Here is a 57671-nt window from a genome sequence, read left to right as displayed (position 1 = left end):
CGCGGCGGACCGTGGCACCAGCGACAGTGGCAGCGGCATCGAAGTCCCGCCGGCTGCGCAGGCGTTCGAGTACTTGCAGGGCCCCCTGATCACCCCTCGGCGGTGCAACCAGGCTCCGTCGGCCACCCGAAAAGAACGGAAGAACTCATGACCAGAGCCAGATCCAGCTTGGCGCGGGGGCGCGCCAAGCTCGCGACGATCGGGGCGGTGGGGGCCATGGCCGCCGCACTGCTGTCCCCGACGGCCGCGTCCGCCGCCGTGGAGAACCCCGCGGCGACGCCTCTTGTGTCCTTCACCTTCGACGACGGCATGGCCAGCGCCATCACGGAGGCCGCGCCGACGCTGCAGAAGCACGGTCTCACCGGCACCAACTACGTCATCACCAACTGCGTCGGTATGACGACGGTGCCGAACACCTGCCGCGCCGACTCAGAGGTGCCCTACATGACGTGGGCTCAGATCCTGCAGCTGAAGAACACCTACGGCTGGGAGATCGGCTCGCACACCGTCACCCATCAGTGCCTCGTGAGCGTCGGCAACGACTGCCAGGCGAACAAGCTGACCACCGCGCAAGTGGACGCCGAGCTGGCCAACAGCAAGGCCGCACTGGCGGCGCAGGGCATCGACGCGACCGCTTTCGCCGCGCCGTACGGCGACTACGACATGTCGGCGGTGGCCCAGGTGGCGAAGTACTACAGCTCGATGCGCGGCTTCGCTGATGTGGGCAACAACATCTGGCCGCTCGGCGACTACCTGCTGCACAACGTTCCGGTTCAGGAGGTCACCACTCCAGTTGCGACCCTGAAGGCGAAGGTCGACGACGCGATCTTGAACAAGAAGTGGGTGGTGTTCACCTTCCATGACATCAGGCCGAACCCGAGTACCAACCCGGACGACTACCAGTACGGCACGGCCGAGCTCGACGAGCTCGCCGCGTACGTGAAGACCAAAGTGGCAGCCGGCCAGATCAAGAACGTCAACATCAGCAAGGGCCTGGTAACCGGCAGCCCCAACCTGATGCCGAACCCCACGTTCAATAACGGACTCGGGGACGGCTGGCGCACCGACGCCCCGGCGGCGATCACCGCGGACTCCGGCAACAACGGCAGCTACCCCGACTCCACCAACTCGGTGAAGCTGGTCTCGGGTGCCACGGCGGGTCACCTCTTCTCGCCGACGGTTCCGGTGACGCCGGCGAAGAACTACCTGTTCAAGGCGTTCCTCAACGTGGCTGCGGTCACAGCCGGTGAGGTCGGGTTCTACGTCGACGAGTACAACTCGGCCGGACAGTGGATTTCCGGCCAGTTCCGCAAGGTGGAGAACTCTCGGTGGGTCGAGGCGATGAACTTCACCTACACCCCGAGCACCACCAATGTGGCCTCGGCGAGCCTGCAGGTGAGCGTGACCGGCACTGGTGTCACGGCCTACCTGGACAACGTGCAGCTGCTGGAACTCGTCGGTGGGACCGTGCCGGTCTACGTTCCGCCGTCGGTATCACCGTTTGCGGATGTGGCGACCAGCCACACGTTCTACCGCGAAATCGCGTGGATGTCCTTCATGAAAATCTCGCAGGGCTGGTCTGAAGGCAATAACACCTTCACCTACCGTCCGGCGGCTCAGGTGAACCGTGACCAGATGGCGGCCTTCCTCTTCCGGATGAGCGGCACCACGAATTACACGCCTCCTGCGGTCTCGCCCTTCACGGACGTTCCCACCAACCACGCGTTCTACCGGGAAATTGCGTGGATGGCTGAGCGGCAGATCTCCAACGGCTGGCCTGGCCCCAACAACACGAAGGCGTTCCGTCCCGCGGAGCAGATCAACCGTGACCAGATGGCGGCCTTCCTCTACCGGATGAGCGGCACCACCACCTACACGGCCCCCGCGGTCTCGCCGTTCACCGATGTTTCCACCGGCCATACGTTCTACAAGGAAATTGCGTGGATGGCTGATATGAACATCTCCAACGGCTGGCCTGGCCCCAACAACACGGCAAGCTACCGCCCTGCGGAGCAGATCAACCGTGACCAGATGGCTGCCTTCCTCTACCGGATGGGCAACCCGACGGCCTAGCAGCAGCAACAAAAGAACAAGCAAAGGGCGGGCCCCGGGATCTCCGGGGCCCGCCCTTCATCTTGGATACATGTAGGCACTACCCGCACAGTCGTAACTCCAGTCACTTTGACTACTTGATTCATTCTGGGTGTACTCAGCCTCGGGGGGTGTCATCCACCCGCCCAACAATCTCCGGCTACCTGTCTTTCAAGCCAGGCAACATTCGGGTAGCCAGCCGGCTTGATGGGCCATTTTCACCGTGTCAGTCTGGGTTTGAACGCCGGATCATCCAACAGCGCACCGCGCCTGGTGTCCTGTCGAGAAAAGCACCAAAAGCAGTGCACGGGAAAATGGAGAACATCGTGGGGACACCTCCTGAATCAGCACAATCAATATCCGTTCGCCTTTTCGGAACATTCGACCTCCGGCGAAACAAGGTCCCCCAGGCCGCAGTCGACTTGGGCGGCTGTAAACCCCGGCACATTCTGGAAATCCTGCTGCTTGATCTCGGAAGCCCCGTATCCAAAAGCCGGATCATCGAAACACTGTGGGGGCCCAGTGCCGGCAGCGGAACGGTTGCGACGCTGGAGAGCTATGTCTGCGGCATCCGGCGTGCCATCCAGCCGGGCAACCCCCGAAACGGCCCGCTGCGGACCGCCAACGGCGGCTACGTCCTGGATCCTGCGATGGTTGATGTGGACCTTCTCACCTTCCGCCGGCTGGTGCACGACGCTGCACACACCACTCCCCGGAAGGCCTACACACTGCTGACTCAGGCCCTGGAGCTGTCCGACGCGCCGCTGCTTGGCTCCGAGCTCGCGTCAGACTGGGCCGATGACGCCCGCACCAGGCTCAGGGTCGAACGGGTGGCAGCACAGGTCCGGGCCGCAGAAACTGCCGCCTTGCTCAACAGGCCCGCGGAATCCGTCCGCTGGGCAGAATCAGCCGTGACCTCCGACCCCCTCAACGAACGCGCCTGGACCGTGCTGGTGACAGCCTACGAACTGTCCGGGCTTCCGGCCGAGGGGTTGTCTGCCTACGCCCGGTGCCGAAGGATCTTCGACCGGGACCTGGGCTGCGCACCCGGACCGGCGCTGCAGGCCGCGCACCTGCGGCTCCTGCGCCAGCGCGCCGAGGCAGACGTGGAGTTGTCGGAAGCCCTGGCGGCCCTGCTCTACCTCGGGGAGTCGCTGAAAGGTAACGGGCAGGCCGGTCAGCCTTCCGCAGACGCGAGGCTGACCCGTGAGAACGCGGGACGCATCCTCGACTCCTTCCTCCAGCGCGCGCAGGCCGCCGTCTGACGGAATGCACCTCCACGCGCACGGCGCTCCGCCATCGCGGTAGGCTGGGAAGACCCGGGATTCTCGCGAATTTCGGGTTTTCGTGTTGCCTGCCTTCCCGTGATCATTTCAGGAGCTTCTGCCATGAGCCTCACCGGCCCGTCACTTACAGGCCTTCGCCGCGCACTCGCGGGAGACACAACGTTTGCCCGGGTGCAGGCTGAAGCGTCCCGGGGCTTCGAAACCCGCAGCGAGGACTACCAGGTCAGCGCGCCGGCAGGCCTGCGCGCAGCCCTGCTGGCGGAGATGTCCGACGGCCTTGCGGCACTGCACGCCGCCTCCAGCGGGGCGCAGGGAGGGAACCCCGACGACGGCGGGGCACCCCTGGTGGTGGCCGTCACCGCCACGGGCCGCGAAGCGGAGGACTTGACTGCGGCCCTGCGGGCCTTCCTGCCCGCTGATTCGGTGGCTGAATTCCCCAGCTGGGAGACCCTTCCCCACGAACGGCTGTCCCCGCGCTCGGACACCGTGGGACGCCGCCTGTCCGTGCTTCGCCGGCTGGCACACCCTGAAACAGCCTCGGGGGGACCGCTCCGCGTGGTGGTGGCACCGGTCCGCGCCGTGTTGCAGCCGATCGTGGCCGGTTTGGGCGACCTGGCGCCGGTAACCCTGAAGGTCGGCCAGGAGGCTCCCTTTAGCCGCGTCGTAAAGAGCCTCGCCGACGCCGCCTATGCCCGGGTGGACATGGTGTCCCGCCGCGGCGAATTCGCCGTCCGCGGCGGCATGCTGGACGTCTTCCCGCCCACCGAGGACCATCCCATCCGCGTGGAGTTCTTCGGTGACGAGGTGGACCAGATGCGCTGGTTCGCCGTCGCAGACCAGCGTTCCCTCTCCTCGCCGGGACTGCACCACCCCACCGAACTGCACGCGCCGCCGTGCCGTGAAATCCTGATCACCCCGTCCGTGATGTCCCGGGCCGCCACGCTCAAGGCCCAGCTGCCCGCCGCTGCCGACATGCTCGAAAAGATCGCCGGCGGCATCGCGGTGGAGGGCATGGAGTCCCTCGCACCCGTCCTGGTGGATGCCATGGTGCCCTTCGTGGAACAACTGCCCGCCGGGTCCATCTCCGTGGTGATCGAGCCCGAAAAGGTCCGCACCCGCGCCCATGACCTCGCCGCCACGAACGAGGAATTCCTCGAAGCGGCGTGGTCGACGGCATCAGACGGGGGCACTGCGCCGCTCGACCTCAGCTCGGCAGCGTCGGCTGCCCTGCATTCCGCAAGCTTCCGCTCCCTGACGGACACCCGCAGCTCCGCCCTGGGCCACGAAGTATCGTGGTGGTCCATCACGTCGCTGGCCACCGACGAAGAACTGACGCCGGACATCAACGTGCTCAACCTGCACGCACGGGAACCCCGCGGCTACCAGGGCGACGTCGCGGAAATGATGGAGTTCATCGGTTCGCACGTCCGGGACCAGTGGCGCCTTGTGGTTGTCACGGAGGGCCCGGGCCCGGCGCAGCGCCTCGCGGAACTCTTCCACGACAACGACATTCCCTGCGCCCGCGTTGACTCCCTGACTGACGAGCCCCAGGCGGGCATCATCGAGGTGACCACCGCCGCCGTCGGACGTGGTTTTGTCCTGGACGGGCTGAAACTTGGCCTGCTGACGGAAGCGGACCTGCTGGGCCGCACGTCCGCCGGGTCCACGAAGGATATGCGGCGCATGCCGTCCAAACGGCGGAACGCCGTGGACCCGCTGCAGCTGGTGGCCGGGGACTCCGTGGTGCACGAACAGCACGGCATCGGCCGTTTCGTGGAACTGATCCAGCGAAAGATCGCAGTTGGGGGCTCAAAAGACTCAGCCGGCGTGCGCGAATACCTCGTCCTGGAATACGCCCCGTCCAAGCGCGGGGCCCCGGGCGACCGGCTTTTTGTGCCCACCGACCAGCTGGACCAGGTCACCCGCTACGTCGGCGGGGACACCCCGGCGCTGAGCAAGATGGGCGGAGCGGACTGGGCCAGCACCAAGTCCAAGGCCCGCAAGGCCGTCAAGGAGATCGCCGGCGAGCTGATCCGTCTGTACTCGGCCCGGATGGCCTCCCGCGGCCACGCCTTCGGCCCGGACACCCCGTGGCAGCGCGAGCTGGAAGAGGCGTTCCCCTACGTGGAGACCCCGGACCAGCTGACCACCATCAATGAGGTCAAGGCCGACATGGAGCGCGAGATCCCGATGGACCGGCTGATCTCCGGTGACGTGGGCTACGGCAAGACCGAGATCGCCGTCCGGGCCGCGTTCAAGGCCGTCCAGGATGGCAAGCAGGTGGCCGTGCTGGTCCCCACGACGCTGCTGGCCCAGCAGCACTACGAGACGTTCACTGAACGATTCTCCGGCTTCCCGCTGGTCGTCAAGCCGCTGTCCCGCTTCCAGAGCGGCAAGGAAGCCAAGGAAACTGCCGACGGCGTCAAAGCAGGTTCCGTGGACGTCGTGATCGGCACCCACCGGCTGCTGTCCAAGGATTTCGGCTTCAAGGACCTTGGCCTCGTGATCGTGGACGAGGAGCAGCGTTTCGGCGTTGAACACAAGGAAGCGCTGAAGAAGATGCGCACCAACGTGGACGTCCTGGCCATGAGCGCAACACCGATTCCGCGCACCCTGGAAATGTCCCTGACCGGTATCCGCGAGACCTCCACCCTGGCCACCCCGCCGGAAGAGCGCCACCCGGTGCTGACCTATGTGGGTCCGTACACGGACAAGCAGACCTCCGCCGCGGTCCGACGCGAACTCATGCGCGAGGGCCAGGTGTTTTTCGTCCATAACCGGGTGTCAACGATTGAACGGACCGCCGCCAAGATCCGCGAACTGGTTCCCGAAGCCCGCGTGGAGGTGGCCCACGGCCAGATGTCCGAAAGCCGCCTCGAACAGATCATCGTGGATTTCTGGGAAAAGCGCTTCGACGTGCTGGTGTGCACCACCATCATCGAAACCGGCCTGGACATTTCCAACGCCAACACCCTGATCGTGGACGGGGCTGACAAGTACGGGCTCTCGCAGCTACACCAGCTGCGCGGGCGCGTGGGCCGCGGCCGCGAACGCGCCTACGCGTATTTCCTGTACCCGTCCGAGAAACCGCTGGGCGAGGTGGCATTGGAACGGCTCAAGGCCGTGGCCACGCACAACGAGCTTGGCGCCGGCATGCAGCTGGCCATGAAGGACCTCGAAATCCGTGGCGCCGGCAACCTCCTGGGCGGCGAGCAGTCCGGCCACATCCAGGGCGTGGGCTTCGACCTCTACATCCGCCTGGTGGGCGAGGCCGTGGCCGACTTCCGCGGCGAGGCCGAGGAGAAGGCCGCCGAAATGAAGATCGAGCTGCCCGTCAACGCCCACCTGCCGCACGACTATGTGCCGGGCGAACGGCTGCGCCTCGAGGCCTACCGCAAACTGGCATCCGCGCTCACAAACGAAGCCATCGACGAGGTCCAGGCCGAACTCGTGGACCGTTACGGCGAACCGCCGCTGCCTGCGCAGAACCTGATCGCCGTCGCCCGCTTCAGGGTGGGAGCCCGCGAAGCCGGGCTGTCCGACGTCGCACTGCAGGGAAACTTCATCAAATTCTCGCCGGCGCAGCTGCCCGAATCGAAGACCATGCGGCTCACGCGGATGTACCCCGGCTCGCAGTCGAAGCCCGCCCTGGACGCGGTGCTGATACCCAAGCCCAAGACCGCCAGGATCGGCGGCCGGGACCTGCAGGACGCCGAAATCCTGGAATGGGCCAACGGCGTCATCCGCAACATCTTCTCCGACGCCGCTGTATCTGTCTCACCCACGGGCGGTTAGCGCGTGATGGGAGGACACCACGCCGCGTCGGGAGCCGCGGCGTGGGTAGCTATCGCCTCAACGGGGCCGTACACCCTGGGCTGGTACCCGCTGGACGCCACCGGCATCCTGATCGGCGGCATGGCGACGGCGGGAACCGCGCTGGTGTGCGACTGGGACCACCGCCACAGCACCGTTGCCAACTCCCTGCCGCCGCTGTCCAACGTCATTGCAGTCGGGATTGAAAATGCCAGCGGCGGGCACCGGCAGGGCACGCACTCGGTGCTGGGGGCGGCCTTCTTCGTGCTGCTGGCCACCATTGCCGGGCAGATCCAGCTGGAGACGGACTGGGGGCTGCTGTCGGTGGGCGCAGGCCTGCTGTGCATGTTCATGATCAACATCGCAGCCAAGGCGCTCAAGCTGTTCCCGAAGGCCGGCTTCATCAGCAACTGGCTGTTCGCGCTGACCATGGCAGGACTGGTGACCTGGTTCGCGCCGGACCAGTGGACGTGGCTGCCCGTCTCAATGCTGACGGGCGTGGTGGTGCATATTGTGGGAGACATGATCACCACCGGGGGAGTGCCCCTGCTGTGGCCGATCGTGATCAAGCCGCCCCGGTTCCTGCGGAAACTGCCGGTGCTCAACGACATCTGGCGGGCCAACGGAGCGTTTTCCGTGCCGTTGCTGGGTCGGGCCGGTTCCAAGCGGGAGTGGCTCGTGCTGATCCCCGTGAGCGCGTATGCCATGGTGGGGATGTGCGTGGCCGTCTGGGGGCTGGCCAAGACGCATTTCCCGGCTGCCCTTGCGCTCGGAAGCACCCTGGTCAACAGCCTGTTCGGGGCCGGCTAGCCCCCTGAAACTGGTTAGCGGCTTAAACGCCTGACGCCCCCGGATCATCCGGGGGCGTCAGCTGGTTTAAGTTGGAAAAGCTTAGTGCTCGCCGGCCGAGTCCGAACGGCCCAGAAGCGTCTGCGGGATCCAGAACGCGGCGGCGAAGAGGCCCAGGCACACGGCCATCGGCCACGGGTTGCCCAGCGTGAGGAACGACAGGGAGTAGATGGAGCCGAGGAACAGGACCATCATGACTGCAAAAATAGCGATGCTGCCTACGAGGCTGTTCTCGTTCTGAGGGGTCTTGGGGCTATCAACGGTCTTGGACATTCATTCCTCCTCGGCCCCGCAGGGCTCAAAACGCCCCGAAGGGCTCAAAAACTGTGGCGCTTCCGGAACTGGTCAGTACGCGGACGAACCCTGTTCGCCCTTGACGATCGCAATCCCGGAGCTGGCGCCAATACGTGTTGCACCTGCAGCAATCATAGCCTGCGCATCGGCCAGCGAACGCACGCCGCCGGAGGCCTTGACACCGACCTTCGGGCCCACCGTGCGGCGCATCAGGGCCACGTCTTCAGCAGTTGCACCGCCGCCGTTGAAGCCCGTGGACGTCTTGACGAAGTCCGCTCCGGCCTCGACGGCGGCCTCGCAGGCGAGGACTTTCTGCGAATCGCTGAGCAGTGCGGTCTCGATGATCACCTTCAGGATGGCGTCGCTGGCGTGTACAGCTTCGGCCACGGCCCGGATGTCATCAACCAGAGCGCCCTTGTCGTCGGCGCGGGCGGCCGCGATGTTGATGACCATGTCCACCTCGTCGGCGCCGTCCAGCACGGCGCCGCGGGCCTCGAAGGCCTTGACGTCAGTGGGCGTGGCACCCAGGGGAAACCCGACCACGGAGCAGGTCAGCACGCCCGAACCCTTGAGGGCGGTGGTCACGGTCTTGACCCAGACCGGGTTCACGCACACGGATTTGAAACGGTACTCGACGGCTTCGGAACAGACCTTGAGGATCTCCGCTTCACTGGCCTCCGGCTTCAGCAGCGTGTGGTCGATGAAGGAGGCGATTTCTCCGGGTGCCGTGACCCCGGCGGCGGCGTCAGAAATGCCGGTGGCTTCGTTGCTCATGGTGGTCCTTCCTGGTGGCCCCGCCGGGCCTCGTGGGCAGCAGGCGCCGTGTTCTTCGTGGCTTCTCAGGTGACCATCTTGCCACAACGATGCTAGGCGGCAACCGGGACAGCTTCCTGCAGCGTTGCCTGCATGAGCTGGGCTGCGCAGGCCCCCGCCGCGGAGCCCGACGCCACCAGCAGGCCCAGACGGACGCCGTCGAACGAAGCGGCGTCGCCGATGGCCCAGATGCCGGGAACTGACGTCCGGAAGTCCTGGCCGATCACGATCCCGCCGTTTGCCGCCGTCTCAAGGCCGGCGCTGGCCGCCAGCCCGTCCCGGGCCACGCGCTCCTCGGCGAGGACCACCAGGTCGCCGTTCATGCTGCTGCCGTCGTCGAAGACAATCCCGGCGGCGGGGAGCGGGGAACCGGCCAGCGTCGGGACTACTGCGGCCGGCCGGAGCGTGGTGCGGATGGGCCGCACGCCGCGGGCACGCAGTACCGCTTCGGCCTGGCCCGCTTCCGGGCCGGTTCCCACAAGGATCCCCAACGGCCGCCGGCCGAGGACACGGGTGACTTCCTTGACGGCGTCGCCGATCCGGGCGGCGTCGTCGATGGTGGAGTAGCTGAGGCAGCGGCCGGCGCCGTCCACCGGAGACAGTGCCGGAGCCGAGCCGGTGGCAATCACCAGCTGGTCGTAGCTGAATTCCATGCCGTCCGCGGTGGTCACCATCCGGTTGGCCGCGTCGATGAAGCTTGCCGGCTGACCGAAGCGGATCGACACCTGGGGGAGCGCAGCCAGTTCCAGGAGTTCGGACGGAGCGTCGTCGCGGTTGCTGAGGACGGTGATGCTGCCTGCGAAGCGGGACCGGTCCAGCTGGCCCACCAGGGCCCGGGCAGCCGGTCCGGCGCCCGCGATGACCACGCGCTGAACCGGGGACGACGCCTGGAACGTGGTGGAGGAGGTGATGGACGCTGCCGGAGCGGACATGTGAAGGCCCTTTCGCTGGTGAGACCCTTGTTTGGCCTGGGTTGGTGATGGAAACCAGCGTAGGCGTCCGGTTTTTCGCGGGTGTTTCCCGGGTGTTGCCGGAATGTCCCTGCCCGTTCGCTGATGTTTACCAAGCGGCAACAAACGTGTTCTTCGGCTGTGGCGTGCCTCACAGTTGCCACTCAGCCGTACCGTCGAAACGCCTCCCGGAGGCCTCCCGCCGTGATTCCGGCGACAGCGGCAGCCTTCGCCCGGAGTCCGTGGACACCCGCCGGTTCCACCGAAGCGATGAGGGCGGCGGCGTCGGCCAGACCCATCGTGACCGGCACATCCAGCAGCGAACCCACCGTGAGGCGCGCCCGCCTGGTGTCGTCCCAGGCGTCCGGTCCGGGGTCGTTGTGGAACACCCGCGCCAGGGACAAGCGGTGCCAGGCGCCGCCAGCATGAACCGAAGCCCGGTAGGTCACCGTTTCACCCTGGACGTCAACGCGCCCGCCGGCCAGGAACGCCCTCGGGCCGAAAGGCGCGTAGTCGAGGAAGCCGGTGAGCCCGGCGGCCGCGCCTGCACCTTCCAGCGGGACGGACACTGTGACGGTGAGACGGGCCTCCTGGCCTCCGCTGTTACCGTGCAACCGTTCAGTGAAGCGGATCCCTGCGGGCGGTTCAACCATCGCCGTGCACGAAGCGTCCTTGGGCAGGCCTTCGGCGGTCATGTCCTTGAGGTAGCGCCGGCCGTCCCGGTACCCCATGCCGATCAGGGTGTCGGCGTCGATGCGGTTCAGGTAGAACTCCGGATCCAGCGGCAGGGGGTTCTCCGGCCTGACAACGTGGAGGATGAAGTCCCGACCGGCCGCCTTCGCGGCGTCGAAGTCGGCCAGCAGGGCGCCCATCGCACTCATCTCGATCATGTGGACGTACTGTTCCAGCGGACCGTCGCCCCAGTACCCGGTGTTGCCGATGCACCAGACCAGCCACACCTCGTCGGCTCCGCGGCGGAGGGCCTCGGCCACATTGGCGTCACGGACCCAGACCGCGTCAGTCCAGATCTTCCCCTCACGCCGCAGCGGGGTGAGGAAGATGGGCAGCGACATTCCGGCCGCCATCAGTGCCGCATCCACGTCGCGGGCGTCGATGGCGTGGCAGAGCTTCCCGGTGAACTCCACCACGTTGAAGGTGCCCTCGACGGCGCCCGGCAGGGCGGCACGGCGCCGGATCTCGCCGTCGTCGATCCCGAGGGCCGGAAAGACCTTGCCGAGCAGGCCGTCGGCGTCCCCGATGGCGGGCAGTGACCACGGCCCCTTGACGTAGTCGCCCAGCGGCAGTGCCGAGCCGAAGTCCGTGACGTTGACGCCGGACCAGTTCCGGCACATGTCCTCGGGCGGGACCCCGGACAGCAGCATTCCCGCGGTCAGGATGCCGCCGGACGTCCCGTCCACGTGGTCGAAGTGCAGCCCCTCTTCGGCCAGGGCCCGCACCACGCCTGCCTGCCACGCCACGCGCATGCCGCCGCCCGCCAGGACCAGCGAACGCTTCACGGCCCGGTCCCCGGCCCGGTCCCCCCGCCGGCGTTCCCCGGGGACTCCTCGCGCACATAGACCAGGCGGCGCAGGTAGATGAGGCAGAGTGCCGCCGTCGCAAGGTCAAACACTGCCACCGCCAGCGCCACCGGCGCGAAGACCCCGTTGAGGACCCCGACCGCGACGGCGGCGCAGGCTCCCGCTTTCTGCACACCGGACCACAGCAGCACTTCGGCCGCCGGCTGCGGGCGCAGAAGCGTGTGGAGGAGGAGTCCGCCCACCACCACCATGAACATTCCCACGGTGCCGAACAGCTGGCGCGCCGCCGTCGTCGGCTCCGCGCCCAGCAGCTCAAGGACGACGCCGCCGAACGGTATCTGCACCGCGCCGGAAAGGACGGTGACGACGGCGATTGCCGCCAGCACGGCGCGCAGCGGATCGGCCGCGATCCAGGCGCCGAGGCCGGGAACGGCCGCCGCGGACGGGCGGACCATCCCGCTCATGCGAACGCCTCCCACAGCCGGCCCCGGTCCACCAGCAGCCAGACGATGGCCAGCCAGGTAAGCGTGGAGACGTAGAAGCGGATGTCGTTGAGCAGCATCCACCGCCGCAGCAGCGACCGCAGTTCGGCATCGTCGGCGAAATCTCCGCCCCGGATCCTGATGTTCACGGGAATGATCATGGCCTGGCCCACCACCGTAAGGACGATGATTCCGAGGAGGCAGAGCACTGCGGGAATGAGCCGGAAGGTGCCCCATTCCGTCCACACCAGGACGATGCCGGAGATGAACATGGGCGGCACCACCACGGTAAAGAACTTGGTGGCCTGGCGGGTGGGGATGCCGAAATGCATGTCCACGTTGCCGCGGTCCAGGGATTCCCAGGTGGGGTAGAGGAAGAACTTCAGGACCCACATGGTGCCCACGTACATGGTGGCGCCGAACAGGAAATACAGTGCGTTCAGCAGCAGGAGCCAGTTCACGGGGTTTCTCCGGTGCCGGTGCCGGTGCGGGCTCGGGCCGTGGTGCTCCGGTCCGGCGCGGGCAGCCATTCCTGGCCCTGGCCCAGGCCCGCCACGGACTCGAGCGGGTCGCCGCCGGGGATCCGTGCGGCGTCCTCGGCGGTCGGTGCTGTCAGGAACCAGGCCTCGAAGTGGTCGTCCAGGACCCCGTGGGCTTCGGGAAGGTAGGCAGTGAACACCGGTTTGTCCGCCGGCTGGAGCCCCTTGAGGGCGGCAACGCCGGGCGCGTCGCCCAGCACCAGCCGGGCCTTGGCCTCGTTTCCCAGGGCGATGTCCCCGGTGGCCTCGAAGTAGATATCGGACTTCATTAGCATCCCGCGGAACGCGCAGTAGTTGGAGGCGGCCAGCTTGAGCGGAATCCCCGCCGGCCCGGGGCGCTCAATCTCGATGAAGCAGCCCAGCCTGCCCCGGTCGTCGTACTGTGCGGAGACGGTGGAGTCCGTGACCACAAAGTCCAGGCTGGCCTGGTGCTTGGGCATGCCCCAGATGCCCTTGCCGCCCTTGACCGAGACTTCCGTGCTGACCGGCAGGTCCACCACGTACTGGCCCAGTCCGAACGTCTTCTGGAAGAGCAGCGGCAGGAGCGGAGGCGCGGGCCGGGAACCGTGGGTGACGGCGATTGCCAGCGAGTATTCAATGTATTTGCCGATGTCCGTCGACTTGTAGTTCACCACCGTGACCACCAGCAGCCCCTTCCCGCCCAGGCTGAACGGCCGAAGCTCCGTGCCGGGCAGGATGGCGGCCGCGGCCCGCTTGTTGATGGGAAACGCCGCCATCAGCACAGGGGAGTCGTCGGAATTGACGGGCATGGAGTATTTGATGCCGTCCACCGTGGCATGATGACCCCGCAGGCGCTCCTGGCGGTGCGGCACTGGCGAGGGCACCAGCCGCAGCAGGGAAGCGGCCAGCCCGATGAGTTTGTTCATCTGTTCAGCTCCTTGAGGATGATGGGATAGGTGTCCGCCCAGGCGCGGGCCCCAAAGAAGACGTCCAGGTGCCCGTACCCGGGCAGCAGATGCAGGGAATCCTTTCCGGGGCGGTGGCCTTGGAAGAAGGCAAAGGTCCGCTCCTGGCTTTCGGGAAGAAAGCAGCGGTTGTTGCGCCCGGCCAGGAAGGAGAACCGGGCGTCGGTTTGCGGGGCTTCGGCCAGGAAGTCCGCCGGCAGTTCCGGGTGGTTCCCCGCGGCCACCATGCGCCGGGCCAGCACGCTGCGGCCCATCTCGGACAGGAACGTAAACGGGACTTCGGCAAACTCCCCGCTGATCCAGTTGTGGGTGGCCTCGTCCAGGTTCTCATGCGACCAGAGCGCGGGCCGGCCGCTGCCGTAGGTGAAGCTGACCAGCCGGCACACCAGGTTGTCGCATTCGTGGTGGGTGGCCTTGACCATGGACCTGAGGATGCGGGAGAAGTACCCGTTGGATTTGTAGCCCCACGCCGGGGACAGGTAAGGCGTGAAAGGCTTCAGCAGTTCGGCCAGGTAGGTGATCTTGACGATTGACCACAACGGGATCACCGGATGCAGCGACACGGCATTGGAGACCACCGTGTCCACGCGGGGAAGGAGCCCTGCCACGGCCGCCATGGCGAAGGACACCGACCCCTGGCAGTGGATGACCGCCTTCAACGTGTCGGCTCCGGTCGCCCCCAGGACGTAGTCGACGGCGGCAGGGTGGTCGTACACGGCCGCGTCACCCAGGGTCCACGAAAGGGGCTCAAAGTCGATGGAGGCCCGCCAGTTCAGGAGCCACACGTCCCAGCCGTCCTCCAGCAGGGCGTCCACCAGGGTGCGCGGCAGCGGCGGACGGAAGAGCTCGGCCCGGACCCCGGCCCCGTGGACCAGCAGCACCGGCCCCTTCTCCGGTGTTCCGGCGTCGGGGGTCCCGGCGGTGGTGACGTGCAGCAGGGTCAGCGGCGTTCCGTCCCCGGCGGGAAACGGGATCACCTCCGTGACGTGGTCCGCCCGGGTGATGGTGCGGGGGCTGCTCATGGCAGAAATCCCTCCCTGGCGACGGTGACGGGCGGTTCGAAGAGCCGGAGCGGCGGCAGCCCGTCGGCCGGTACCGGGCGGAGGCCGCCGTCGCCGGTTTCCCCAAGACTCCAGTCCCGGCAGATGCGGTCCACTGCCACCGGATACACCGTCAGGGTGCCGTCCGGGGCGATCCGGATGCGCAGGAAGCCCTTGTGGTCCTCCACGGCCTGGCCGGACATGGCCCACGAGGCCACTTCGCCGCTTGCGGTCCTCAGGATGAAGAACGCGAACGCTTCGCTTCCGGCCGCATACCCTGCGGCGAAGATGAAGGCGAGCACCAGTGCAAGGGTCAGGAATGGCGGCCACGCCGCCGGCCACGGGAGGAGCAGGACGACGGCGATCCCCGCCCCGAGCGCTGAGAGCTGCCAGAGGGCCCCGCGGGCAACGGTGAACCCGGCGCCGTTTTCCCGAGGCTCCCGGGCAAGACCGAGCGCGGTACCCAGGGTGACCAGCAGCAACAGCAGGAGCAGGGGGACCGCGAAGATCGTCAGCGCGAGCAACCCGGTATTGCCTGCCTTCAGGCTGAGCAGGCTGTCCACGAAGGAGAGGCCGCGGAACGCGCTGAAGACGGTCCAAAGCGTCAGGGCGGCCACCATGTGCGCCACGCCGAGGGCAGAGCCGAAGCCCGGGTTCCGCAGCGGCAGCCAGAACGGTGTCAACGGATTGGCCAGGCGTCCGCGGAGCTGCCGGGACTCGGCCACGCCCGGGAACGTTCCCGGAGCCAGGGCGAAGCGGCGGCCCTGGCGGGGACTGCTTCCCGGGAGCGTCACCCCGGCAGGCAGCCACCGGGCGTCTGCCAGGAACGCGCCGCCCAGGCCGCAGGTGATGAGCTGGGTCCGGCGCGGGTCTGCTCCGGAGGCGGGAGGGGGACTACCTTCAGCCTGTTCGCCGGGCGCTGTTTCCTCGTAGCGCGAATAATGGTGCAGGTCCCCGGTGAGCCACAGCCGGACGGAGGCGCCCGTATCCTCGAACATCCCCGCGCGGCGGTTGAAGCGCCGCCGCAGGTAATCCTGCTCGAAGAAATGCACCTGCCGGAACGCGTTCTCGTCTTCCGTTTCCCGCACCCAATAGGGGGCTGCCACGCACAGGATGACGGCGTCGCCCGGCAGCAGCCGGGTGGTCACTGTGTTGTAGAAGTAATCCAGCTGCGGTTCGTCGATGTACTGCCCCAGCTGGCTGTCCAGTCCCACGAGCCACCACCCTGGCGAGTCGTCCCCTCCCGTGAGCCGGAGGGCGAAGTAGCTCCGTGTCTGGATGGTCCGCCAGCCGCCGATGTTCCGCTGCCGCGTGAACAGCCGGATGAAGGATGTCAGGCCGTCGTACCAGTCGTGATTGCCGGGGAGGGCCAGCAGCACGGCGGCCCCGCGGGGGGAGCGGCCGCCGGGAAGCGCAGTCCGGTACGGACCCACCATGCGGTCCTCGTACGCGGCGGGAGCGGCCACCGGATACACCTCATCGCCGCCCAGCACCAGCACTTGGCCGCGGTGGAGCTCATGCCCGTCCACACGCAGCGACTCTTCGGCCAGTAATGACGCCACCGTGTACGTGGCATCAAACCCGTCGCCCAGGTCGGCCGTGAAATCCAGCCACAGGTCTCCGGCCCCGGAAATCCTTTCAGCCCCCGCGGCATCAGGCCCCGCACCGGGCAGGCCAAGGTCCCGGACCACCGGCTGCGCTGGCTGGCCGGGGACGGGCAGCCGTTCCAGATCGAGTTCGTAGCCGGGAAAGCCGCCCTCCAGCTCACGTTTGTCACCGAAGTCGGCGAAGACGGACGCGAGGACAACCCGCACGGCGGTCCTGCCCAGCTGGGCGGGGGCGAGCCAGCGCACAGCGTCCCGCGGAGTGAAGCCGAGGGTGCTGCTGTGCCGCGCCAGCTCAGCCCGCTTCATCCCCGTCCCCTTTCATGGCCGGCCGTGCGGTCGGCGGCCGTAGACCTGCCACAGTTCACCCAGGAACACCCTGCCGAATGCAGCCAGGGCGCTCGCAGGGGCCGGGCCCGCTGCGCGGAACGTGGTCAACTGCCGGGCGAAGTCCCACGGCCGGATGTACAGCATCCCGGCCCCCGCCACGGCTTCGGAGTTTTTGTCCACATCGAGGGCGTTCGGGGGCGCGGAAGTCCCTGTATCTGGACGAAAACTCTCCGGGGGCGGGACATGTCCGCGGAGGATAGTGACGTACAGCGTGGTGGTGTCCGCCCAGACGTCGAATCCTGCGTCATTCCTGACGTCCTTGTGCCCCACGAAGGTCAGCGGGGTGCCGCCGGGATCCCGCAGCCAAAGCCGGTAGAGCATCTTCCGTCCGGTCGCGCCGGGACCTTCGCTGACGAAGAGATTGAACCAGCCGCGCTCCACCGGCAGGCGTCCACCGAACTGGTCGGCCAGCACATAACCTTCCGCAGTTGCCGGATGGAGCGGATCGCGGACGAATGCGTCAATGTCAGGGGCGGTGATGGTCAGTTCGAACATCATCCGGCGGCTGCGGTCACGGCCCAGGCTGCGGCCCTTCTCGGGATCGGGCACGCCCGGGCTGAACCACCCGTGCATCTGTTCGGTGAAGCTGACGGAAGTCGGCCCTGTTTCGGCCAGTTCGGCTTCCTCCTCGATCTCAGCTTCCTGTAGGGCCTCGCTTTCGGGAAGCACGACGGCATCTGTGGATCCGACCGAGCGCAACCCCGGCGTCCGGCTGCCGGTCCGCGGGGCAAACGTGCTTTCTTCCCGGGGCGCCTTCGCCCCTTTGGTGGCGTCCGGTACCAGGGCGCGGAGCGGGCCCGGCTGGTAGCCGGGAATCCCGCCGTCGGGCATCCCGCCGTCGACGCTTACCGGCGGAACGCCGGCGGAGTCCAGTCCTCCCCGCTTCCTGGCCCCGTCGTCGGCTCCGGCCAGGATCCGGTGGCAGGCGCGTTCGGCAAACGCGGCAATAGTCAGGGCGGGGTTGGCTCCCACCGGCCCCGGCATCGCGGCGCCGTCCACCACATACAGGCCGGGGTAGCCAAACACCTCACCGTAGGAATCACACACACCCTCGCTGCTGTTCCGCCCGGCCGGGGCGCCGCCCAGCGGATGCACCGTGATGACCCGTTTGCTCCACCAGAGCGGATTCTGCTTGAAGCTGCCGCCCAGTTCCTTCGCGATCGCCTGCATCGTGTCCTGCATCCGGCCGAAGTACGCGGCGGACGTGGCGAGGGTCCAATTGATGGCCAGCCGGCCGCCCTGCAGGGTCATCACGCCGTCCGGGATGTCCCGCCCCATGCCGAGCAGCGGAACCGACGACGCCGAGAGGCGGCCGTCGCCCAGGGCGGCGGCAAGGTCCGCGGAGATGTTGGAGCGCTGGGCGTGGAAGAGCCTGTCCTTGAGGAGTTGCACCATCACTTTGCCGGCGCGCTTGGCCACCCGTCGGAATTGTCCGGTTTCCAGCAGCCAGTTCATGAACGAGGGGTAGCCGGCGTCCTCGATGTAGTAGCCGCGGCCTTCGCCGCCGTCGGTGGAGTCGGGGGTGCGGATGGCCGTGGTGATCACCGGACCGATGCTGCCCGAGAGCGTGCGCGTGACGCCGTCGGGGTCCTTGGCGTCCAGAACGAAGCCCAGCAGGTCACCGTTTCCGCTGAACCGGGTGCCCAGCGCCGGGCTCAGCGCGGGCAGCGACGCCCGGTTGCGCAGCAGCAGGAACGTGGTGCCGAAGGTCCCGGCGGCAAGGATGAGCCGGCGGCAGTGGATCACCTGTTCGCGCAGGAGCCCGGGGGCGGCGTCGGCCGGATCGTGGACGACATAGCGGACTTCATAACCGCCCGCCGGGAGGGGACGGATGCCGCGGACGTCGTGATGGGTCCGGATGTCCGCCCCGGCAGCCTTGGCCGCGGAAACGTAGTTGTGGTCCAGGGTGTTCTTGGCTCCGGTGTTGCAGCCGATGTCACATTCCCCGGACAGCGTGCAGGTGGTGCGCACGGACCCTTCGCCGTGGACGCTTCCGTACGGCGCGGGGGGCAGCACCTGGTTCCTGGCGGGAGCGGCACCAGGAGAGGCTGAAAAGGTGACGGCGATGGGCGGCCGCGTGATGCTGAGCCCGAGGGCCCGGGCGGCGGTCTCCATGGCCAGGGTCTTCGGGGTGTCCTGGTAGGGATAGGGCACGGGCCGGAGCATGGCCTCGGCGGCTTCGTAGTACGGCTCGAGGTCCTGCCTGCTGAACGGCCAGCTTTCATAGCCGCCGCCGGGCACGGGAGATTCCTGGACGAACCACTTCTCGTCCTTGCGCAGCAGCACGTTCGCGTAGATGAGGGACCCGCCGCCCAGTCCGCTGGAGACGATTCCTTCCAGGCCGCGGAAGGTCCAGGCGTCAAAGAGGCCGTAGAGGCCTTTGTCCGGATCCCAGAAGTTCCGGCCCATCTCCGACGGTGTCCGAGCGAAACTGCCCGGCGGGTAGGCCCTGCCCCGTTCCATGAGGACCACGGACTGTCCGCCGGCCGCCAAGCGGTAGGACGCTACCGATCCGCCAAAGCCGGAACCCACCACCACGGCGTCCACCGACTCCGCGGGTTCATCGTCGCCTTGCACCACCGGTTCCACGCAATTCCCCTCGGAAGAGCCGCCCCGCCAAACGCCCCGGCCGCCACGCACCACGGGGGTCCGAAGGCGGCCACGGGACGGTCAGACGCAAACCATAGCGACATGTTCCCACTGCGGACGGGGTCTGTCCACGGACCCGGAAAGGAAGCCCGGCGCAGGAACCCGTAGGGGGAGTGCTAGACCCGGATCCGGTAACCGCGTTTCACCACGGTTTCCACCATCCGGCCGTCCGGAAGGGACGAGCGCAGCCGGCTGACGGTCATGTCCAGCGCATGCACGGAGCCGCGCAGTTCGAGCAGTTCGGAGAGTGACTCCCGGGAGAGGACCGCACCCTCGGCGCCCAGCAGGGCCCGCAGCAGGAGGAGCGGTGCCGGTGCCATTTCGACCGCTTCGCCGTCGATCCGGAGCGACCGTCCGCGGAGCTCCACATTGCCGGACCTGGTGTCCAGGCGGCGGACATGGTTCAGGGCCAGGTGTTCGCAGACCAGCCGGATCAGGGCACCCATCCGGAAGCGTTCCGGAATGAGCGGGGACAGTCCGGCGTCGAGCAGCGGCTGCGCCGTAATGGGACCCACAACGGCGGTGGTGACGGTGGTCTTCAGGGCGTCGACCAGCTGCTTGTAGAGGCCCATCTCGTGCGCTGTGCTCCACATGGCGTCGACGGCGGGTGCGCTGGTGAAGGTCAGGACGTCCAGGTTCCCGCTGCAGGCGGCCTCGATCAGCCGCGGCAGTTTGTCCTCGCCGTCGGGCTTGACCCAGCGGTACGGGGTCACGGTGAGCACGGTGGCGCCGGACATCCTGAGGCGCTCAAGCTGGCGGACGTCCGTGTAGCCGTGCAGCTGGACGGCCACGGTCTTGCCGCGGACGCCTTCCTTGAGCAGCATGTCCACCAGGGTGGCCGTCGTTTCGTCGCTGCTGATTCCGACGTCGGCAAGTCCGGCGGCGCGGACGGCACCGCGGGCCTTGGGTCCGCGGACAAACATCCGGCAGGCCGCAAGGGTCTCCAGCAGTTCGTCGCCGATTCCTGATGCGTCGGCTGCCTCGCACCAGCGGCGCATGCCATAGGCGGTGGTGGCGATGCAGAGATCGGGCCTCGCGGCGATGATGGCCCGGGTGTCGTCGATGAGCCGCATGTCCTCCTGCACCGGCGCGATCTTGAGCGCGGGCGCGTGCAGCACCTCCGCACCGCGGCGCTCCAGGGCCTCAATCAGGTCCTGGGAGCGCCGGTGCGACGTGACACCGATCCGGAACCCCTCCAGGGGTGAATCGGGGGCGTCGGCGGCAGGGGAGTCCTGCGGACCGGAGGCGGGGGCAATAGAGTTCAAGGCGCTCATGGTTTTACTTTCACGATTCCATCAGTGACGCTGCGAGGCGGTCGAGATCAGCCGCCGCCTCGGCGTGCCCGCGGTTGGCTTCAGCCACCCGCACCACCTCGCCGATGACCAGCACAGCCGGGTTAGTGCAATCGGCGGCCGCTGTGACAATCGTACCCAGCTGGGCGATGGTGGTGCGCTGGCCGGGGCGGTAGCCGCGTTCGACGACGGCCATCGGCATGTCTGCCTTCATGCCCGCCCGGCGCAGGCCGGCGGCTAGCTGGTGCAGCGTTCCGATGCCCATGAGGACCACGATGGTCCCGCCCAGCCCGGCAAGGTGCGTGAGCTCCTTTTCGGTCAGCGGGGCGTGGCCGGACACCACGGTGAACATGTGGCTGACTTCGCGGTGCGTTACCGGGATCCCGGCTGCGGCCGGAACGGAGATGGCGCTAGTGACGCCGGAAATGACCTTGACGGGTACGCCGGCAGCCACGCAGGCGGCAACCTCCTCGCCGCCGCGGCCGAACACATAAGGGTCCCCGCCCTTGAGGCGGACCACGTTGTTTCCGGCCAGCGCGCTTTGCACCATGAGCTTCTCGATGTCGCCCTGGCTGACTTTGTGGTGGCCGGGCTGCTTGCCCACGTCCACCAGCTCGGCCGAGGTCAGGGACGGCAGCTCCTGGTAAGGGGCCAGCCGGTCGTAGAAGACGACGTCCGCATCGCGCAGCGCCTTGACGGCGGCAACCGTCAGCAGCTCGCCGACGCCGGGGCCGCCGCCCACCAGCGTCACGTGGCCCACTGCTCCCGCAGCCGGTTCCACCGCAACCGGGATGCCGGTCCGGCGGCAGCGGTCCAGCAGCGCCTCCCAGCCGGGCTGGCCGTCGTCGACGGCAGCCACGAGGAACGGGCGCTCGGGCAGCGGCCCGTCATGGCTCGCACCATGCGGGGTGCTGAGGCGGGAAACGACGGCGCCGGCGGCCTCGTAGCGGCGGACCGCCTGCCGGGCGGCGTGGTCGGATCCGGTGACCAGGACTTCGCGGCCGGTGAGATCAATGCTGAGCTGCATGCCTATACCTCGTTCTTGTCGAGTTCCGGTGTGGAGGGCCGCATCGGGATGGTGGCCCCGATGAGGACTGGTTGCTGGCTGGCGCGTGTCTTTTCTTCTGCCGTGGCCGGGCGCATCTGGCCGCGCTCGTCGGAGACGAACGTGATGGAATCGTCCTTCTGGTCGGGCGCATTGACGAAGGAGCGGAACCGGCGCAGGCGCTCGGGATCCTTCAGGGTGTCTGCCCATTCGTCGACGTAGGTGTCCACGTGCTTGGCCATGGCCGCTTCGAGTTCCTCGGCGATGCCCAGGGTGTCCTTGACCACAACGTCCTCGACGTGCTTGACGCCGCCGTCGAGCTCTTCCTGCCAGCGCGCGGTGCGCTGCAGGCGGTCGGCGGTGCGGATGTAGTACATGAAGTACCGGTCGATGTACTTGATGAGCGTCTCGTCGTCGAGGTCCTTGGCCAGCAGCTGGGCGTGTGCCGGGGTGGCACCGCCGTTGCCGCCGACGTACAGGTTCCAGCCGTCAGCCGTGGCGATCACACCGACGTCCTTGCCGCGGGCCTCGGCGCATTCGCGGGCGCAGCCGGAGACACCCATCTTGAGCTTGTGCGGGCTGCGGAGGCCGCGGTAGCGGAGCTCGAGCTGGATGGCCATGGCCACCGAGTCCTGGACGCCGAAACGGCACCAGGTGGACCCGACGCAGGACTTCACCGTGCGCAGGCTCTTGCCGTAGGCCTGGCCGGATTCGAAGCCGGCGTCCACCAGTTCCTTCCAGATTTCCGGGAGCTGCTCCAGCCGGGCACCGAACATGTCGATCCGCTGTCCGCCGGTGATCTTGGTGTACAGGTTGTACTTCTCCGCCACGGCGGCGATGACGCCGAGCTTCTTCGGGGTGATTTCACCGCCGGCGATACGCGGGACCACCGAGTAGGTGCCGTCCTTCTGCATGTTGGCGAGGGCGCGGTCGTTGGTGTCCTGCAGGGTGCCGCGGCCGGCGTCCAGAACGTAGGCGCTGTTCTGGCTGGCCAGGATGTTGGCGATCGTCGGCTTGCAGATGTCGCAGCCTGCGCCGGTGCCGTACTTGGCCATGACCTCCTCGAAGGAGGTCAGTTCCAGCACGCGGATGGTCTCGAACAGCTCCTGGCGGGAGAGCTCGATGTGCTCGCACAGTGCCTTGGAAACCTCGACGCCGGACTTGGTCAGTTCGGTTTCCAGCAGCTTCTTGAGCATCGGCACACAGGAACCGCAGCTGGTTCCGGCGCGGGTGCAGCCCTTCAGCTCACCGAGCTCCTGGACGGGAGCGTTGCCGTCGCAGGCACCGCAGCCGTTGACGGTGTCGCGGATGGTTCCGGCGGACACGTTGTTGCAGGAACACAGGATGGCGTCGTCCGGCAGTTCCGTTTCCGGGGCGTCCCCGCCGCCGGCGGCGGTGAGGTAGGCGCCGGGCTCGGCGGCGAGCTCGCGGCCCAAGAGCGGGCGCAGGCTCGTGTAGGGAGTGGCGTCGCCTACGAAGATGCCGCCCAGGAGGGTCTTGGCATCGTCGGTGGTGACAATCTTCTGGTAAACGCCCCGGGCGGGGTCGGCGTAGACGATCTCCAGTGAGTGTTCGGTCCGGGCAAAGGCGTCACCGAAGCTGGCAACGTCAACGCCGGAGAGCTTGAGCTTGGTGGCTGTATCGAAGCCCGGGAAAGTTGCTTCGCCGCCGTGCAGGCGGTCCGCGACAATTTCGGCCATGGTGTTGGCGGGGGCCACGAGGCCCAGGCACATGCCGCCGAAGTTGGCCACTTCACCGATGGCCCAGATTCCGTCAACCTCCGTGGCGCAGTAGTCGTTGATGACCACGCCGCCGCGCTGGCCCAGGCTGAACAGCTGTTCCTCACCCTCGGCAGCGCGGAAGAGCTCATCGCGCGGCTTCACGCCGATGGCGACAATGACGAGGTCGGCGGGGATGATGCGGCCGTCTGCCATCAGCACGCCGGTGACCTGGCCGTCTTCGGAAAGCACCTCGGAGGGGAACACTCCGCCGTGGACGGTGAAGCCCTTTGCTTCGATCAGGCGGCCGAGCGCCTGGCCCGCGCCTTCGTCGAGCTGGGTGTTCATGAGCCAGGGGGCGCCGTTGATCACGACGGGAGTGGCGCCGAGCTGTTCGGTGCCCGCTGCCGATTCGAGGCCGAGGAGTCCGCCGCCGATGGTGACTGCGTTGATCTTGCGGCCGAGCTTTTCGGTGAGTTCGGCGATCGCCTTGTTGATCGCCCAGACGTCCTCGAGGGTGCGGTAGACGTGCACGTGCTCGGCGCCGGGGATCGGCAGGCGGGCGGCGTCTGAACCGGTGGCCACCACGAGCTCGTCGAATTCATAGGTGTTGCCTGCTGCAGTCTCCACGGACTTGGCAGCGTGGTTGATCTTGATGACGCGTTCGCCGGTCTTCAGGGCAACGGCGTCGTGGTCCCACATGGAGGCGCTGCCGAGGGTGAGGTCAACGTCGCTGTCCGTGAGCGCCTTGCTGAGGGCCACCCGGTCGTAGGGGAGGTGCGCTTCTTCGGTGAGGACGGTTACCTGCCATCCTTCAAGGCCACGGGCATGCATTGCGTCCGCAAAACGGTGGGCCGCGGGGCCGCCGCCGGCGACCACGATGCGGCGTGGTGTCTGTGTGCTTGAAGTCTGTCCGGTCACTGTGGGCCTTTCGCATGGGGCGCAGCGGTGATCTGCGACCATCTCAATCGAGGTGTCCATCCAGACTAGGTACGCGCAGTTTCGCTTCAGTTTCCCTTATGTTTCGTGAACTTAACTTCTGCATCACGAACGGATTTCCGGACAGGTGAGTTGCCTTTTACGTGCCGGACACATTGACTGCATGCCGCCGAAACACCGCAGCCCTAGTTTTGGATATGTGGCCGCGTTGGCGGTCCGGGACCCGGCAGCCGTTCTAAGAGCGCCGGGCTGCAAGCAATGCGAGAGGGGCCGGAAATGACCGCAATACTTGAACTTGAAGACCAGACCACCGGATTTGCGACGGGCTGGAACCGCGTCTGCGCCGTGGAGGAACTGGAGCTGGCGTGGGGCGAGGCCGCATTGATCGCAGGCCGCCAGGTGGCGTTGTTCCGTACCGCAGCCGCCCAGGTGTTCGCTGTGGCCCAGGAAGATCCCGCCACGGGCGCCCATGTGATGGCGCGCGGCATTGTTGGTTCACGCGGAACGCGCCAGACCATTGCGTCGCCGCTGCACAAGGAGGTCTACGACCTGGAAACCGGTGAGTGCTTCGGTACCGCCGATCTCCGCCTCCCCACGTTCCGCACCCGTGTGGTAGACGGCTACGTCGAAGTTGAGCTCTAGGCCGCACAGGCTCCCGGGCTCCTCCGGGCCGCAGCCGCTTTCGGCTACAGCCCCAGGGCCTCGCGCACATCTCCCAGGACGCCGTCGAGCGCTGCCCGTGCCGCCTGCCGCGCCTCGGGCAGTTCCGCGGCTGAGCCCACGCTTCGGATAACTTCGAGGTAGCACTTGAGTTTCGGCTCGGTGCCGCTGGGCCGGATGATCACCCGGCTGAGGTCCTTCGTGAGGTAGAGCAGGCCGTCCGTCGGCGGCAGGGTTTCACTGCCTTCGGCCAGGTCCCTGGATGTTTCGACGGCGGACCCGCCGAATGATTCCGGCGGGCTGACCCGGAGCCGGTTCATCATGGCGTCCAGCAGGCCAAGGTCCGCGACGCGGATGCTGAGCTGGTCGCTGGCATGCAGCCCGTGCACAAGGTACAGCTCGTCGAGCGTGTCGAAAATAGTCTTGCCGTCGGCCTTGGCCGCGGCCGCAAGTTCCGCGATGAGCACGGCGGCGGAGATGCCGTCCTTGTCCCGGACCAGATCCGGGGCCACACAGTATCCAAGCGCTTCCTCGTAGCCGTAGAGCAGGCCCGGAACGCGGGAAATCCATTTGAAACCGGTGAGCGTTTCCTCGTGGGCGTACCCGGCAGCAGCGGCGATCCGCGCCAGGAGCCGCGAGGACACAATCGAATTCGCGAAGATGCCGTGTGCTGCGCCTTCGGCGCCGGCGAGCCGGGCCACGATGTGCGCGCCCAGCAACGCGCCCACTTCATCGCCCCGCAGCATGCGCCATGCACCCGTGTCCGGATCCTTGGCGGCAACGGCTGCACGGTCGGCGTCGGGGTCGTTGGCCAGCACAATGTCGGCATCCACGCGGGACGCCGCTTCCAGCGCGAGGTCCAAGGCCCCGGGTTCCTCCGGGTTGGGGAAGTTCACCGTGGGGAAGTCCGGGTCCGGCCGGGCCTGTTCGGACACCAGGGTGACGTCTTCGAACCCCGCCGCCTTCAGAACGGCGACAGCGGTGTCGCCGCCCACGCCATGCATGGGGGTCAGGACGATTTTCAGGTCACGGGCCGGGAACTGTGCGGGTAGCGTCAGGGCCGCCACCGCCGCCTGGTAACCGGCGGTGATCGAGGGTTCCAGAACCGTCCAGCCAGCAGGGGCGAGGGTGATGGAGTCCAGCCCGCCCACGCGGTCGATTTCCGCGGCGATCCGGGCGTCGTAGGGCGCCACGATCTGCGCTCCGCGTCCGCTCTCCTCCACCGCATGCCTGCCGAGGTACACCTTGTAGCCGTTGTCCTGCGGAGGGTTGTGGCTGGCAGTCACCATCACGCCGCCGTCGCAATCCAGTGCCCTGACCGCGTAGGCAAGCAACGGCGTCGGGAGCGCCTCCGGCATGAGGAAGGTTTCGATGCCTGCAGCCGTGAACACGGCGGCGGTCTCCTTCGCGAAGATGTCCGAGTTATAGCGGGCGTCATAGCCGACGACGGCGCGGGGCCGGGTTCCCGGCGCCGCTTCCGCCACAGCGGCGGTCAGGAACGCGGCGAACCCGGCGGCCGCCCGCCGGACGACGACGCGGTTCATCCGGTTTGGCCCGGGGCCCAGCTCAGCGCGGAGGCCCGCGGTGCCGAACTGCAGCGTTCCGCTGAAGCTGTCCTCAAGCTGCTGGCGGGCGGCGCGAACCCCGTCGTTGGAAAGCCGGATGAGTTCTGTCAAAGCGGCGGCAGTGGCGGGATCCGGATCCTGGGCGGCCCAGTCGCGGGCATCGCTCAGCAGTTGCGGAAATTCGGCATCGGAAGACGTCATAAGAACAAAGCTATCGCCTAACGTCCCGGATGCGTTGCCCGACAAGCGCGGCCCGGAGCCTTGACATCAAATTTTCCGGACACGTAATGTCTGAAAAGTGAAGATGGGGCAGGGGGTTGAGTGGTCCTTGCACTGCTGCGTCAACATGTCCTGGACGCCCGCGGGGGAGGCCGTGAACAGTTCGAGGCTGGCGGAGCTGTACCAGCTACCCGCCGCCTACCTGAACAAGCAGCTGCAGGCGCTGGTCCGTGCCGGCATCCTTTCCTCCGTGTCAGGACCCCGCGGCGGTTTCCAGTTGGCGCGGCCCGCGGAAAAGATCACGGTGCTGGACGTCGTCCTGGCCATTGAAGGTCCGGAACCGGCATTCCGTTGCGAATCCATCCTCGCGAACACGCCTGGAGCGGACCCCGGTGAGGACTACCTCCGCAGCTGCCTGGTGTCGCAGACCATGCGGCAGGCAGAGCTGGCCTGGCGGCAGACGCTGTCCCGGCAGACCATCGCCGGCATTGCCGCCTCGGTGGAGCGGAAATTTCCCGGGTCCCGGAAGGACATCCTCAGGAAGCTGATGCCCGCCAGGTACTAGAACCCGGCGGGCGCCGCAGCAGCCCCGGGGCTGTCAGAGCTTGGCGATGATTTCCGCCAGCAGCTTCGAGATGCGCGGACCGGCGGCCTGGCCGGCTTCCAGCACTTCCCCGTGGCTCAAGGGCACCGGGCTGATCCCGGCGGCGAGGTTGGTCACCAGCGAGATGCCGAAGACCTCCATGCCGGCATGGCGGGCGGCGATGGCTTCGAGTGCCGTGGACATGCCCACCAGGTCGGCGCCGATCCGCTTGGCGTACTGGACTTCCGCCGGGGTTTCGTAGTGCGGGCCGGTGAACTGCGCGTACACGCCTTCGTCGAGGGACGGGTCGACTTCGCGGGCCAGTCCCCGGATCCGTGAGGAGTACAGATCTGTCAGGTCAACGAAGGTTGCGCCTTCCAGCGGGGAGGTGGCGGTGAGGTTTATGTGATCTTTGATGAGCACGGGCGTGCCCGGAGCCCAGTCCTCGTTGAGCCCGCCGCAGCCGTTGGTCACCACCAGGACCTTGCACCCGGCCGCCGCGGCCGTCCGGACTCCGTGCACCACGGCGCGGACGCCCTTGCCTTCGTAGTAGTGCGTCCGGGCGCCAAGCACCAGGGCCCGCTTGCCTTCAGTGGTCAGGACGGAGCGGATGGTGCCCACATGGCCCTCCACCGCCGGCGCGGAGAAGCCGGGGACCTCGTCCGCGGAGAGCGTGGCCGTGGTCTCGCCGATCAGGTCAGCGGCGTCGCCCCAGCCTGAACCGAGCACCAGGGCGACGTCGTGGCTGTCCACGCCCGTCTCCTGGGCGATATAGTCGGCGGCCGCGCGTGCGGCGTCAAAAGGGTCCGTGTTCAGGAATTCTGTATTACTCACTGGTACAAGCTATCGTGCCCGCCGTGCCGTGCCCAGCAGTGGCACAGCTCCCTTTTATTGGTGTGCGGCGGCGGATGGGTAGAGAATGGATCTTTGTGACTACGCATCCGGATTTCAGCTCACCTCGCATCGCAATACTCGGCGGAGGGCCCGGCGGCTACGAAGCCGCCATGGTGGCCGCCTCACTGGGGGCGCAAGTCACCATCGTCGAACGGGCGGGCCTGGGCGGCTCGGCGGTGCTCACCGACGTCGTACCTTCCAAAACCCTGATCGCGACGGCGGACCTGATGACCCGCGTCGGTGAGGCAGGGGAGCTGGGAGTGAAGTTCGACGTCGACGGCGGCGATTTCGCCCCGGTGATGCGGGCGGACCTGAAGCACATCAACGACCGGCTGCTCACTCTCGCGCGGAAGCAGTCCGAGGACATCCGGGCAGGACTGGAACACCAGGGTGTGCGCATCCTGATCGGGTCCGGCAGGCTGCTGGACAGCCACACCATCGAGGTCCTCACCGCGGACGGCACCGAAACGGTGGAAGCGGACACCATCCTGCTCGCCGTGGGCGCCCACCCGCGTGAACTTCCCACTGCGCGGCCTGACGGCGACCGGATCCTGAACTGGGCTCAGATCTACAACATGGACGAGCTCCCCGAGGAGCTCATTGTGGTGGGTTCCGGTGTCACCGGTGCCGAATTTGCCTCTGCGTACAACGGCCTGGGCTCCAAGGTCACCCTGATTTCCAGCCGCGACCGCGTGCTGCCGGGCTCGGACACCGATGCCGCGGAGGTCCTGGAGGGCGTCTTTGAACGCCGCGGCGTGAAGGTGCTCTCCCGTTCCCGCGCGGAAACGGTGGAGCGGACGGAGGCCGGCGTTGTGGTCACCCTGGGTGACGGCTCCAAGGTCACCGGCAGCCACTGCCTGGTCTGTGTGGGCTCCATCCCCAACACGGCCGGGATCGGCCTGGAGGAAGCCGGGGTGGCACTCACGGAGAGCGGCCACATCAAAGTGGACGGCGTCTCCCGCACCACGGCGCCGAACATCTACGCCGCCGGCGACTGCACCGGCGTCCTGGCCCTCGCGTCCGTCGCCGCCATGCAGGGCCGCATCGCGGTGGCCCACTTCATGGGCGACACCGTGACCCCGCTGAAGCTGCACCAGGTGGCGTCCAACATCTTCACGTCGCCCGAGATCGCATCAGTCGGCGTGTCCGAGTCCGAGATCGACTCGGGCAAGTACCAGGGCGACGTGGTGAAGCTGTCGCTGCGCAGCAATGCGCGAGCGAAGATGCGCAACCACCGGGACGGCTTCATCAAGATCTTCGCCCGCAAGGGCTCCGGCACCGTGATCGGCGGGGTGGTGGTGGGCCCGAACGCGTCCGAGCTGATTTTCGCGATTTCCATCGCGGTCACCCACAAACTGCACGTCGACGACGTCGCCAGCACCTTCACGGTGTACCCGTCACTGAGCGGTTCCATCTCGGAAGCGGCGCGGCGCCTGCACGTGCACATGTAAACGTCAGGCGGGCGCGGCCCGGAGGTGATCCGTGGACTGGGCGGTGCGGGTCATCCGGGCTGCAACGAGATACAGCAGACCGGTGATCAGCGGGATCACGCTGATGGCGGACAGGGACACCACTCCGGCGAGGCTCCCCAGGGCTGACAAGGCAATCGGGCCAAAGCCGGCCGCCAGCAGGAGCCAGCCCGCAACGGCCGTCCGTTTGAGGCCCAGCACGGCTGCCGGAAAGGCGACGACGAGGACCGCCACGGCCCGGACCGGGCCGTTGGCGTTCTCGAAGGTGCGCCACGACGCCGAATCCACGGCGAACCATATGCCCGCCACCACCAGCAACGCGGTCAGCACCGTCAGTACAGGGACGGCCCACGAGGGACGTAGCCAGGCGAGTGCGGCGAGTCCGGCCAGCGGCACAGCCCAGGATGCAACCAGTGCGATTCCCTCGCTGCCCCCGGGGTCGGCCAGGGCGTAGCCGCTGATGAACAGGCCTGCGAGGACCGTAAAGGCCGCCATGATGGCCGTTGCCGTCCAGATCAAGGCCCTTGCCCGGGCGGAGCGGTCCAGCTTCCGTAGGGTGACGATTGCCATCACGGCGGCAACGACGAGGAGTGCGGCTGCAGCCAGGAAGATCGTGACGGCGAACATGGCAACCCTCCCTCGGATCCGCGGCCTCTAGAATCCATGAGACGCCATCCGAACGGGCGGGGCAAGGGGGCCAAAGTCCCTTGGTAGCCTTGGCCCGGCCTCCCTAGCGGATGACGGCCAGAATGGATTTGAGGGCGTCCTCCGGCACGGCACCAGGAATGTTGCCGAGAGAGGCGTTGTAGATATGGCTGCCGGTGCAGACCTGGGCTTCATGGACACCGGCTTGCTCCGTGGCGGTCCAGGCGGACCACCCCCGTTCGCGGGCAAGGGCTTCGACCTTCGTCACTCCGGGGGCCAGCTCACTGTACTTGCAGCTGGCCGCCAGCAACGCCTGCATCTCACTGGCAACAGATAAATCGGTGAAGGTCAGCACGGCAAAGGGTCCTGTTTCGTCCCCGGTCTCGGAATAGGCGCAGCCGCTCGAGTCCGGGGACGCCGGAAGGTGTCCCGGAGGTTCATGGCGCGGCAGCCCCGGAAAGCGTGCCAGGTACACCGCTCCGGCCGCGCAGAAGTCCGGCACCGGCTGCCCTGAGGAAGGAAGCTCGGCCGGGGGATCGGGAAGGGGGCCTGACGTTTCCGGCGACGTGGAAACGGTGGCGGTAGGCTGCTGGATAACTTGCTCTGTGCCGGACGCGACCGGTCCCGCCACAGGGGCTGCGCAGCCCGAAGCCAACAGTGTCACTGCAGCAGCCAGAACGCCCCACACAGCCTGAACCACTGCGCCCCCCACGTCGATGATGGTTCAGGCTAGCAGGCGGGGACGCCGGAGCGGCAGGGGCCCTGGCCGGGATCCCTGCCGCTTCACTTCACGTCAGGCGGCTGCTGCCGCCTGGAAGTGTTTTTCGATGATGTCCTTGATGTCGGAGTGGCAGCCGCCGCAACCGGTGCCGGCGCGGGTGGCGCCGGATACCTCGGCCACGGTGGAGCAACCGTCAACAACGGCGTCCTGGATCTTGGTTCCGCTGACGCCGGCGCACCGGCACACGGTGCGCGCGGGGTCGCTGTTGCCCGGGGAAGCCAGCTGGTCCGGCCCGTCCAGGCGCAGCAGCAGCGACCGGTCGGCGGGGAGTTCGTCGCCGCGCTCAAAGAGGGACACAAGTTCGGCTGCGGTGCGCGGCATGCCCACGGCCACGAGGCCTTCCAGGACTCCGCCGCGCGTGGTCATCTTGACGTAGCGGCCGTGTTCCGGGTCCGCCCACTGCGCAATCTGCAGGCGCGGGCGGCCGTTCACGGCACCGGCCGTCAGGACCTCGTCGTCCCATGGCTCGGGGGCGTTGTCGCCGGCCACGGCCATGTTCAAGCCGCGGGCCTTGAGGACAATGACGCCCGGTTTCTCCATTGGCAGCTCGGGCAATGAGTTGGCAACCGCTGCGGAAGCGGCCTCGCCGCCTTCGCCGGACCCGTGTGCGGACCCCTGTGCTGATCCCTCGGCGAGCAACGTGAGGTACTCGGCGAGCCACTCCGCCTGGCGCCAGCCCGGACCCACCAGTCCGGACGGGCCGGGGGCGGTGCGGCACTCGCTGCAGGACGGATCAGGGCAGCGGACTTCGGCGCAGTCGCCGATCGCGAAAATGTGGGGCTCGTGGTGAGCCCGCAGCTTGTGGTCCACCAGGATGCCCGTTGCCGTGGACAGTCCGCAGCCTTCGGCCAGTTCCACGCGCGGACGGACGCCGCAGGACAGGACCAGCAGGTCGCCGTCGATCGCTGAACCGTCATCGAGCAGCAGGGCGGAGAAACCGCCGTCGGGAGCGTTGTGTTCCACTCCGGTGGAGCGCGCATTGCCGGCCATGCGGACGCCGCAGTTCCGCAGGCTGGCGGCCAGCACAGCGCCGCCGCCGCGGTCGATGTTCCGGCCCAGCGGGTGCGGTCCGTTGTGGACCACGGTCACCGTGGCACCCTCTTCGGCTGCAGCCAGGGCCGTCTCGAGTCCCAGGACGCCACCGCCCAGCACCACCACGCGCTTGCCGCCGGAAACAGCCTGGCGGAGAACCTCGGCGTCGCGAAGATCGCGCAGCGCGGTCACGCCGGCGGGCAGCACCGGGTGCGCCGGATCCGGGTTGAGGCCGGTGAGGTTGGGGATCACCGGCCGTGAACCCGTGGCGAACACCAGCCGGTCATAGTGCGGGGTGCTGCCGTCGGTGAGGATCACCTGCTGGCGGGCGCGGTCAACCCGGCGGACGCGGACCCCGAGCCGGACATCCACGCCGTCGGCGATCAGCGCGGCGGCGTCGGACAGTGCCAGCGCCCCGGCAGTGGTGCGCCCGACGCCAAGGTCGGCCACCAGCACGCGGTTGTACGCGGCGTCTGCCTCCTCGCCGATTACTGTCAGGCGGGCGAGCCCGCCGCGCACTGCGGGCAGCAGCTCGTCGATCAGCCGTGCGGCAACCGGACCAAAGCCAACAATTACAATCTGCTCACTCATGAGGCCTCCGATGTCTGAAGAACGCTGTGCTGAAGTCCGTTTGCGGCCACCCGGACCCACACCTTGTTGAATTTGAATTCGGGCATCCCCGAGATGGGATCGGTGGCGGCCTCCGTCAGGCGGTTGGCGCTTTCGAGCTCCGGGAAGTGGAACGGCAGGAAAACAGTTTCGGGACGGATCGCCGTGCTGAGCTCAGCCCGGCAGAGCACCTCGCCGCGCTCGTTGGCCACGGACACGAACGAGCCGTCGGTGATGCCCATCGACGCCGCGGCAGCGGGGTGGATCTGCATCTTTGCTTCCGGCTGGGACTCCAGCAGCTCGGACACCCGGCGGGTCTGCGACCCGGACTGGTAGTGCTCCAGGAGGCGGCCGGTAATCAGGGTCATGGTTTTAGCGTCCGAGTCAGGATTTGCTGCCGGAGCACGACGGCGGCGGGGCGCCACCGGGGTCATGACCGCCTTGCCGTCGGCGTGGGCAAAGCCGTCCAGGAACAGCCGCGGGGTGCCTGTGCTGCCGGCGGGGTAGGGCCAGTAGGCGGCCTCGCCGCGGTCCAGCATGTCGTAGTCGATGCCCGAGTAGTCGGCGAGGCCGCCGGCAGAGGCCAGGCGCAGTTCCTCGAACACCGTCTCGGGATCCTCGCTGTACGTGGACGGAGCGTCGAGCGCTTCGGCGATCCGGGCCATGATCCAGAGCTCACTGCGCGCCCCGGCCGGCGGCTGCAGGGCGCGGCGGCGGCGCAGGACGCGACCCTCGAGGTTGGTCAGGGTGCCTTCCTCCTCAGCCCATTGGAGGACCGGCAGGATCAGGTCGGCTTCGGCGGCTGTCTCGGAGACGAAGAAGTCGCAGACCACCAGGAAGTCCAGGCTGCGCAGGCCCGCAATGACCGCGTTGGCATCGGGGGAGGCCACCGCGATGTTGGAGGCGTGCACGAAGAGGCAGCGGACGCCGTCGGGCTGTCCGAGGGACTTCAGGAGCTGGACGGCGGGGAGGCCGGGGCCGGGAATCAGCGATTCCGGCACGCCCCATACCTTGGCCACATGCGCCCGGGCGGCGGGGTCCGTGATCTTGCGGTAGCCGGGGAGCTGATCGGCTTTCTGGCCGTGCTCCCGGCCGCCCTGGCCGTTGCCCTGTCCGGTGAGGGTGCCGTAGCCGCTGCGGGCAGAACCTGGCAGGCCCAGCAGCAGGCTGAGGTTGATGGCAGCGGTGGCGGTGTCCGTTCCGTCCACGTGCTGCTCCACGCCGCGGCCGGTCAGGATGTAGCTTCCGCCCTGGGTGGCGCCGTGAGCAAGCCTGCGGGCCGTCTCGCGGATCAGGTCCGCCGGCACTCCGGTCAGGGACTGGACGCGCTCGGGCCAGAACGCGTTGACGCTGCGGACCAGGGCTTCGAAGCCGCTGGTGCGCGCCTGGATGAAGCCGGTGTCCGCCAGGCCTTCGTGGATCACCACGTGGGAGAGGCCCAGGAGGAGGATGAGGTCGGTGCCCGGCAGGGGCTGGAGGTGCAGGCCGCCGCCGTCGGACGTGAACGCCGCCGTGGCGGAACGGCGCGGGTCCACCACAATCAGGCCGCCGGCGTCGCGGGCTCCCTGGAGGTGCTGCACGAAGGGCGGCATTGTCTCGGCGACGTTGGAGCCGAGCATCAGGATGGTACTGGCGCCGTCGAGGTCTTCGAGCGGGAACGGCAGGCCGCGGTCAACGCCGAAGGCCCGCATGCCGGCGGCGGCTGCGGAGGACATGCAGAACCGGCCGTTGTAGTCGATCCGGGAGGTGCCGAGGGCCAGGCGGGCGAACTTGCCCAGCATGTAGGCCTTCTCGTTCGTCAGGCCGCCGCCGCCGAATACGCCGACGGCGTCCGCACCGTAACGGGCGCGGGTGTCCTTCACTGCTGCGATGATGAGCTTCAGGGCGTCATCCCAGCTGACGGGGCGGTGGACGCCGTCGGAGCCTTTCAGCATGGGCTCAGTGACGCGTCCGGGGTGGTTCAGCAGCGACGCGGACGTCCAGCCCTTGCGGCAGAGTCCGCCGCGGTTGGTGGGAAAATCCCGTCCGGAGACTTCCAGGGCGGGAGCAGCTGCGGCAGGCACAGCAGTCACTGCCGCCGCGGATGGAGCAGGCACGGGGTCTGACCCCGGCTTGACAGCCGGGGTCAGAGCCGCTGGGGACGTCAGCGTCATGGCGCACTGCAGGGCGCAGTAGGGGCAGTGCGTGTCGGCGCTTGTGGTCATGTTAGACGTGTCCCATCGCATTTCGGTTGGCATTGCGGATGTAGCAGGCCCAGCAGACCACCAGCATCAGGACATACGCCCCGACGAAGCCGTAGAAAGCGGGGGTGTATGAACCGCTGGCCGTGTTGGAGGCGTTCAGCACCTGCGGGATAACGAATCCGCCGTAGGCGCCGATTGCCGAGATCAGGCCCAGGGCCGAGGAAGCCAGGCGCTGGGTTGCCACCGAGCTGGCGCCGTTGCGGGCTGCACGGCTGTTGGTGGCGAAGATGATGGGGATCATCCGGTAGGTGGCGCCGTTTCCGAAGCCGCTTGCCGTGAAGAGCATGAGGAAGAGCACCAGGAAGAGCCAGAAGTTCTTCAGCGGCAGGGTCCAGATCATGGTCAGCGTGATGACGGCCATGGAGGCGAAGGCGGCAACGGTCATGCGGGCGCCGCCCATCCGGTCCGCCATGCGTCCGCCGTAGGGGCGGGCCAGCGAACCCACCAGCGGGCCAAGGAAGGCGAGGGACAGTGCCACGGTGCCCACCCCGATGGAGGAGAAAGCGGGGAAGTAGTCCTTGATCAGCTTGGGGAACACCCCGGCGAAGCCGATGAACGAACCGAAGGTGCCGATGTACAGCAGCGCCATGATCCACAGGTGCGGTTCCTTGAGCGCTGCGATCGAGCCTGCCACGTCACCCTTGGCGCTGGTGAGGTTGTCCATGTACTTGTAGGCACCGAAGGCGGCGATAAGGATGAAGGGGACCCACATCCAGCCGGCCATGGGCAGGTTGACGGTGCCGACGGCGAGGAGGGTGATCACAATCGGGACGGCGAGCTGTGCGACGGCGGCACCCATGTTGCCGCCGGCGGCGTTCAGGCCCAGGGCCCAGCCCTTTTCGCGGGCCGGGTAGAAGAACGTGATGTTGGCCATGGAGCTTGCGAAGTTGCCGCCGCCGAAGCCGGCCAGGGCAGCTACCAAGAGCATGACGCCGAACGGTGTCTCCGGGTTGGAGACACACAGCGCCAGTCCAATAGAGGGGATGAGCAGCAGCAGGGCCGACACGATGGTCCAGTTGCGGCCGCCGAACTTCGGGACCATGAACGTGTAGGGGATGCGGAGGGTGGCACCCACCAGGCTGGGCATGGAGATCAGCCAGAAGATTTCAGACGTGGTGAACGTAAAGCCTGCCGCCGGGAGCTGGACCACCACGATGGACCATAGCTGCCAGACGACAAAGCCGAGGAATTCGGCGAAGATGGACCAGTTCAGGTTGCGCCGGGCGATGGATCGGCCCTGGGTCTCCCACTGCTCCTTGTTCTCGGCATCCCAGTTGGCGATCCAGCGGCCGGGGCGGACTTCAAGGGCGGGGGCGTGAACGGTGCGGGTAGTGCCGGGCTGTGCGCCGGCCTCTGCCGTGCGGTCAACAGTCACGGTGTACCTCCTTCGGGGGTTTGTTGTTCTTCAAAGGTAGGGATCGCGCGTTTCGTGAAGCGTCGCCGATTGTTAACGTGCTGTGAAGTTTGCCTATCGGGGCATTTGTGACGGTGTGAGGCGCCTGTGGTGAGACAAATCGAAAAGTCCGCATAGTGGACCCTTTGTCCAGTCGTTGGACGGCCGGAACTATTATTGAGAGATACGTATCCCTTAGCCGGGCAGTCTTTTGGGGCACCCGCCCGGCTTCTCACGAAAGCGTTACTACATGTCATCCACTGCAACCTCACCGCAGCCGGGGTCAGCCAAGCAGGTTAACTCGCGCGGGCGCGTGATCGTCGCCAGCCTCATCGGTACCACCGTTGAGTTCTACGACTTCTACGTCTACGCCACTGCCGCTGTGCTCGTATTCCCCAAGCTGTTCTTCCCCGGACAGAACGAGACCACCCAGCTGCTGAGCTCCTTCGCCGTGTTCGGCGTCGCATTCATCGCCCGACCCCTCGGCTCAATTGTCTTCGGCCACTTCGGAGACAAGTTCGGCCGCAAGGGGACCCTGGTGGCTTCGCTGCTGACCATGGGTATCGCCACGTTCCTGATCGGTTGCCTCCCCACGGCCCTGGTTCCGGGCTGGGGCTTCTGGGCTCCGGCCCTGCTGGTAGTCATGCGTTTCGCCCAGGGCCTTGCCCTCGGCGGGGAGTGGAGCGGTGCAGCCCTCCTGGCCACCGAGAACGCCCCCGCCAACAAGCGCGCCATCTACGGCACGTTCCCGCAGCTGGGTGCGCCCATCGGCTTCATCATCGCCAACGTGATCTTCCTGGTAGCCAGCTACACGCTGTCGCCGCAGGCATTCGAGGCTTGGGGTTGGCGTGTTCCGTTCCTGCTCAGCGCCGTCATGGTGATCATCGGACTCTACGTCCGCCTCAAGCTCATTGAAACGCCCGCCTTCACCAAGGTGCTGGAAAGCAACGAGGTTGCCAAGCTCCCGCTGGCCCGCGTCTTCAAGACCAGCTGGCGCCCGCTCATCCTTGGCACGTTCATCATGCTGGCCACGTACGTGCTCTTCTACCTGATGACCACGTTCACGCTGACCTACGGCACACGTCCCGCTACGCTGGACGCCGCCAAGGCGGCCGCCGAGAAGGCCGGGAAGCCGATGTCCGAGGCTGCAGCCGCCGCGTTCGTCCCCGGACTGGGCTACACGCGCAACGACTTCCTCTGGATGCTGATTGCCGGCGTCGTGTTCTTCGGCATCTTCACCCTCGTCTCCGGACCGCTGGCAGAAAAGTACGGCCGCCGCAAAATGCTGCTGGCCGTGACCGGCGGAATTTTCGTCTTCGGCCTGCTGTTCGTCCCGCTGTTCAGCGGCGGCTTCGTGGGCACCATGGGCCTGCTGATCCTCGGCTTCTCCCTGATGGGGCTCACGTTCGGACCGATGGGTGCGCTGCTGCCTGAGCTGTTCCCCACGAACGTCCGGTACACCGGCTCCGCCGTCAGCTACAACGTCTCCAGCATCCTGGGCGCAGCGGTGGCACCGTTTATCGCCGTCGCGCTCTGGGAGCAGGCTGATGGCAGCCCCGTCCTGGTGGGAATCTACCTGACCTCCATGGCGGTGCTGACCCTCATTGCGCTGTTCATGAGCAAGGAAACCCGGGACCTGGACTACGAGAACAACGTAGCCTGACCGCATTCCGCCCCCGCAAAACATGCCCGGTACCCCTTCGCGGGGTGCCGGGCATGTTTCGTTGGGCGCTCCTACCTTGCGTAGCGCTCCACGAAGTTGCCGAGGATCTTCATCGGTTCCGTGGCGGTGAACTGCCGGGCGTTCTCCATGAGCGTTTCGGCCGATTCCGGCGGGAAGTAGCCGGCATGGCGGTAGATGTCGATCCTGGTGATCAGCCCGTCGGCGTCGAGTTCGGGATGGAACTGCGTGGCGTACAGGTTGGCCTTGATCCGGAACATGTGCACGGGGCAGGCCGCGGAGCTGGCCAGGAGCACGGCGTGGGAGGGCAGGACGGTGCAGGCCTCTTTGTGGCCGGTGAAGGCCGTGAAGCTTTCCGGCAGTCCGCGTAGGAGGGGGTCCTGCAGGCCGTCCGCCGTCAGCTTGATGGTGGTGCCGCCCAGCCCCTCACCGTAGGTCCGGTCGATGACGGCGCCTTGGTGCAGGCCCAGCGTGCCGACCCCGTAGCAGGCCCCGAGGAACGGGTAATCCGCCGGCACAATGCGGTCCAGCAGCAGGCGCAGCTCACGTTCCACCCGGTGCTGGGCTGCGCTTTTGTGATCCGCCGGGTCGCTGGAGGTGAAGGGGCTGCCGCCCACAATCACGCCGGAGTAGTCGGACAGGTCCAGCTCCGGCAGGGGACCGGCTTCCATCCGGATGCGCCGGAGCTGTGCGGGCTCGAGTCCGCCATAGCGCAGGTAGGCCTCGTATTCCTCCTCTGCCGCCTTGTCCTCGGCACGCGATGCAAGCAGTAGAAATGGCTTCACAGGCTAAGTGTGCATGGAGCCGCCCCCCGGGCGCCAAGGGCGCGCCGGGGGCGGCTCGGAATGCAGTGTGGACGGGAAGGGACCGGTGGGAGGTCAGTCCTCGATCGTGGCGATCACGGCACCGGCCGAGACCGTCTCGCCGGCGATTGCGGCCAGGCCCGTGATGGTGCCCGCACGGTGCGCCGTGAGCGGCTGCTCCATTTTCATCGCTTCGAGCACGACGACGAGATCACCTTCGGCAACAACGTCACCTTCGGCTACGGCCACCTTTACGATGGTTCCCTGCATGGGGGAGGTCAGCGCGTTGCCGCCGGCAGCTGCGGCCGGTCCGCCGGAACGGGTCCGCTTCTTGGCCTTGGCCGGCTTGGCGGAGCCGCCGCCGGCGCTGAACGAGCCGAGTGACGCCGGAAGCACCACCTCAAGGCGCTTGCCGCCCACCTCGACGACGACGCGCTGGCGATCGCCGGCATCGGGCGCTTCAGCGTCGGTGCCGGTCGGCGTCCACGCCGGAATGTTGTTGACGAACGCCGTCTCGATCCAGCGGGTATGGACCCTGAAGGGTCCCTCTGCCGGGGCGAAGTCGGGGTTGGTGACCACGGCGAGGTCGAAGGGAATGACCGTGGGGATGCCCTCGACCACCATCTCCTCCAGGGCGCGGCGGGAACGCTGCAGTGCCTGCGCACGCGTGGCGCCCGTGACGATCAGCTTGGAGAGCATCGAGTCGAAGTTGCCGCTGATGACATCGCCCTGCTCCACGCCGGAGTCGATCCTGATGCCGGGGCCGGTGGGGTTTTTCAGGGTAGTGATGGTGCCCGGCGCCGGCATGAAGTTGCGGCCCGGGTCCTCGCCGGTGATGCGGAATTCGATGGAGTGCCCGCGGATCTCGGGATCGTCGTAGCCCAGCTTTTCGCCGCGGGCCAGCCGGAACTGTTCGCGGACCAGGTCGATTCCGGTGACTTCCTCGGAGACGCAGTGCTCCACCTGGAGGCGGGTGTTGACCTCGAGGAAGGAGATGGTGCCGTCCTGGCCCACCAGGAATTCGCACGTGCCGGCGCCGAGGTAGCCGGCCTCCTTGAGGATGGCTTTGGAGGATTCGTAGAGCCGGCGGTTCTGTTCCTCGGTAAGGTACGGTGCGGGTGCTTCTTCAACCAGCTTCTGGTTGCGACGCTGCAGCGAGCAGTCGCGGGTGGAAACCACCACGACGTTGCCGTGGGCGTCCGCCAGGCACTGGGTTTCGACGTGCCGGGGTGCGTCCAGGAAGCGCTCGATGAAGCATTCACCACGTCCGAACGCGGCCACGGCCTCGCGGACGGCCGACTCGAACAGTTCCGGGATTTCCTCGCGGGTGCGGGCCACCTTGATGCCGCGGCCGCCACCGCCGAAAGCTGCCTTGATGGCCACGGGCAGGCCGAACTTGTCCACGAATTCGAGGATCTCTTCGGCGGACTCCACCGGATCGGCGGTGCCGGGGACCTGGGGTGCGCCCACCTTTTCGGCGATGTGCCGGGCCTGGACCTTGTCGCCCAGCGCGGAAATTGCTTCCGGGGAGGGTCCGATCCAGGTGATGCCGGCGCCGATGACCATGGCTGCGAACTGCGCGTTTTCGGCCAGGAACCCGTAGCCGGGGTGGATGGCGTCGGCGCCGCACTGGTGGGCCACCTCGATGAGCTTTTCCATCACCAGGTAGGACTCGGCGGCGGTGTTGCCGCCCAGCGCGTAGGCTTCGTCCGCCAGGCGTACGTGCAGGGCGTCACGGTCCGGATCGGCGTACACAGCCACGGATGCGATGCCTTCGTCACGGGCGGCGCGGATAATGCGAACAGCGATTTCACCGCGGTTGGCGATGAGGACTTTGCTGAGCCGCTTGGAGCTCGTCAGGGCGGCACCTGCGTGGCTGGGGGCGGTGGACTGCTCTGGACTTGCGGACTGCTCCGTATTTGCTGACAAGGCGTCTCCTTCTTTCCTTCAGGGAGCCTAGCGCGATTTTGAGGGTTCCGCCGATATTACTTGCGGATTCCGCGGGTAAAGCTCCCAACCTTTGTAGGGAAGCTACAAACAGGTGCGAATTGCCTCACTCGGCCCGGACTTCCGCGGGGTCAATGGCGCCGCCGGTCCACAGCTCGGTGATGCCCACCTGCGCCTGGCCCAGCAGCCCGCGGAGGGTGGAAATGGAGAGCCCGACGACGGTGTGGGGGTCGCCGTCGACCTTCCTGATGAAGGCCCCGCCGTAGCCGTCGATAGTAAAGGAGCCGGCGCACTGGAGCGGCTCACCGGTGGCGATGTAGGCATCGATTTCGTCGCCGCTCATCTCCATGAAATGGACCTCGGCAGAGGTCACGGAGCCCAGCGTGGCGCCGGAGCCGAAGCCATCCGGGTCGGTAGCTTCGGGATCGGTGTCGCGGCAGTCCACCAGCCAGTGTCCCGTGTGCAGCACGCCCATGGCGCCGCTCATGCGCAGCATCCGTTCCTTGGCGACGTCGGCCGTGTACGGCTTGCCGTGGGCCTCGCCGTCGAACTCGAAGACGGAATCGCAGCCGAGCACCAGGGCACCCTCGGCTTCCGGCAGTGAGGCGACGGCCTCCGCCTTGGCGCGCGCCAGCAGCAGGGCGGTGTCGTGCGGATCCGTCACGCCGTAGCGGGCCTGGACCGCATCTTCATCCACGTCGGAAACCAGGATCTCGTGCCGGATGCCGGCATGGCTCAGCAGTTTGGTGCGGGCGGGGGACTGGGAGGCAAGAATCAGGCGGGTCACCGGTCCAGCCTAATTCCCGCGGGCTTGATTGTCGCTCGGGCTGATCGCTTGGAGCTTATCGCTCGTGGCTTATTGTCAGAGGCCGGCGGGATAGTTGGTTCATGGATGGGAATTGGGGACCGGAAACGGTACGGGTAATGGCCGGACGCTATGACGGCGACCTCCGCGACGTGGTAGCGATGTGCTTGCACGCGCTTCAACAGATTAAGGTGCCTGAGGGCGGTGCCGAGCAGATCGAATTCTGTCGGCGACTGGAGGAGCTGGGCTCCGCATTGGCTCCTGTCATAACGCGTCTTGAGGTGGCGGCTGTCCTAAGTCGTGTGCCGATAGCTACGTCCGGTGTGGGCACGTCCCCAATGGCATCCGAAGCGGCCGACCGGCTCCTGTTGGCCCTCATTAATGTCGTAGCCCAGCGGGACTATTGAGCTATGGACGGCAATCAGGGGTCCGAAGCGGATCCGGCAGCAGCAGGGTGCGGCTGCGCCTGCAGGTGCCGTCAGTGGCCCGCAGCGGAAGGTGCAGTAGTAGCGCTGGACGATGACACGCCTGAGCTGGACGCTGCCCGTTTGATTGATGAGATCCGCACCCTGGAGGACAGCAAGTCTGCCTTGGCCGCCCGTCAGGCCCGGTTGTCTGTCGCATTTGACCAGCTGCAGCGCCGGGAGCAGTCCGTCGCCGGAATTCCCACAGATCAGCTCGGGGCGGGCGTCGGAGCACAGATTGCCCTCGCCCGTCGCGAATCCCCGGCCAAGGGGAGCCGGTTGCTGGGCCTGGCCAAGGCCTTGGTTACTGAGATGCCGCGCACCCTCGCAGCACTGGAGGCCGGGCAGTTGAATGAATGGCGGGCCACGTTGCTGGTGCGCGAAACGGCCTGCCTGTCCGCGGAGGACCGTTGTAGCGTCGATGAGGAGCTCGCTCCCGACACCGGTACCTTTGGCGGTGCCGGTGACCGGGGGATCGTCGCCGCGGTCCGGACCGCTGCCTATCGTCGCGACCCACACTCCGTTACACAACGTGCGGCCCACGCCGCCACGGGGAGGCACGTCAGTCTGCGGCCGGCGCCGGACACCATGTGCTACCTGACCGCGCTGCTTCCCGTCGCGGCCGGTGTGGCTGTTCACGCTGCGCTGGTTCGGAACGCGGACTCAGTACGCAGCGGCGGGGATCCCCGGTCCCGGGGCCAGGTCATGGCCGATGACCTTGTCGAACGCGTCACCGGGACGCCGGGTGGGATCGCCGGCGTCGAAATCCAGCTCGTCATGACTGACCGGACCCTATTCCAGGGCGACAGAGAACCGGCACGCCTCCCTGGCTATGGCGTGGTTCCTGGCGGCTGGGCCAGAAGCATCATTGGCCGGGGCGGATCCGCGTCTGGCGCGCCTGGGGCTCCCGGTGCTCCGGACCCCGGCGCAGCTGAGGACCAGACGTTCACCGTGTGGATCCGCCGCCTGTACACCGTCCCTGCTTCGGGCGAGTTGGTGGCGATGGATTCGCGCGCCCGGCTTTTCCCTGCCGGACTCCGCCGCTTCATCGAGGCACGGGACGACACCTGCCGCACCCCGTACTGCGACGCACCCATCCGCCATCTGGACCATGTCGTCCCCTGGCACGGCGGCGGCGCTACAACGCAGGCCAACGGCGCCGGGCTCTGCGAAGCCTGCAACCACACCAAGGAAACGCCGGGCTGGAGTTCGCGTGGACGGCCAGGACCCAAGCACACGATTGAGGTCACCATCCCCACTGGCCACAGCTACTTTTCAACAGCACCCCCGCTGCCAGGGGCAAGGTTCAGTCACGGTGTTGTGCACGCAACAAAGCCGCCCACCGATCGAAGTGATCAGCGGACGGCTTGTTGATCTGCGTGGATCGCTGTGAACTTAGCGTGCCGTGGCGACTGCGTCCTCAGATTCGGCAGTGTTTACGGCGACGGAGGTATCGTCCTTGCGGAGTTTCGCGCCCTCCACGTCCACGTCCGGGAGGATGCGGTCCAGCCAGCGCGGCAGCCACCAAGCTCTTTCGCCGAGCAGGTACATCACGGCAGGGACGATGGTCATACGGACTACAAAGGCATCGATCAGCACGCCGAAAGCCATGGCGAAGCCGAGGGGCCGGACCATGTTCAGGTGCGAGAAGATGAAGCCGGCGAAGACGCTGACCATGATGATGGCGGCAGCGGTCACCACGGCAGCGGCATGGCTGAACCCGCTCCGGACGGCGTGCTTGGCGGTTTCACCGTGCATGAACGATTCGCGCATGCCGGAGGTGATGAACACCTGGTAGTCCATGGCTAGTCCGAACAGCACGCCGATCAGGATGATGGGCAGGAAGCTCAGCACGGCACCCGGATTTTCGACGCCGAAGATGGCACCGAGCCAGCCCCACTGGTAAACCGCTACGACGGCGCCGAACGCGGCGGCCAGCGAGAGCAGGAACCCGCCGGTGGCCAGCAGCGGCACCCAGATGGAGCGGAACACGAGCAGCAGCAGGATCAGCGAGAGGCCAACCACGATTGCGAGGTACGGCGGCAGCGCGTCACCGAGCTTGGTGGATACATCGACGTTGCCGGCGGTCTGCCCGGTAAGCCCGATGGTGACGCCGGTGGAGTCCTTGATCTGGTTCTTTTCGGCGCGGAGTTCGGAGACCACCTGAACGGTGCTCGCGCTGGCCGGGCCTTCGTTCGGGATGACCTGGAACACCGCCGTGCGGCGGTCCTCGCTCAGGGCCAGCGGCACCGCTGCAGTGACGTTTCCGGTTTCGCGCAGGATGTCCGCGACATCGAGCTGCTTGGCCTGCGCCTCGGCTTCGCTAAGGCCCTCGGGGAGGTCGCCCACCACGATAATCGGGCCGGTCATGCCTTCGCCGAAGCTCCGCTTGGTCACGTCATAGGCCTTGAAAGCCTGCGAGGCTACCGGCTCGGAGCTGGCGTCCGGCAGCGCGAGCCGCAGCTGGCTGGCGGGCAGGGCTACGACCCCGAGCAGTACCACTCCCGCGAGCAGTGCCAGCCACGGGTGTTTGGTGACAATGCCGCCCCAGCCGTGGCTGCTGCGGTATTCGTCCTTGGCACGGTCCTCGGTTTCGTGGCCGGGCGCGGCGTTGTGCTTCTCGGCCTTGGCCCAGGCCCGCTTGGAGATCAGCTTCCGGCCCACCAGGGACAGGACAGCAGGCGTCAGGGTCAGGGCCACGACGACGGCGACGGCAACCGTCGCGGCTGCCGAGAGACCCATGACGGCCAGGAACGGAAGGCCCGGGACCACAAGGGCTGCAAGGGCGATGATGACGGTCAGGCCCGCGAAGAGCACGGCATTGCCGGACGTTCCGGTGGCCAGGGCCACGGATTCCTCCGGGTCCATGCCGGCGAGCAGCTGGCTGCGGTGACGGTTGACGATGAACAGGGAGTAATCAATCCCGACGGCGAGGCCCAGCATCAGCGCCAGCATCGGGGAGACGGAGCTCATGTCCATGGTGCCGCTCAGTGCGAAGGTGCCGCCTACCCCGACGGCGACGCCGACGACGGCCATCAGGAGGGGAAGTCCTGCCGCAACCAGGGTCCCGAGCATGATGACCAGGACCAGGGCTGCGACCGCGATGCCGATAATCTCGGCGGTGCCGAACAGCTCGGAAATGTCCTCGCTGATTTCCTTGCTGGGAAGGGCTGTCACGTTGGCGGCGGACACCTCCTTGACGATGTCCTGGACCTCCTGGCGGACGTCCGGATTCAGGCCGTTGATCGAGGTCTTGAACTGAACCTGGGCGATGGCGGCCTTGCCGTCTTCGGAGACGAAACGTAGGCCCTCAGAGGCCTGCAGCTGGCGCTCGCCGAGCGCCAGCTTTGCCTCACCGGCTTCCAGGTCCCTGGTGCCGGCGTCGAGCTTTGCCTCGCCTTCCGCCAGGGCAGCCTTCTGCTGGCCGAGCTGTGCCTCGATCGCGGCGGCCGGCATACCGGCCGCGGCCATCTGCTGTTCCGCTGCCTCCAACTGGGCCTTTCCTGCTGCCAGCTCGGCCGCTGCCTGGCCGAGCCGGGCCTTGCCGGCGGCGGACTGCTCCTGCCCTGCGGCGAGGTCCGCGGCTGCCTTATCAAGCTGGGCCTGGGTTGCGAACGGGTCAACTGTGCCCTGGACATCGGGAAGGGTCCTGAGCTTGGTCAGCGCAGCCGCGACGGCGTCCTTCCCAGCCTGGCTGAACCGGGCGTCGTTGGCTTCGAACACCACGCTCGCGGAGCCGCCGGAGGAGGAAGGGAGCTCCTTCTTAAGCTTGTCCGCCATCTGCTGGGTTTCCGTGCCCGGGATCTGGAAGTTGTTGGACAGAGTGCCGTGGAAGGCGGCTGCCGCTCCGCCGACGGCCACCATCACGGCGAGCCACACAGAGATGACAAGCCAGCGGTGCCGGTAGGAGAACTTGCCGAGGCGGTAGAGCAAAAGTGCCATGTCAGTGCCGATCTGTGGAGAGGGTGGCGGTGGGCATAAAGCCTGAGCCGAGCAGGCCCATGGCATCGATCAGGAGTTGGCGGAGTGTCGAAAGCGACGCGGCCGAAAGGTCTGCGCCGCACCGGGCGAACCAGACGTCCATGGCGGCCTTCCCGCAGGAGATGATGGAGCCGGCCAGCGCCCGGAGGTAGAGCTCGTCGAGTTCCCCGCCCGCGGTCCGGGCGAAGCGTTCGCGGGCGGCGTCGATGATTTCCGCCGTGCAGTGGTCCCACGCTTCAAGTTCGGAACGGTTGAGCTGCGGATTGGACTGCGCCAGGCTGTACAGCTCGGCCATGGGGGCCACCGTCATGGGGTCCGCCAGTTGGATCAGGGCCGCCCTTGCGGACTCCAGGATGGGCTCATCCGCGGGCCTCAGCCGGAACTGCGCCAGGGCGTTGTCCAGAAAACCGTGGGTCACCGAGGCCAGTGCCGCCTCCGTGCTGCTGAAGTAGTTGAAGAACGTGCGCCGGGAGATGCCGGCGGCGTCGGCGATGTCCTCGACGGTAAAGTTCCCCGGCCCCTTGCTGCGCAGGAGTTGGAGGGAAGCGTCGGTGATCGCCTGGCGCGTGGCGGCCTTGTTGAGCTCCCGTCGCGAGGTAGGCGCAGGGGTGGTTTGAGGGTGGGGCACGGCATTACACTACGTGCATATTTACACTCCGTGCAAGTTTCTGCCGTGGTCCGATTCACAGGTTCCTGACAGCTTTATGACAGCTCATCCTTATGTGGCTGCCGGACCCTTGGGGAAGGTAGGCGATCTGTACCTGCCACCGGAAGCAGCCGTGTTGCCGCGGCGGATCGAGGAGACGAGCCATGTCTAACAGGAAGAAATTGGGCCTCGGCCTGGGCGCCGTTGCCCTGGTTGCCGGGGCCGGGATCGGAGTCAGCGGAATCGCATCGGCGGCCACCACGCCGACACCCACTCCGTCGGCCAGCGCATCTGCCGATGCCAACACTGACCATCCCGACCGCGGGCACAAGGGCGGCCGGCACGGACACGGCGGAGGTGTGCAGGCATCGGAGCTCGCTGCCAAACTTGGCGTGGACGAGGCGAAGGTCACCGAGGCGCTCAAGTCGTTCCGTGACGCTAACAAGCCGGCCACGCGGCCGGCCGACGGCGAGAAGCCGGACCGGGAAGCCATGGAAGCAGCCTTGGCCAAATCCCTCGCGGAGTCGCTTGGCATTGAGGAATCCAAGGTCGCCTCAGCCATTGAGGAACTGCGCGCAGAGGAACGGTCCGAGCGGGCCGCGGCCCTGAAAACCCGGCTGGACAAGGCGGTCGCGGACGGCAAGCTCACCCAGGCGGAAGCGGACGCCGTCACCAAAGCCGTTGAGCAGGGCGTGATTGGCGGCAGGGGTCACTAGGCCCGCAGCACATCAGCGCGAACGTACAGTTGAGGCCCCAAACCCGTGTGGATTTGGGGCCTCAACTGTACGTTCGCGCTTTCTGGCGGGTGGTTTCTAAGCCTTGGTGCCCGCCAGCTCGCGTCCGTTCGCACCCTTAGAAGCTCCGGCGTCGTCGGCCGAGGGGTCTGCGGCGGGCTCGGCGTCGTCGTCAACGAACGGGTCACCGTTGCGCGGTGCGTTGTACAGCGCCTCGTCCAGGATGCCCTGGCGCTTGGCAACGATCGTGGGGACGAGCGCCTGCCCGGCCACGTTGACCGCCGTGCGGCCCATGTCCAGGATCGGGTCGATCGCCAGCAGGAGGCCGACGCCGGCGAGCGGCAGTCCCAGCGTGGAGAGCGTCAGGGTCAGCATGACGACGGCGCCGGTGGTGCCAGCGGTGGCCGCTGAGCCCAGGACGGAGACGAGTGCGATCAGCAGGTACTGGCTGAAATCGAGCTGGATGCCGAAGAACTGGGCCACGAAGATCGCGGAGATGGCCGGGTAGATCGCAGCGCAGCCGTCCATCTTGGTGGTGGCACCCAGCGGCACGGCGAAGGAGGCGTAGGCGCGCGGGACACCCAGGCTTCGTTCGGTGACGCGCTGGGTCAGCGGCAGCGTGCCCACGGAGGACCGGGAAACGAAGGCCAGCTGCACGGCGGGCCAGACGCCGGAGAAGTACTGCTTGACGGACAGCCCGTGCGTGCGGACCAGGACCGGGTAGACCACGAACAGCACGAGGGCCAGTCCGACGTAGATGGCGAAGGTGAACTTGCCCAGCGAGCCGATGGTGTCCCAGCCATAGACGGCCACGGCGTTGCCGATCAGGCCCACCGTGCCCAGCGGCGCAATCCGGATGATCCACCACAGGACCTTCTGGATGACGGCGAGGGCGGAAGCGTTAAGGGTCAGGAAAGGCTCTGCGGCCTTGCCCACCTTCAGGGCGGCCACGCCGACGGCGATAGCGATCACCAGGATCTGGAGGACGTTGAAGCTGACGGCCGTGGTCACGGCGCCTGACTCGGCAACGGTGGAGCTGGCACCCAGGCCGAGGAAGTTCTTGGGAAAGAGGCCGGTGAGGAAGGCCCACCAGTCACCGGACTTGCCGGAGTACTTGGCTTCCTGGGTGATGCCGGTGCTGGCGCCGGGCTGCAGCAGCACGCCCAGTCCGATACCGATCAGCACCGCGATCAGCGACGTGATGGCAAACCAGAGCAGCGTGTTCCACGCCAGTTTGGCGGCGTTGGAGACCTGTCGGAGGTTGGAGATGGAACTCACGACGGCAGTGAAGATGAGGGGGACCACGGCGGTCTGCAGCAGCGAGACGTAGCTCGAGCCGATGGTCTGCAGGGTGGCGCCGAGGGCATTGGGGCTTGCCTTCGTGCTGCCCGTGTACTTGGCCAGGAGGCCAAGGCCGAGGCCCACGATCAGGGCGGCGATAATCTGGAAGCCGAACGAGCCGGCCCAGGCGGGAAGCCGGAAGCCGGTGTTTCCTGCGGGGGAGGGGGTGCTGGTTTGAGTGATCACCTGAACACGCTAGGCGGACGGCCTATAGCACCACGAACGCACGTTGAGAAATGTTACGGGAACAAAATTGCTGCACTCCCCGGAAATCCCCGAAGAATGGTGTCACTAGGCACTTTTATGAAGTTATTCCCGGCACCCGTGTGGCAAACATCTCGCCGACTCGTCAGGCGGAAGGCGGTTACCCCAGCAGTGCGCGCTTCAGGGTGTCCAGGCCCACGGAGCCGATGTTCAGCGCCTTGGTGTGGAAAGCCTTCAGGTCGAAGCCGGGACGGGTCTCGAGCTCAGCCCGGATCTGTTCCCAGAGGCGCTGGCCCACCTTGTAGGACGGCGCCTGGCCCGGCCAGCCCAGGTATCGAGCGAATTCGAAGTTGAGCTGGCCTTCGCTGATCGCCAGGTTCTCCTTGAGGAAGTCGTAGCCCCTGTCCATCGTCCAGGTGCCGCTGCCCCAGCGTTCCGGAACCTCCAGCTCCAGGTGCACTCCGATGTCGAAGACCACGCGAGCCGCCCGCATGCGCTGCATGTCCAGCATGCCCATGTGGTCGCCCGGGTCCTTGAGGTAGCCCAGCTCCTGCATCAGTTTCTCGGCGTAGAGTGCCCAGCCTTCGCCGTGGCCCGATGTCCAGCAGACGTTGCGGCGCCACTTGTTGAGCAGCTCCCGGCGGTAGATGGCCGTGGCGATCTGGAGGTGGTGTCCGGGCACGCCTTCGTGGAACACGGTGGTGGTCTCGGCCCAGGTGGTGAACGTGTCCTCGCCCGGCGGTACGGACCACCACATCCGGCCCGGCCTGCTGAAGTCGTCGGAGGGGCCGGTGTAGTAGATGCCGCCCTCGTCGGTGGGGGCAATCAGGCATTCGAGCGTCTGCATGATGTCCGGGATCTCAAAGTGAACGCCGGCGAGATCTGCCACCGCCTTGTCCGAGAGCCCCTGCATCCAGGCCTTGAGGGCGTCAGTGCCCTTGAGTTGACGGGCGGGATCGCTGTTCAGGACCGCCTTGGCTTCCTCCATGGAAGCGCCGGGCCGGATTTCGTCGGCCACGCGTTCCTGTTCCGCAATGAGGCGCTCCAGTTCCTGGACGCCCCAGGCGTAGGTCTCGTCGAGGTCCACAGTGGCGCCAAGGAAGACGCGCGATGCCAGTGCATAGCGGTCCCGGCCCACCGCGTCCTTGGCCGGGGCCACGGGCAATAATTCGGTGGACAGGAAGTCCGCGAGTCTTTCATACCCCGCCCGGGCGGCGGCAGCGCCGTCGTCGAGCTTTGCCTGCAGTTCCGCGGAAAGCGGGCCGTCCGCCGTCTTCGCCCCGGCCGCCATCTTGGCGAAGAAGCCGTCCTCGGCGGCGTATTTGGTGGCCTGCTCGATGACGATGGACACCTGCCGGGCTGCGGAGACCTTGCCCTGTTCCTTGGCGGAGCGCAGCGACTCGATGTAGCCCTCGATGGCACCGGGCACGCTGTGGGCGCGGCCGGCGATGTGCTCCCAGTGTTCCGTGGAATCGGTGGGCATCAGGTCAAAGATGGCGCGGATGTCCTGCGCCGGCGAGGAGATGTTGTTCAGGTCCGCGGCGTCCCAGCCGGATTCGTGGATTTCCAGTTCCAGCCCCAGCCGCTCACGCATGGCGTCAAGCGTGACGGCGTCCACGTCGTCCGCGGGCTCCAGCCCGTCGAGGGCGCGGAGAGTCTCCCGCGCCGCCGATATGAACCCTTCGATGCCGGCCGGCGAGAAGTCCTGGAACTCAGTTTCGTGGCCGGGCACGCCGAGCGTGGTGGCAAAGCTCGGGTTGAGTCTGATCAGGGTGTCCGTGTAGGCGTCTGCGACGGCGTCGATAGCTGTTTGGGGGCGCGAAGAGGCTGCGGTTTCGGTAGTCACCCCACGAGACTAACGGGGCAGTCCCAGTTATGAAAGACTCACTGAACTATTCGGTGTGTCAGTCGCGGGCCTTAGCCGCGGCTCCGCTTCCAGGCTCCCGGTCCCGGGCTGGGGGCCAGCCGCAGCTGCTGCCGCCGCACCCAGTGGCGGACGCTGGGCTTTGCATCGCCTTCCGGCTCGGCAGTGCCGAGAGAGAGTACGACGGCGGCCAGCGCCGCGAGTTCCACGTCCGTCGGTTCACCCTTGACCACGGAGAATAACGGCTCCTCGGCTGCCGTTTCAGGCGCTGGTTCGTTTCCGGCGGGCTCCACTTCCGGGGTCACAGCGGAATGTTTCCGTGCTTCTTGGCGGGCAGGCTGGCGCGCTTGTCCCGCAGGGCACGCAGGCCCCTGATGATCTGAACCCGGGTTTCGGACGGCGCAATAACGGCATCCACGTAGCCAAGCTGAGCCGCCTGGTAGGGGTTGAGGAGTTCTTCCTCGTACTGCCGGATGACATCGGCGCGCTTGGCCTCGACGTCGCCGCCGGCCTCCGCCACTGCGGCAAGCTCGCGGCGGTACAGGATGTTGACGGCGCCCTGTGCACCCATAACGCCGATCTGGGCCGTGGGCCAGGCCAGGTTCAGGTCAGCGCCGAGCTTCTTGGAACCCATCACGATGTACGCTCCGCCGTAGGCCTTGCGGGTGATGACGGTGAGCTTGGGGACAGTGGCCTCGGCATAGGCGTACAGGAGTTTGGCGCCGCGGCGGATGATGCCCTGGAATTCCTGGTCCTTGCCCGGCAGGAAGCCCGGCACGTCCACCAGGGTGATGATGGGGATGTTGAAGGCGTCGCAGTTCCGGACGAAGCGCGCGGCCTTTTCGGAAGCCGAGATGTCCAGGGTGCCGGCGAACTGCATGGGCTGGTTGGCCACGATGCCCACGGTGTGCCCTTCGATACGGCCGTAGCCGATCATCACGTTGGGGGCGTAAAGGGCCTGCATTTCCAGGAAATGGCCGTCGTCCACGATCTGCCCAACGAGCTTGCGCATGTCGTAGGGCTGGTTGGCGGAATCCGGGATGAGCGTGTCCAGGGCAAGGTCGTCGCCGTCGACGTCCAGTTCCTGCTGGTGCTCCAGTACCGGGGCTTCGGCCAGGTTGTTGGAGGGAAGGAAGTCCAGGAGTTCGCGGACGAATTCGATGGCGTCCGCCTCGTCCGCCGCCAGGTACGTGGAGGTGCCGGTGGTGGCGTTGTGCTGGCGCGCACCGCCCAGGGTTTCCATGTCAACATCCTCGCCCGTGACTGTCTTGATCACATCCGGGCCGGTGATGAACATGTGCGACGTCTTGTCCACCATGACCACGTAGTCGGTCAGGGCGGGGGAGTACGCGGCACCGCCGGCGGAGGGTCCCATGATCAGGGAGATCTGCGGGACGACCCCGGAGGCATGGACGTTGTTGCGGAAGATGTCCGCGAACATGGCCAGGGAAGCGACACCTTCCTGGATCCGGGCGCCGCCGCCGTCCAGGATGCCCACCACCGGGCAGCCGTTGCGGAGCGCGAATTCCTGGACCTTGACGATTTTCTCGCCGTTGACCTGGCTGAGTGAGCCGCCGTACACCGAGAAATCCTGGCTGTACACGGCGACGGGACGGCCGTCCACGGTGCCATAGCCGGATACCAAGCCGTCGCCGAGGGGCTTCTTCTTTTCCATGCCGAATGCCGTGGAGCGGTGGACAGCCAGCGCGTCGAACTCGACGAAGGATCCCTCGTCCAGGAGGAGGTCGATGCGTTCGCGGGCGGTGTTCTTGCCGCGGGCGTGCTGCTTTTCGATGGCCTCGGGGCCGGATGGCTGTTCAGCACGCGCCTGGCGGTCGCGGAAATCTGCAATCTTTCCCGCAGTCGTTGTCAGATCGTGGCTCATCAAGTATCTCCGGCTCTGTAGCTGATAGTCGCTGGCCCTGCGTCGCAACGGCGCTTAAGTAGCTTCCGCACAAAACCAGGACCCTGCTGGCTAGTCTAGTGACGCAAATGGCCCGGACGGCTGTAGAAAACCTACAATTTTCTGCCGTCGGGTGGCACTGACCAGTATGTTACTCACCGGTAACATACTTCGGCTACAGTGTCCTTATGACTTCAAGCAACGATGCTTCGGGCACCGCCGCAGGGCCGTACCAGGCCGCCGGTTCCCTTCAGGGACGCACTATTTTGATGTCGGGGGGAAGCCGCGGCATCGGCCTGGCCATTGCCCTTCGTGCCGCACGCGACGGCGCGAACATAGCGCTGATGGCAAAAACCGGCCAGCCGCACGCGAAACTCGAAGGGACCGTCTTTAGCGCTGCGGAACAGTTGGAAGCGGCGGGCGGCCGGGCGCTCCCTATCGTCGGCGACGTGCGCAATGACGACGACGTCGCCGGGGCGGTCGCCGCCGCCGTCGAACGCTTCGGCGGAATCGACGTCGTGATCAACAACGCCTCCGCCATTGACCTGTCCAGGACCGACGCAGTGGACATGAAGCGCTACGACCTCATGCAGGACATCAACGTGCGGGGCACGTTCCTGCTGTCCAAGCTGGCGCTGCCGGCCCTGCGCCGGTCGTCGTCCGCCAACATCCTGACCCTGTCACCTCCCCTGAACCTCGATCCCAAATGGGCCGGAATGCATCTGGCCTACACCATGGCCAAATACGGCATGAGCCTCACCACCCTCGGCCTGGCCGAGGAACTCAAGGACGATGGCATTAGCGTCAACTCGCTCTGGCCCTGCACCCTGATCGATACGGCAGCCATCCGCAACATGCCCGGCGGGGAGAACATGGTCAAGGCCGCACGCGGACCGGAGATCATGGCTGACGCGGCACATGCCGTGCTGACGGGAAGCAACCTGGTGGGAGGCGAGGGGTCACGTAGCGGCAATTTTTACACGGATGAACAGGTGCTCGCCGCTGCGGGGGTGGCCGACTTTTCCCCGTACAGCCTAGGGGTGCCGGAGGACCGGCTGGTCCCTGACATTTTCCTCTGAGAACCTGTCCGCCGCCGCCGGGGCAGCGCCAACTCGGTAGGATTCAACTATGGACGCCCCACAGCCTGCCGACGGCCAGGACCCGATCAATCCGCACCCTCCGGAGACCCCCGCCGGCCTCAACCGCAAAGAGCTGGGGAGTGAGGATTTCCTGGCTGCCAACGGCATTGCGCAGCTCACCGTGGTGGACTCGACAGGGTCCACCAACGCGGACCTCCTTCAGGGTGTGACCGTGGATCCCCGCGCCTGGCCGGACCTTTCCGTGCTGACGGCGGAGCACCAGACCGCCGCCCGCGGCAGGCTGGACCGGCACTGGGAAGCGCCGCCCCTCAGCTCAGTACTGGTGTCGATTGTCCTCCGCCCGGTGAACGCGGAAGGCCGGCCGTTGCCCACCCATACGTACTCCTGGTTCTCATTGCTCGCTGCCCTTGCCCTGCGGGAGGCACTCCTGGAAACGGCGGGCATCCCGGCCGAGATCAAGTGGCCCAACGACGTCATGGTGCGGGGCCGGAAAATCGCCGGCATCCTGGCGCAGCTGGGACCCATGGGGGACGGTACGGTTCCGCCCGTCATCCTCGGCACCGGTCTCAACGTGACCCTGACTGCCGCAGAGCTGCCCGTACCCACGGCCACATCCGTCCTGCTGGAAAATGCCAGGACTGTGGACCGGACCGCACTGCTCAAGAGTTACCTTTCACGCTTTGCCGTGCTCTACCGCAGCTTCTGCAATGCCGACGGCGACCCCGCCGCGGGACTGGCCGGCGGACCCTCGCTGCACAAGCGGGTCGAGTCGGTGATGTCGACCCTGGGCAAGCAGGTGCGCGCGCAACTGCCCGGCGACCATGAGATCATCGGCCACGCCTCCCGCCTGGACGAGTACGGCTCCCTCCTGGTGGTGGACGCAGCCAGGCATGAACACGTCGTGACGGCCGGCGACGTCGTCCACCTCCGGCCGTGGACACCGCCCGGCGCGGGCGGCGGATCAGCACCCGGGGCAGGGACCGGCGCCGCAGAAAGCGGATATGCGTAAAGACCTCCTGCCGGGAGAACAGGTCATCACTGTTACCCGGCCACAGCCCCGGAAGCTTTTCTTTCCGGGGCTGCTGTTCATCGTCGCTCCTGCCCTCGGTGCTTACGCGAGTGCCTGGATCGTGAAAGGCGGACCGGCCGGGCTGGTTCCGCTGATCACCGGGGAGTGGACTCTCTGGCTTGTCGCAGTGTGCGTCGGAGGGGTTGCGTGGATACTGTTGGGGTACTGCCTGCCGCGGGTGCTCAAGTGGCACGCAACGCAGTACGTGCTGACCAGCCGGAGGATAGTTGCCCGCTACGGCATGCTGCGCAGGAGGGACATGCAGATTTCCCTCGCTTCCGTGCAGCACGTGGGTGTCAGCCAGTCGTTGTGGCAACGCATATTGCGTTCCGGGAATATATCGTTGGATACCGGACACGGCGCTGAAGCCGTCATCCCGGATGTTCCGGAGGCGGTGAGGTTTCGAAACTTCGTCCTTGATGCCATCGATGAACTGCCGGCCGGAGTGATGTTCGAGGCAGACCGGTCGCAGGAAATAGCTGGGAATGCGGCGCAGAACCGGCCGTGGGGTTTGGGAGAGACGTGGGATACGAGAGAAGGTGGAGCAGATGAGCGCTGAGAACGCGGGACCGGTTGACAATGCCGGGTCAGTGGACGAGGCGGAGCCGTCTGAGCTGCCCTCGCCGCCCGACGCCGTGGTGGAGACAGCCACCCTTGAAGCGGCCGTCCTGGATACGGCCACCCTGGACACCGCTTCGGTTGCGGAGCCGGTGCTTCAAACGTCGGTGCTTGTTACGCCGGACTCCGGTGCGGCGGCCGATGACCCTGCCGCTATCCCGCGTTCGGCACGCCGCCCCATTCCGCATGATCCCGACCTGTATGAGCCTGCTTCGCCGGTCGATGCCACTCCCACGGGAACCCTTTCTGCAGAACGGCTCGCAGCCAAGGCGCTCGAGGCAAGGCTCCTTGGCGGTGAGCGCAAGCTGCGCCGCCGTGAAGTGGCGGCCGGCGCGGGACTGTCCCTGCTGTCCGCGCGCAAGCTCTGGCGTGCCCTGGGGTTTCCCAACCTGGGCGACGAGGATGTTGCCTTCACTGAGCGGGACCAGGCGGCGTTGTCCACGGTGGTGGATCAGGTGCGCTCGGGGAAGCTCACCGAAGAGGCGGCCATTTCGGTGACCCGTGCCATCGGGCAGATGACTGACCGCATGGTGGTGTGGCAAATCGAAGCCCTGGTGGAGGACATGGTCCACCGGCAGGGTGTGTCGGACGCCGTGGCCCGCAAGCGGCTGGTCAACCAGCTTCCGTCCCTGGTCGATGCGCTTGAGGAAATGCTCGTTTACTCCTGGCGCCGGCAGCTCAACGCCGGTGTCCAGCGTCTTGCCGTGCGGGCCGAGGCCGGACTGCAGGCCAGCGAAGAAGGCCGTGAGGGCGACGAGGATGACGCGCCGTTGCCTCTGGCGCGCGCCGTGGGCTTTGCCGACCTGGTTTCCTACACCAGCCTGTCGCGGCGCATGAACGAGAAGACGCTCGCACAACTGGTGCAGCGCTTTGAAAACAAGTGCGCCGAGATCATCTCCGTGGGCGGCGGCCGGCTGGTGAAAACAGTGGGTGACGAAGTCCTTTATATTGCCGAGACACCGGCGGCCGGGGCCGAAATTTCGCTCGCCCTGTCCCAGGCCTTCACCGAGGACGAGATCCTGCCCGAAGCCAGGGTCGCGATGGTCTGGGGGCGGATCCTTTCACGCCTCGGCGACATCTACGGTCCCACCGTTAACCTCGCCGCCCGACTGACGGCACTTGCCGACCCCGGCGCGGTGCTGGTTGATTCGATGACGGCAGCAGCTTTGGAACACGACGAGCGGTTTGTACTCGTGCCCCAGAAGGCCGAGGAGGTCCGCGGCTTCGGCGAGATCCATCCGGTCCTGCTCCAGCGCGGCAGCGGCCGGGGCCTTGTCCTGGACTAGGGGTCGGAACTCCTGTTCCTGTCGATCCTGAGGCCAGGCGGGAGCTAAAGCACAGGTTTCTAAAATTGATGGTCTTATGACATAGTCGGACTGACCCGGCTATGTTGCACAGCGGGTCCTGGCGTGCCCGGACAGCATTTGGTGGGGGAAAACTGGTAATGAAACGGCTACTTCGTTCCGCGCGGCCTGAATCAGGTGCGGCTCAAGGCCAAAGCCGGCGCCGGCGTCGCGGCGCAGTCCTGCGCGGTACCGTTTTTGCGGTGGCCGGTGCTGCGCTGGTGGCTGGTGCGGTGATTTATCCGGGGTTCAAGACCACCGAGGTGGAGTTGAACGACGGCGGGGTGTGGGTGGTCAGCAAGGCCAAGAATGCTGTTGGCCGGCTGAATTATCCCTCGCGTGTGCTGGACGGTGCGGTAACCCCGGCCAGCACCACGTTCGACATCCTGCAGGACGCCGGGACCGTGTTTGTCGATGACAATGCGGGCTCCACCCTGAACCAGGTCTCCGCCGCCAACATGCGGCTGGGCGGAGACAAGAAGCTGCCGGGTTCGGCCGATGTGAGCTTCGGTTCGGACGTCATCTCCGTGACCGACGCGGCCAAGGGCAGGACGTGGGCGCTGTCGCCGTCGTCCGTCAACGGGTTCGACCCCGACACCAGTGAGCCGGCCGTTCAAGGATCCCAGGGACTGGTATCCGCCGTCGGCTCCGACGACCGCATCTACAGCGTGGATCCGAAGACCGGCAAAGTGACTGTCACGGAAGTGTCAGCGGACGGTGAAGCCAGAGAATCCGAAACCGGTACGTGGGACGGGCTGAAGGGTGCGGGGGATCTGCAGCTGGCCGTGGTGGGGGATGAGCCGGTGGTGCTGGATGC

Annotated in this window: 44 protein-coding genes and 1 pseudogene (1 of these 45 running past the window's edge); 16 read left to right on the top strand and 29 right to left on the bottom strand. The window is 66.9% G+C overall.

Going from position 1 to position 57671, the window contains the following annotated elements:
* The 5 genes from WMN78_RS10205 to WMN78_RS10185 form a co-directional block, all read left to right on the top strand.
* Positions 1 to 151 carry the 3' portion of a hypothetical protein gene (locus WMN78_RS10205; RefSeq protein ID WP_340533636.1) on the top strand. 107 nt of this gene lie to the left of the window's left edge, so 151 of the gene's 258 nt are visible here — the last part of the coding sequence; the start codon falls outside the window, past its left edge; the stop codon is at positions 149 to 151.
* Positions 148 to 2073: an S-layer homology domain-containing protein gene (locus WMN78_RS10200; RefSeq protein ID WP_340533635.1), complete on the top strand. Its 1926-nt coding sequence runs from the start codon at positions 148 to 150 to the stop codon at positions 2071 to 2073. Before WMN78_RS10205 ends, WMN78_RS10200 begins: the two co-directional genes overlap by 4 nt.
* A 344-nt stretch (positions 2074 to 2417) precedes the next feature.
* Positions 2418 to 3356: an AfsR/SARP family transcriptional regulator gene (locus WMN78_RS10195; RefSeq protein ID WP_340533634.1), complete on the top strand. Its 939-nt coding sequence runs from the start codon at positions 2418 to 2420 to the stop codon at positions 3354 to 3356.
* Between the two features lie 123 nt (positions 3357 to 3479).
* Entirely contained in the window at positions 3480 to 7172 is a 3693-nt protein-coding gene (gene mfd / locus WMN78_RS10190) for a transcription-repair coupling factor (protein ID WP_340533633.1), read from the top strand.
* Positions 7173 to 7178: 6 nt separating this feature from the next.
* On the top strand, positions 7179 to 8000 hold the full coding sequence (locus WMN78_RS10185; RefSeq protein ID WP_340533632.1) for a metal-dependent hydrolase: 822 nt from the start codon (positions 7179 to 7181) through the stop codon (positions 7998 to 8000).
* 81 nt (positions 8001 to 8081) lie between these two features.
* On the opposite strand, the gene WMN78_RS10180 is transcribed toward WMN78_RS10185, so the two are convergent.
* The 13 genes from WMN78_RS10180 to nirB all read right to left on the bottom strand — a co-directional run bounded on the left by WMN78_RS10180 (position 8082) and on the right by nirB (position 24240).
* Positions 8082 to 8312 carry a hypothetical protein gene (locus WMN78_RS10180; protein ID WP_340533631.1) on the bottom strand — a complete coding sequence of 77 codons (231 nt, stop codon included), beginning with the start codon at positions 8310 to 8312 and terminating at the stop codon, positions 8082 to 8084.
* 72 nt (positions 8313 to 8384) lie between these two features.
* Entirely contained in the window at positions 8385 to 9107 is a 723-nt protein-coding gene (gene deoC / locus WMN78_RS10175; RefSeq protein ID WP_340533630.1) for a deoxyribose-phosphate aldolase, read from the bottom strand.
* 92 nt (positions 9108 to 9199) lie between these two features.
* Positions 9200 to 10078 carry an FAD-dependent oxidoreductase gene (locus WMN78_RS10170; protein WP_340533629.1) on the bottom strand — a complete coding sequence of 293 codons (879 nt, stop codon included), beginning with the start codon at positions 10076 to 10078 and terminating at the stop codon, positions 9200 to 9202.
* Positions 10079 to 10260: 182 nt separating this feature from the next.
* On the bottom strand, positions 10261 to 11613 hold the full coding sequence (locus tag WMN78_RS10165) for a patatin-like phospholipase family protein (protein ID WP_340533628.1): 1353 nt from the start codon (positions 11611 to 11613) through the stop codon (positions 10261 to 10263).
* Entirely contained in the window at positions 11610 to 12098 is a 489-nt protein-coding gene (locus tag WMN78_RS10160) for a hypothetical protein (RefSeq protein WP_340533627.1), read from the bottom strand. Before WMN78_RS10160 ends, WMN78_RS10165 begins: the two co-directional genes overlap by 4 nt.
* A complete protein-coding gene (locus tag WMN78_RS10155; RefSeq protein WP_340533626.1) occupies positions 12095 to 12577 on the bottom strand; it encodes a hypothetical protein in 483 nt (160 codons plus the stop codon). The genes WMN78_RS10160 and WMN78_RS10155 overlap by 4 nt, the downstream gene beginning before the upstream one ends.
* Positions 12574 to 13542 carry an acetoacetate decarboxylase family protein gene (locus WMN78_RS10150; RefSeq protein ID WP_340533625.1) on the bottom strand — a complete coding sequence of 323 codons (969 nt, stop codon included), beginning with the start codon at positions 13540 to 13542 and terminating at the stop codon, positions 12574 to 12576. The genes WMN78_RS10155 and WMN78_RS10150 overlap by 4 nt, the downstream gene beginning before the upstream one ends.
* Positions 13539 to 14603, bottom strand: coding sequence for an esterase/lipase family protein (locus tag WMN78_RS10145; RefSeq protein WP_340533624.1), 1065 nt, complete (start codon positions 14601 to 14603; stop codon positions 13539 to 13541). The genes WMN78_RS10150 and WMN78_RS10145 overlap by 4 nt, the downstream gene beginning before the upstream one ends.
* The gene (locus WMN78_RS10140) at positions 14600 to 16534 is read right to left on the bottom strand and encodes a hypothetical protein (RefSeq protein ID WP_340533623.1); all 1935 of its coding nucleotides are present in this window, start codon (positions 16532 to 16534) and stop codon (positions 14600 to 14602) included. Before WMN78_RS10140 ends, WMN78_RS10145 begins: the two co-directional genes overlap by 4 nt.
* A gap of 12 nt (positions 16535 to 16546) precedes the next feature.
* Positions 16547 to 19192, bottom strand: a complete 2646-nt coding sequence (locus tag WMN78_RS10135; RefSeq protein ID WP_340533622.1) for a GMC family oxidoreductase — start codon at positions 19190 to 19192, stop codon at positions 16547 to 16549.
* 188 nt (positions 19193 to 19380) lie between these two features.
* Positions 19381 to 20538 (bottom strand): uroporphyrinogen-III synthase, encoded by a 1158-nt coding sequence (locus tag WMN78_RS10130; RefSeq protein ID WP_340533621.1) that lies wholly within the window; start codon positions 20536 to 20538, stop codon positions 19381 to 19383.
* Positions 20539 to 20548: 10 nt separating this feature from the next.
* Positions 20549 to 21583, bottom strand: coding sequence for a uroporphyrinogen-III C-methyltransferase (gene cobA, locus WMN78_RS10125; protein WP_340533620.1), 1035 nt, complete (start codon positions 21581 to 21583; stop codon positions 20549 to 20551).
* 2 nt (positions 21584 to 21585) lie between these two features.
* Positions 21586 to 24240 (bottom strand): nitrite reductase large subunit NirB, encoded by a 2655-nt coding sequence (gene nirB / locus WMN78_RS10120; RefSeq protein WP_340533619.1) that lies wholly within the window; start codon positions 24238 to 24240, stop codon positions 21586 to 21588.
* A gap of 294 nt (positions 24241 to 24534) precedes the next feature.
* On the opposite strand from nirB, the gene nirD reads away from it, so the two are divergent.
* Positions 24535 to 24900 (top strand): nitrite reductase small subunit NirD, encoded by a 366-nt coding sequence (gene nirD, locus WMN78_RS10115; RefSeq protein ID WP_340533618.1) that lies wholly within the window; start codon positions 24535 to 24537, stop codon positions 24898 to 24900.
* Positions 24901 to 24944: 44 nt separating this feature from the next.
* Here the strand turns inward: nirD and WMN78_RS10110 are convergent, their stop codons facing one another.
* Positions 24945 to 26684, bottom strand: a complete 1740-nt coding sequence (locus WMN78_RS10110) for a phospho-sugar mutase (RefSeq protein WP_340533617.1) — start codon at positions 26682 to 26684, stop codon at positions 24945 to 24947.
* 103 nt (positions 26685 to 26787) lie between these two features.
* Between WMN78_RS10110 and WMN78_RS10105 the strand changes: the two genes are divergently transcribed.
* Complete coding sequence (locus tag WMN78_RS10105; protein WP_340533679.1) at positions 26788 to 27267, top strand: Rrf2 family transcriptional regulator; 480 nt, start codon at positions 26788 to 26790, stop codon at positions 27265 to 27267.
* A 33-nt stretch (positions 27268 to 27300) separates the two neighbouring features.
* On the opposite strand, the gene WMN78_RS10100 is transcribed toward WMN78_RS10105, so the two are convergent.
* Positions 27301 to 28119 carry a purine-nucleoside phosphorylase gene (locus WMN78_RS10100; RefSeq protein WP_340533616.1) on the bottom strand — a complete coding sequence of 273 codons (819 nt, stop codon included), beginning with the start codon at positions 28117 to 28119 and terminating at the stop codon, positions 27301 to 27303.
* A gap of 95 nt (positions 28120 to 28214) precedes the next feature.
* On the opposite strand from WMN78_RS10100, the gene WMN78_RS10095 reads away from it, so the two are divergent.
* The gene (locus WMN78_RS10095; RefSeq protein WP_340533615.1) at positions 28215 to 29630 is read left to right on the top strand and encodes an NAD(P)H-quinone dehydrogenase; all 1416 of its coding nucleotides are present in this window, start codon (positions 28215 to 28217) and stop codon (positions 29628 to 29630) included.
* Between the two features lie 3 nt (positions 29631 to 29633).
* Here the strand turns inward: WMN78_RS10095 and WMN78_RS10090 are convergent, their stop codons facing one another.
* From WMN78_RS10090 to WMN78_RS10070, 5 genes are all read right to left on the bottom strand, one after another.
* Complete coding sequence (locus WMN78_RS10090; RefSeq protein ID WP_340533614.1) at positions 29634 to 30275, bottom strand: hypothetical protein; 642 nt, start codon at positions 30273 to 30275, stop codon at positions 29634 to 29636.
* A gap of 103 nt (positions 30276 to 30378) precedes the next feature.
* Positions 30379 to 31005: a hypothetical protein gene (locus WMN78_RS10085; RefSeq protein WP_340533613.1), complete on the bottom strand. Its 627-nt coding sequence runs from the start codon at positions 31003 to 31005 to the stop codon at positions 30379 to 30381.
* Positions 31006 to 31086: 81 nt separating this feature from the next.
* Positions 31087 to 32697 carry an FAD-dependent oxidoreductase gene (locus WMN78_RS10080; RefSeq protein ID WP_340533612.1) on the bottom strand — a complete coding sequence of 537 codons (1611 nt, stop codon included), beginning with the start codon at positions 32695 to 32697 and terminating at the stop codon, positions 31087 to 31089.
* Positions 32694 to 34919, bottom strand: coding sequence for a molybdopterin oxidoreductase family protein (locus WMN78_RS10075; protein WP_340533611.1), 2226 nt, complete (start codon positions 34917 to 34919; stop codon positions 32694 to 32696). Before WMN78_RS10075 ends, WMN78_RS10080 begins: the two co-directional genes overlap by 4 nt.
* A 1-nt stretch (position 34920) precedes the next feature.
* The gene (locus tag WMN78_RS10070; RefSeq protein WP_340533610.1) at positions 34921 to 36333 is read right to left on the bottom strand and encodes an MFS transporter; all 1413 of its coding nucleotides are present in this window, start codon (positions 36331 to 36333) and stop codon (positions 34921 to 34923) included.
* Between the two features lie 268 nt (positions 36334 to 36601).
* Here WMN78_RS10070 and WMN78_RS10065 point away from each other — a divergent pair, with 268 nt between their 5' ends.
* On the top strand, positions 36602 to 38014 hold the full coding sequence (locus WMN78_RS10065; protein ID WP_340533609.1) for an MFS transporter: 1413 nt from the start codon (positions 36602 to 36604) through the stop codon (positions 38012 to 38014).
* Positions 38015 to 38085: 71 nt separating this feature from the next.
* Here WMN78_RS10065 and WMN78_RS10060 read toward each other — a convergent pair whose 3' ends face one another.
* The 3 genes from WMN78_RS10060 to WMN78_RS10050 all read right to left on the bottom strand — a co-directional run bounded on the left by WMN78_RS10060 (position 38086) and on the right by WMN78_RS10050 (position 41569).
* Entirely contained in the window at positions 38086 to 38817 is a 732-nt protein-coding gene (locus WMN78_RS10060) for a glutamine amidotransferase (RefSeq protein WP_340533608.1), read from the bottom strand.
* A gap of 93 nt (positions 38818 to 38910) precedes the next feature.
* On the bottom strand, positions 38911 to 40764 hold the full coding sequence (locus WMN78_RS10055; RefSeq protein WP_425341142.1) for an acetyl/propionyl/methylcrotonyl-CoA carboxylase subunit alpha: 1854 nt from the start codon (positions 40762 to 40764) through the stop codon (positions 38911 to 38913).
* 124 nt (positions 40765 to 40888) lie between these two features.
* Complete coding sequence (locus WMN78_RS10050; RefSeq protein ID WP_340533607.1) at positions 40889 to 41569, bottom strand: nucleoside triphosphate pyrophosphatase; 681 nt, start codon at positions 41567 to 41569, stop codon at positions 40889 to 40891.
* Between the two features lie 428 nt (positions 41570 to 41997).
* On the opposite strand from WMN78_RS10050, the gene WMN78_RS10045 reads away from it, so the two are divergent.
* A complete protein-coding gene (locus WMN78_RS10045) occupies positions 41998 to 43425 on the top strand; it encodes an HNH endonuclease (protein ID WP_340533606.1) in 1428 nt (475 codons plus the stop codon).
* A gap of 21 nt (positions 43426 to 43446) precedes the next feature.
* Here WMN78_RS10045 and WMN78_RS10040 read toward each other — a convergent pair whose 3' ends face one another.
* Positions 43447 to 45993 (bottom strand): MMPL family transporter, encoded by a 2547-nt coding sequence (locus WMN78_RS10040; RefSeq protein WP_340533605.1) that lies wholly within the window; start codon positions 45991 to 45993, stop codon positions 43447 to 43449.
* Between the two features lies 1 nt (position 45994).
* Positions 45995 to 46660 carry a TetR/AcrR family transcriptional regulator gene (locus tag WMN78_RS10035; RefSeq protein ID WP_340533604.1) on the bottom strand — a complete coding sequence of 222 codons (666 nt, stop codon included), beginning with the start codon at positions 46658 to 46660 and terminating at the stop codon, positions 45995 to 45997.
* Between the two features lie 182 nt (positions 46661 to 46842).
* Between WMN78_RS10035 and WMN78_RS10030 the strand changes: the two genes are divergently transcribed.
* Entirely contained in the window at positions 46843 to 47394 is a 552-nt protein-coding gene (locus WMN78_RS10030; RefSeq protein WP_340533603.1) for a hypothetical protein, read from the top strand.
* A 96-nt stretch (positions 47395 to 47490) separates the two neighbouring features.
* Here the strand turns inward: WMN78_RS10030 and WMN78_RS10025 are convergent, their stop codons facing one another.
* The 4 genes from WMN78_RS10025 to WMN78_RS10010 all read right to left on the bottom strand — a co-directional run bounded on the left by WMN78_RS10025 (position 47491) and on the right by WMN78_RS10010 (position 52706).
* Positions 47491 to 48939: a dicarboxylate/amino acid:cation symporter gene (locus WMN78_RS10025; protein WP_340533602.1), complete on the bottom strand. Its 1449-nt coding sequence runs from the start codon at positions 48937 to 48939 to the stop codon at positions 47491 to 47493.
* Positions 48940 to 49117: 178 nt separating this feature from the next.
* Positions 49118 to 50803 (bottom strand): DUF885 domain-containing protein, encoded by a 1686-nt coding sequence (locus WMN78_RS10020; protein WP_340533601.1) that lies wholly within the window; start codon positions 50801 to 50803, stop codon positions 49118 to 49120.
* A gap of 71 nt (positions 50804 to 50874) precedes the next feature.
* Positions 50875 to 51126 (bottom strand): acyl-CoA carboxylase subunit epsilon, encoded by a 252-nt coding sequence (locus WMN78_RS10015; protein WP_340533600.1) that lies wholly within the window; start codon positions 51124 to 51126, stop codon positions 50875 to 50877.
* Positions 51123 to 52706, bottom strand: a complete 1584-nt coding sequence (locus WMN78_RS10010) for an acyl-CoA carboxylase subunit beta (RefSeq protein WP_340533599.1) — start codon at positions 52704 to 52706, stop codon at positions 51123 to 51125. The genes WMN78_RS10015 and WMN78_RS10010 overlap by 4 nt, the downstream gene beginning before the upstream one ends.
* Before the next feature lie 206 nt (positions 52707 to 52912).
* Here WMN78_RS10010 and WMN78_RS10005 point away from each other — a divergent pair, with 206 nt between their 5' ends.
* The 5 genes and pseudogenes from WMN78_RS10005 to WMN78_RS09985 all read left to right on the top strand — a co-directional run.
* The gene (locus tag WMN78_RS10005; RefSeq protein WP_340533598.1) at positions 52913 to 53803 is read left to right on the top strand and encodes an NAD(P)-dependent oxidoreductase; all 891 of its coding nucleotides are present in this window, start codon (positions 52913 to 52915) and stop codon (positions 53801 to 53803) included.
* 49 nt (positions 53804 to 53852) lie between these two features.
* Positions 53853 to 54833 carry a biotin--[acetyl-CoA-carboxylase] ligase gene (locus tag WMN78_RS10000; RefSeq protein WP_340533597.1) on the top strand — a complete coding sequence of 327 codons (981 nt, stop codon included), beginning with the start codon at positions 53853 to 53855 and terminating at the stop codon, positions 54831 to 54833.
* Complete coding sequence (locus WMN78_RS09995) at positions 54826 to 55452, top strand: PH domain-containing protein (protein WP_340533596.1); 627 nt, start codon at positions 54826 to 54828, stop codon at positions 55450 to 55452. The genes WMN78_RS10000 and WMN78_RS09995 overlap by 8 nt, the downstream gene beginning before the upstream one ends.
* A 55-nt stretch (positions 55453 to 55507) precedes the next feature.
* Entirely contained in the window at positions 55508 to 56797 is a 1290-nt protein-coding gene (locus WMN78_RS09990) for an adenylate/guanylate cyclase domain-containing protein (protein WP_340533677.1), read from the top strand.
* Positions 56798 to 56955: 158 nt separating this feature from the next.
* Positions 56956 to 57671 (top strand): annotated as a pseudogene (locus tag WMN78_RS09985) (Ig-like domain-containing protein); the annotation flags it as partial.

Source organism: Arthrobacter oryzae (assembly GCF_037911235.1).
Taxonomy (GTDB): Bacteria; Actinomycetota; Actinomycetes; order Actinomycetales; family Micrococcaceae; genus Arthrobacter; species Arthrobacter oryzae_E.
The sequence above is the reverse complement of the archived record's forward strand: the minus strand, read 5'-3'. Positions and strand labels throughout refer to the sequence as shown.

What these genes read in the sequence shown, in the direction of transcription:
- WMN78_RS10200 (WP_340533635.1), top strand. Translation starts at nt 148, where the DNA reads ATGACCAGAGCCAGATCCAGCTTGGCGCGGGGGCGCGCCAAGCTCGCG.
- mfd (WP_340533633.1), top strand. Translation starts at nt 3,480, where the DNA reads ATGAGCCTCACCGGCCCGTCACTTACAGGCCTTCGCCGCGCACTCGCG.
- WMN78_RS10185 (WP_340533632.1), top strand. Translation starts at nt 7,179, where the DNA reads ATGGGAGGACACCACGCCGCGTCGGGAGCCGCGGCGTGGGTAGCTATC.
- WMN78_RS10180 (WP_340533631.1), bottom strand. Translation starts at nt 8,312, where the DNA reads ATGTCCAAGACCGTTGATAGCCCCAAGACCCCTCAGAACGAGAACAGC.
- deoC (WP_340533630.1), bottom strand. Translation starts at nt 9,107, where the DNA reads ATGAGCAACGAAGCCACCGGCATTTCTGACGCCGCCGCCGGGGTCACG.
- WMN78_RS10170 (WP_340533629.1), bottom strand. Translation starts at nt 10,078, where the DNA reads ATGTCCGCTCCGGCAGCGTCCATCACCTCCTCCACCACGTTCCAGGCG.
- WMN78_RS10160 (WP_340533627.1), bottom strand. Translation starts at nt 12,098, where the DNA reads ATGAGCGGGATGGTCCGCCCGTCCGCGGCGGCCGTTCCCGGCCTCGGC.
- WMN78_RS10150 (WP_340533625.1), bottom strand. Translation starts at nt 13,542, where the DNA reads ATGAACAAACTCATCGGGCTGGCCGCTTCCCTGCTGCGGCTGGTGCCC.
- WMN78_RS10145 (WP_340533624.1), bottom strand. Translation starts at nt 14,603, where the DNA reads ATGAGCAGCCCCCGCACCATCACCCGGGCGGACCACGTCACGGAGGTG.
- WMN78_RS10140 (WP_340533623.1), bottom strand. Translation starts at nt 16,534, where the DNA reads ATGAAGCGGGCTGAGCTGGCGCGGCACAGCAGCACCCTCGGCTTCACT.
- WMN78_RS10130 (WP_340533621.1), bottom strand. Translation starts at nt 20,538, where the DNA reads ATGAGCGCCTTGAACTCTATTGCCCCCGCCTCCGGTCCGCAGGACTCC.
- cobA (WP_340533620.1), bottom strand. Translation starts at nt 21,583, where the DNA reads ATGCAGCTCAGCATTGATCTCACCGGCCGCGAAGTCCTGGTCACCGGA.
- nirD (WP_340533618.1), top strand. Translation starts at nt 24,535, where the DNA reads ATGACCGCAATACTTGAACTTGAAGACCAGACCACCGGATTTGCGACG.
- WMN78_RS10110 (WP_340533617.1), bottom strand. Translation starts at nt 26,684, where the DNA reads ATGACGTCTTCCGATGCCGAATTTCCGCAACTGCTGAGCGATGCCCGC.
- WMN78_RS10105 (WP_340533679.1), top strand. Translation starts at nt 26,788, where the DNA reads ATGGGGCAGGGGGTTGAGTGGTCCTTGCACTGCTGCGTCAACATGTCC.
- WMN78_RS10090 (WP_340533614.1), bottom strand. Translation starts at nt 30,275, where the DNA reads ATGTTCGCCGTCACGATCTTCCTGGCTGCAGCCGCACTCCTCGTCGTT.
- WMN78_RS10080 (WP_340533612.1), bottom strand. Translation starts at nt 32,697, where the DNA reads ATGAGTGAGCAGATTGTAATTGTTGGCTTTGGTCCGGTTGCCGCACGG.
- WMN78_RS10075 (WP_340533611.1), bottom strand. Translation starts at nt 34,919, where the DNA reads ATGACCACAAGCGCCGACACGCACTGCCCCTACTGCGCCCTGCAGTGC.
- WMN78_RS10065 (WP_340533609.1), top strand. Translation starts at nt 36,602, where the DNA reads ATGTCATCCACTGCAACCTCACCGCAGCCGGGGTCAGCCAAGCAGGTT.
- WMN78_RS10045 (WP_340533606.1), top strand. Translation starts at nt 41,998, where the DNA reads ATGGACGGCAATCAGGGGTCCGAAGCGGATCCGGCAGCAGCAGGGTGC.
- WMN78_RS10040 (WP_340533605.1), bottom strand. Translation starts at nt 45,993, where the DNA reads ATGGCACTTTTGCTCTACCGCCTCGGCAAGTTCTCCTACCGGCACCGC.
- WMN78_RS10030 (WP_340533603.1), top strand. Translation starts at nt 46,843, where the DNA reads ATGTCTAACAGGAAGAAATTGGGCCTCGGCCTGGGCGCCGTTGCCCTG.
- WMN78_RS10010 (WP_340533599.1), bottom strand. Translation starts at nt 52,706, where the DNA reads ATGAGCCACGATCTGACAACGACTGCGGGAAAGATTGCAGATTTCCGC.
- WMN78_RS10005 (WP_340533598.1), top strand. Translation starts at nt 52,913, where the DNA reads ATGACTTCAAGCAACGATGCTTCGGGCACCGCCGCAGGGCCGTACCAG.
- WMN78_RS10000 (WP_340533597.1), top strand. Translation starts at nt 53,853, where the DNA reads ATGGACGCCCCACAGCCTGCCGACGGCCAGGACCCGATCAATCCGCAC.
- WMN78_RS09995 (WP_340533596.1), top strand. Translation starts at nt 54,826, where the DNA reads ATGCGTAAAGACCTCCTGCCGGGAGAACAGGTCATCACTGTTACCCGG.